General features: G+C 63.9%; 52 protein-coding genes and 1 pseudogene (1 of these 53 running past the window's edge). 28 read left to right on the top strand and 25 right to left on the bottom strand.

Translation table 11 applies throughout. From position 1 onward, the window contains the following. Positions 1-1,094, bottom strand: the start of a protein-coding gene (locus ABD719_RS17070) for an autotransporter outer membrane beta-barrel domain-containing protein (protein WP_344694569.1). The gene continues 5,974 nt to the left of window position 1, outside the view; 1,094 of the gene's 7,068 nt are visible here — the first part of the coding sequence; it begins with the start codon at positions 1,092-1,094; its stop codon lies beyond the left edge, outside the window. 90 nt (positions 1,095-1,184) lie between these two features. Then, positions 1,185-1,442, bottom strand: a complete 258-nt coding sequence (locus ABD719_RS18745; RefSeq protein ID WP_425567202.1) for a helix-turn-helix domain-containing protein — start codon at positions 1,440-1,442, stop codon at positions 1,185-1,187. A 144-nt stretch (positions 1,443-1,586) separates the two neighbouring features. Here ABD719_RS18745 and ABD719_RS18740 point away from each other — a divergent pair, with 144 nt between their 5' ends. From ABD719_RS18740 to ABD719_RS17030, 8 genes are all read left to right on the top strand, one after another. After that, the gene (locus tag ABD719_RS18740; protein WP_425567201.1) at positions 1,587-1,808 is read left to right on the top strand and encodes a hypothetical protein; all 222 of its coding nucleotides are present in this window, start codon (positions 1,587-1,589) and stop codon (positions 1,806-1,808) included. Then, a complete protein-coding gene (locus tag ABD719_RS17060) occupies positions 1,789-2,256 on the top strand; it encodes a hypothetical protein (RefSeq protein WP_344694567.1) in 468 nt (155 codons plus the stop codon). Before ABD719_RS18740 ends, ABD719_RS17060 begins: the two co-directional genes overlap by 20 nt. 504 nt (positions 2,257-2,760) lie before the next feature. Then, positions 2,761-3,117 (top strand): hypothetical protein, encoded by a 357-nt coding sequence (locus ABD719_RS17055; RefSeq protein ID WP_344694566.1) that lies wholly within the window; start codon positions 2,761-2,763, stop codon positions 3,115-3,117. A gap of 16 nt (positions 3,118-3,133) precedes the next feature. Continuing rightward, positions 3,134-3,298: a hypothetical protein gene (locus ABD719_RS17050; protein ID WP_344694565.1), complete on the top strand. Its 165-nt coding sequence runs from the start codon at positions 3,134-3,136 to the stop codon at positions 3,296-3,298. 389 nt (positions 3,299-3,687) lie between these two features. Then, positions 3,688-3,975, top strand: a complete 288-nt coding sequence (locus ABD719_RS17045) for a hypothetical protein (RefSeq protein WP_344694564.1) — start codon at positions 3,688-3,690, stop codon at positions 3,973-3,975. A 26-nt stretch (positions 3,976-4,001) separates the two neighbouring features. Further along, the gene (locus ABD719_RS17040) at positions 4,002-4,835 is read left to right on the top strand and encodes a hypothetical protein (RefSeq protein ID WP_344694563.1); all 834 of its coding nucleotides are present in this window, start codon (positions 4,002-4,004) and stop codon (positions 4,833-4,835) included. Beyond that, positions 4,832-7,873 (top strand): MobF family relaxase, encoded by a 3,042-nt coding sequence (mobF, locus tag ABD719_RS17035; RefSeq protein ID WP_344694562.1) that lies wholly within the window; start codon positions 4,832-4,834, stop codon positions 7,871-7,873. The genes ABD719_RS17040 and mobF overlap by 4 nt, the downstream gene beginning before the upstream one ends. Before the next feature lies 1 nt (position 7,874). Beyond that, on the top strand, positions 7,875-8,054 hold the full coding sequence (locus tag ABD719_RS17030) for a hypothetical protein (RefSeq protein WP_344694561.1): 180 nt from the start codon (positions 7,875-7,877) through the stop codon (positions 8,052-8,054). Positions 8,055-8,179: 125 nt separating this feature from the next. Here the strand turns inward: ABD719_RS17030 and ABD719_RS17025 are convergent. From ABD719_RS17025 to ABD719_RS16930, 20 genes and pseudogenes are all read right to left on the bottom strand, one after another. Beyond that, positions 8,180-9,197 (bottom strand): annotated as a pseudogene (locus tag ABD719_RS17025) (IS481 family transposase). Between the two features lie 154 nt (positions 9,198-9,351). After that, positions 9,352-10,743 (bottom strand): sugar transferase, encoded by a 1,392-nt coding sequence (locus ABD719_RS17020; protein WP_344694560.1) that lies wholly within the window; start codon positions 10,741-10,743, stop codon positions 9,352-9,354. 221 nt (positions 10,744-10,964) lie between these two features. Next, complete coding sequence (locus ABD719_RS17015; RefSeq protein WP_344694559.1) at positions 10,965-11,822, bottom strand: GDP-mannose 4,6-dehydratase; 858 nt, start codon at positions 11,820-11,822, stop codon at positions 10,965-10,967. Beyond that, entirely contained in the window at positions 11,822-12,859 is a 1,038-nt protein-coding gene (gmd, locus tag ABD719_RS17010; protein ID WP_344694558.1) for a GDP-mannose 4,6-dehydratase, read from the bottom strand. The genes ABD719_RS17015 and gmd overlap by 1 nt, the downstream gene beginning before the upstream one ends. Before the next feature lie 46 nt (positions 12,860-12,905). After that, complete coding sequence (locus ABD719_RS17005; protein WP_344694557.1) at positions 12,906-14,021, bottom strand: glycosyltransferase; 1,116 nt, start codon at positions 14,019-14,021, stop codon at positions 12,906-12,908. Next, complete coding sequence (locus ABD719_RS17000; RefSeq protein WP_344694556.1) at positions 14,018-15,154, bottom strand: glycosyltransferase; 1,137 nt, start codon at positions 15,152-15,154, stop codon at positions 14,018-14,020. Before ABD719_RS17000 ends, ABD719_RS17005 begins: the two co-directional genes overlap by 4 nt. A 98-nt stretch (positions 15,155-15,252) precedes the next feature. Beyond that, positions 15,253-16,581, bottom strand: coding sequence for an O-antigen ligase family protein (locus tag ABD719_RS16995; protein ID WP_344694555.1), 1,329 nt, complete (start codon positions 16,579-16,581; stop codon positions 15,253-15,255). A 19-nt stretch (positions 16,582-16,600) separates the two neighbouring features. Beyond that, entirely contained in the window at positions 16,601-17,614 is a 1,014-nt protein-coding gene (locus ABD719_RS16990; protein ID WP_344694554.1) for a glycosyltransferase family 2 protein, read from the bottom strand. A 4-nt stretch (positions 17,615-17,618) separates the two neighbouring features. Next, positions 17,619-18,602 carry a glycosyltransferase family 2 protein gene (locus ABD719_RS16985; protein ID WP_344694553.1) on the bottom strand — a complete coding sequence of 328 codons (984 nt, stop codon included), beginning with the start codon at positions 18,600-18,602 and terminating at the stop codon, positions 17,619-17,621. 2 nt (positions 18,603-18,604) lie between these two features. Continuing rightward, on the bottom strand, positions 18,605-19,969 hold the full coding sequence (locus ABD719_RS16980; RefSeq protein ID WP_344694552.1) for an MATE family efflux transporter: 1,365 nt from the start codon (positions 19,967-19,969) through the stop codon (positions 18,605-18,607). After that, complete coding sequence (locus tag ABD719_RS16975) at positions 19,969-20,868, bottom strand: NAD-dependent epimerase/dehydratase family protein (RefSeq protein WP_344694551.1); 900 nt, start codon at positions 20,866-20,868, stop codon at positions 19,969-19,971. The genes ABD719_RS16980 and ABD719_RS16975 overlap by 1 nt, the downstream gene beginning before the upstream one ends. Before the next feature lie 14 nt (positions 20,869-20,882). Then, entirely contained in the window at positions 20,883-22,208 is a 1,326-nt protein-coding gene (rfbH, locus tag ABD719_RS16970) for a lipopolysaccharide biosynthesis protein RfbH (RefSeq protein WP_344694550.1), read from the bottom strand. 12 nt (positions 22,209-22,220) lie between these two features. Further along, complete coding sequence (gene rfbG, locus ABD719_RS16965; protein WP_344694598.1) at positions 22,221-23,318, bottom strand: CDP-glucose 4,6-dehydratase; 1,098 nt, start codon at positions 23,316-23,318, stop codon at positions 22,221-22,223. Continuing rightward, complete coding sequence (rfbF, locus tag ABD719_RS16960; RefSeq protein ID WP_344694549.1) at positions 23,312-24,082, bottom strand: glucose-1-phosphate cytidylyltransferase; 771 nt, start codon at positions 24,080-24,082, stop codon at positions 23,312-23,314. Before rfbF ends, rfbG begins: the two co-directional genes overlap by 7 nt. A 10-nt stretch (positions 24,083-24,092) precedes the next feature. After that, the gene (locus tag ABD719_RS16955; protein ID WP_344694548.1) at positions 24,093-25,076 is read right to left on the bottom strand and encodes an FAD-binding oxidoreductase; all 984 of its coding nucleotides are present in this window, start codon (positions 25,074-25,076) and stop codon (positions 24,093-24,095) included. Between the two features lie 116 nt (positions 25,077-25,192). After that, on the bottom strand, positions 25,193-26,383 hold the full coding sequence (locus ABD719_RS16950; protein WP_344694547.1) for a hypothetical protein: 1,191 nt from the start codon (positions 26,381-26,383) through the stop codon (positions 25,193-25,195). Next, positions 26,367-28,550: a GumC family protein gene (locus ABD719_RS16945; RefSeq protein ID WP_344694546.1), complete on the bottom strand. Its 2,184-nt coding sequence runs from the start codon at positions 28,548-28,550 to the stop codon at positions 26,367-26,369. Before ABD719_RS16945 ends, ABD719_RS16950 begins: the two co-directional genes overlap by 17 nt. A gap of 17 nt (positions 28,551-28,567) precedes the next feature. Then, a complete protein-coding gene (locus ABD719_RS16940) occupies positions 28,568-29,164 on the bottom strand; it encodes a polysaccharide biosynthesis/export family protein (protein ID WP_344694545.1) in 597 nt (198 codons plus the stop codon). Between the two features lie 190 nt (positions 29,165-29,354). Further along, entirely contained in the window at positions 29,355-30,764 is a 1,410-nt protein-coding gene (locus ABD719_RS16935; protein ID WP_344694544.1) for an O-antigen ligase family protein, read from the bottom strand. Positions 30,765-30,789: 25 nt separating this feature from the next. After that, positions 30,790-32,337: a bactofilin family protein gene (locus ABD719_RS16930; RefSeq protein WP_344694543.1), complete on the bottom strand. Its 1,548-nt coding sequence runs from the start codon at positions 32,335-32,337 to the stop codon at positions 30,790-30,792. Positions 32,338-32,537: 200 nt separating this feature from the next. Between ABD719_RS16930 and ABD719_RS16925 the strand changes: the two genes are divergently transcribed. Genes ABD719_RS16925 through ABD719_RS16915 form a run of 3 tightly spaced genes read left to right on the top strand, consistent with a single transcriptional unit; the run spans position 32,538 to position 35,465 of the window. Continuing rightward, a complete protein-coding gene (locus ABD719_RS16925) occupies positions 32,538-33,068 on the top strand; it encodes a D-glycero-alpha-D-manno-heptose-1,7-bisphosphate 7-phosphatase (RefSeq protein WP_344694542.1) in 531 nt (176 codons plus the stop codon). A 43-nt stretch (positions 33,069-33,111) separates the two neighbouring features. Next, positions 33,112-34,248, top strand: coding sequence for an AGE family epimerase/isomerase (locus ABD719_RS16920; protein ID WP_344694541.1), 1,137 nt, complete (start codon positions 33,112-33,114; stop codon positions 34,246-34,248). Continuing rightward, positions 34,245-35,465 carry a glycosyltransferase family 9 protein gene (locus ABD719_RS16915; protein ID WP_344694540.1) on the top strand — a complete coding sequence of 407 codons (1,221 nt, stop codon included), beginning with the start codon at positions 34,245-34,247 and terminating at the stop codon, positions 35,463-35,465. The genes ABD719_RS16920 and ABD719_RS16915 overlap by 4 nt, the downstream gene beginning before the upstream one ends. Here the strand turns inward: ABD719_RS16915 and rfaD are convergent. Next, positions 35,456-36,439 carry an ADP-glyceromanno-heptose 6-epimerase gene (gene rfaD / locus ABD719_RS16910; protein ID WP_344694539.1) on the bottom strand — a complete coding sequence of 328 codons (984 nt, stop codon included), beginning with the start codon at positions 36,437-36,439 and terminating at the stop codon, positions 35,456-35,458. The genes ABD719_RS16915 and rfaD overlap by 10 nt on opposite strands. Positions 36,440-36,441: 2 nt before the next feature. Further along, positions 36,442-37,893, bottom strand: coding sequence for a D-glycero-beta-D-manno-heptose-7-phosphate kinase (gene rfaE1, locus ABD719_RS16905; RefSeq protein ID WP_344694538.1), 1,452 nt, complete (start codon positions 37,891-37,893; stop codon positions 36,442-36,444). 301 nt (positions 37,894-38,194) lie between these two features. Here rfaE1 and ABD719_RS16900 point away from each other — a divergent pair, with 301 nt between their 5' ends. The 8 genes from ABD719_RS16900 (at position 38,195) to ABD719_RS16865 (ending at position 46,321) form a co-directional block, all read left to right on the top strand. Further along, positions 38,195-39,241: a site-specific integrase gene (locus tag ABD719_RS16900; protein WP_344694537.1), complete on the top strand. Its 1,047-nt coding sequence runs from the start codon at positions 38,195-38,197 to the stop codon at positions 39,239-39,241. 133 nt (positions 39,242-39,374) lie between these two features. Continuing rightward, the gene (locus ABD719_RS16895) at positions 39,375-39,779 is read left to right on the top strand and encodes a hypothetical protein (protein WP_344694536.1); all 405 of its coding nucleotides are present in this window, start codon (positions 39,375-39,377) and stop codon (positions 39,777-39,779) included. Positions 39,780-39,930: 151 nt separating this feature from the next. Beyond that, complete coding sequence (locus tag ABD719_RS16890) at positions 39,931-40,911, top strand: SDR family oxidoreductase (RefSeq protein WP_344694535.1); 981 nt, start codon at positions 39,931-39,933, stop codon at positions 40,909-40,911. 88 nt (positions 40,912-40,999) lie between these two features. After that, on the top strand, positions 41,000-41,473 hold the full coding sequence (locus ABD719_RS16885) for a hypothetical protein (RefSeq protein ID WP_344694534.1): 474 nt from the start codon (positions 41,000-41,002) through the stop codon (positions 41,471-41,473). Positions 41,474-41,606: 133 nt separating this feature from the next. Beyond that, entirely contained in the window at positions 41,607-44,762 is a 3,156-nt protein-coding gene (locus ABD719_RS16880) for a helicase-related protein (protein ID WP_344694533.1), read from the top strand. A gap of 208 nt (positions 44,763-44,970) precedes the next feature. Next, positions 44,971-45,240: a hypothetical protein gene (locus ABD719_RS16875; protein ID WP_344694532.1), complete on the top strand. Its 270-nt coding sequence runs from the start codon at positions 44,971-44,973 to the stop codon at positions 45,238-45,240. A 14-nt stretch (positions 45,241-45,254) separates the two neighbouring features. Beyond that, positions 45,255-45,836, top strand: a complete 582-nt coding sequence (locus ABD719_RS16870) for a phosphodiester glycosidase family protein (RefSeq protein WP_344694531.1) — start codon at positions 45,255-45,257, stop codon at positions 45,834-45,836. Positions 45,837-45,838: 2 nt separating this feature from the next. After that, positions 45,839-46,321, top strand: coding sequence for a hypothetical protein (locus ABD719_RS16865; RefSeq protein ID WP_344694530.1), 483 nt, complete (start codon positions 45,839-45,841; stop codon positions 46,319-46,321). 20 nt (positions 46,322-46,341) lie between these two features. Here the strand turns inward: ABD719_RS16865 and ABD719_RS16860 are convergent, their stop codons facing one another. Then, the gene (locus ABD719_RS16860; protein WP_344694529.1) at positions 46,342-47,436 is read right to left on the bottom strand and encodes a winged helix-turn-helix domain-containing protein; all 1,095 of its coding nucleotides are present in this window, start codon (positions 47,434-47,436) and stop codon (positions 46,342-46,344) included. A 112-nt stretch (positions 47,437-47,548) separates the two neighbouring features. On the opposite strand from ABD719_RS16860, the gene ABD719_RS16855 reads away from it, so the two are divergent. The 9 genes from ABD719_RS16855 (at position 47,549) to ABD719_RS16815 (ending at position 57,535) form a co-directional block, all read left to right on the top strand. Continuing rightward, complete coding sequence (locus ABD719_RS16855) at positions 47,549-48,115, top strand: hypothetical protein (protein ID WP_344694528.1); 567 nt, start codon at positions 47,549-47,551, stop codon at positions 48,113-48,115. 213 nt (positions 48,116-48,328) lie between these two features. Next, a complete protein-coding gene (locus tag ABD719_RS16850; protein WP_344694527.1) occupies positions 48,329-48,604 on the top strand; it encodes a hypothetical protein in 276 nt (91 codons plus the stop codon). Between the two features lie 111 nt (positions 48,605-48,715). Continuing rightward, positions 48,716-51,574, top strand: coding sequence for a DUF2339 domain-containing protein (locus ABD719_RS16845; protein ID WP_344694526.1), 2,859 nt, complete (start codon positions 48,716-48,718; stop codon positions 51,572-51,574). Next, complete coding sequence (locus tag ABD719_RS16840; protein ID WP_344694525.1) at positions 51,571-52,905, top strand: DUF3999 family protein; 1,335 nt, start codon at positions 51,571-51,573, stop codon at positions 52,903-52,905. Before ABD719_RS16845 ends, ABD719_RS16840 begins: the two co-directional genes overlap by 4 nt. Before the next feature lie 64 nt (positions 52,906-52,969). Continuing rightward, positions 52,970-53,533 (top strand): DUF3601 domain-containing protein, encoded by a 564-nt coding sequence (locus ABD719_RS16835; RefSeq protein ID WP_344694524.1) that lies wholly within the window; start codon positions 52,970-52,972, stop codon positions 53,531-53,533. Positions 53,534-53,653: 120 nt separating this feature from the next. Then, positions 53,654-54,571: a galactosyltransferase-related protein gene (locus tag ABD719_RS16830; RefSeq protein WP_344694523.1), complete on the top strand. Its 918-nt coding sequence runs from the start codon at positions 53,654-53,656 to the stop codon at positions 54,569-54,571. Further along, positions 54,568-55,656 carry a glycosyltransferase gene (locus ABD719_RS16825; RefSeq protein ID WP_344694522.1) on the top strand — a complete coding sequence of 363 codons (1,089 nt, stop codon included), beginning with the start codon at positions 54,568-54,570 and terminating at the stop codon, positions 55,654-55,656. The genes ABD719_RS16830 and ABD719_RS16825 overlap by 4 nt, the downstream gene beginning before the upstream one ends. Further along, the gene (locus tag ABD719_RS16820; RefSeq protein ID WP_344694521.1) at positions 55,653-56,549 is read left to right on the top strand and encodes a polysaccharide pyruvyl transferase family protein; all 897 of its coding nucleotides are present in this window, start codon (positions 55,653-55,655) and stop codon (positions 56,547-56,549) included. Before ABD719_RS16825 ends, ABD719_RS16820 begins: the two co-directional genes overlap by 4 nt. Further along, complete coding sequence (locus ABD719_RS16815; protein ID WP_344694520.1) at positions 56,546-57,535, top strand: glycosyltransferase family 2 protein; 990 nt, start codon at positions 56,546-56,548, stop codon at positions 57,533-57,535. The genes ABD719_RS16820 and ABD719_RS16815 overlap by 4 nt, the downstream gene beginning before the upstream one ends. Positions 57,536-57,671 lie beyond the last annotated feature (136 nt).

Raw genomic sequence — 57,671 nt, 5'->3', positions numbered from 1 at the left:
GTCACGGTGCCGATGCCGAGCCGCTCGAACCCGGTCGGCAAGGCGAGCGCGCCGAGCGTCGCGTCGCCGGCGATGCGCAGCCGCAGCGTGTCGATGCCGGTGCCGCCATCGATGGTGCCGGTAATCCCGGTAACCAGCCGCCCGCCGTCATACCGCGCGAGCAACGTGTCGTCGCCCGCGCCCAGCGTCACATTGCCGGTGATCGTGCCCGCCAGCGTATCGATCGTGCTGTTCTGGCCGATACGCGCGCGCGACGTGACCGAACCCGTGATGGTACCGCTGTTGGTGAGCGCCAGCGCACCCTCCGCATCGATCGCGGTGCCACCCGTGCTGGCGATCCGACCGGTGTTGGTGATCGTCGCATATTGCACGGTCGAGCCGAACGCCGCACCGCTGCCGCCGTCGACCGTGCCGGCATTGGCCAGCCAATGGATCGAGCCGCGCATCCCGGCGATCGTGCCGGTCGCCAGATTGGTCACCGACAGGGCGCCGAAGTTGTTGGTCAGGTCGACCACGATCGCCGGACCGGCGGTGCCGGTCATCGTGCCGGCATTGCTGAGGATCGCGCTGAGCGCGCCGCTGGCGTTGTTCGGATTGCGCCGCATCAACAGCGCCTGCGCGCCCGTGACCGTCGCCCCGGCCGCGACCTCGACCGAGGCGCTGGACGACGGATAGAATGACTGGAAACCGCCCGGCGGGCAGAAGGGGAAGGGTACCGACGCGCCGGCATAGGGATCGTCGGGACAGCGCCCGAAATAGGCGGGATCGGTCGTGACGAAGATACCGGTCTTGCCGGCGCCGTCGACGCGCCCGTCGACCAAAATTCTGACGCCCGGCGCCGACCCGGTGATCGCCGCGACAGCACTGCCGGACAGTACCGTCGCCCCCCGCGCGATGATGGCGCGCGTCGAGGAGGTGTTCACGGTCAGCCCGTCATTGTCCGTGCCGATGCAGTTGGTGATGCCGTTCGCGACCGTGGGATCGGGTGAGCATTGCGCCTGTGCCGGTGACACCGCGACGGTCCCCATCGCCACCACACTCGCACCGAGCGCCAGTGACCACCGGCGCACCCGCACCGAACCATGAACCGTCATCCGTCATCCCCCCGTGCGGCTCCCCCAGCCGCACGGGGGCTATGGCAAGCTTCGGAAAACGCGTCCAGAGGACAGGAGCGGGGTTCCGTTCTACTTTGGTCCGTTTCCCTCATGGACCAGTATCCGGGCGAGCAGCGCGACCGGATCGATTCCGATCGCATGCGCGACCGCAACATATTCATCGATCGCCAGCATCCGCTCGCCGGTTTCGTACCGCGACACATAGGCCTGCTGCCAGCCGAGCCGTCTCGCCAGATCGACCTGACGCAGCTTTGCATCATGCCGCGCCTCGGTCAGGGCAGCTACAATGCTGGCGTGAAGCTCGGGCAAGGCGGGGGATACAGGCATGGCAGGGCACTAGCGCGGCTTGATACAAATGCGGAAAGCGTATATTGCCCAGTCATCGTCACAGGGAGGCCGAACCTCGTGGGACTGCTAAACCGCATCGCATCGTTCTTCGATGACTGGCACACGTCCACCACCGCATCGCCGATGAATGATATACCGACGATTAACCCCGCCACAGGGTTGCCGATCACCGGTGGGGTCGACGTCGCCGGCAACCCGTTCGGCACCGACCTGTCGAACCATGGTCACGATAGCTGGCATCACGATCCGCATCGTTCGGGATCGGCGTTCGACGATTATCGTACCACTTGGCACGATCCGTTCCCAACCGGCATGGGAGGCGGGCATGACCCCTGGCGCGACTGATGCGGTGCCATGGTTCGACCGGCTACTCGCACGCTGGGAAGTCAGCCGGCTGGCGGTGGTGCCGTTCAGCATCTCGCTGTTCGCCGCTCCGATCAGCTGGCTGATCCTGTCGCTGGCGCTATTCGGCGGCAGGCGCTCTGCAATAGTTGCGGCGGTATTTTTGATCATTTGGCTGGTAACGGTCGGGCTCGATCAGGCACGCGGCTGGTGGCTTGGTCGTCATCCCCATGCCTCGCCGCGCTGGCTGCGTGGTGTCCGTGCCGCGGTCGGTGAAGCGGTGTTCGACGAGGCGCTGATGCACCTCACCATCCTGCACGGTGATGACCCCGGCTATCGGATCGAACGCGCCCATCTGGCCAATGCGGTGCAGGTGGCGTGGGATGCGAGGCGGAAGGGACGGCAGCGGGCCGAAGGCGTCGGTCTCGACGATGCTGCGAGGCAGGCGTGACGGTGTCGCGATCGGACCGTTTCGGCGACCTTGTTGGTATCAGGGTGTCCGGCGGGAGCAGTGAATTTCCTGACCTTGCGACCAAGCAGACCGTCTCGTTCGGTTCGCTTGATCCGCACCGGGTCGTGACGATGCTTCGCGCAGCCGATGCTGCTGCGTTCTTCACGCGAGAGGAGCTTCGCAGCGGGTCTACAGAGCCGGATGTTCGGACCTGGCATGTGCGGCTATGCCATGGCGGCAGAGCGCGCCTGCTGACATTTTCAGAGCAGTTCCCGGACCCCGCGACCGCAGTACTGATCAGGCTGGTCCGCGACTGCCTTTCCGCGCGCCGTGCGATGAGAATTGAGGACGTGTCTCACACGCTTGGCGATGCGGTCGCAGCCTGGCAGGCACCACCCGAAAGTGCCGCGTTCAACCACGAGGTCAACTTGGTCGCCGATCGGCAAAACGAGCAAACCGGGGACGGGATCGTCTGCGGTATTTCGGGATGGTTCAGCCCCTACGGTGTGCGACCTGAGAGGATCTCCGGTCGGTGTCGCAGATCGCGCCGGCGGGCTGGTCGGCGCTGTTCGGGATGCCGACGCGATCGACTTTTTCGAGCGGCCCGAACCGGCGCCGGCGGGGCCTTTCGATCGCATCTTCCATCTTGCCATCACCGCGGAAAACAGCACCCACGAGCTTGCAATCAATCACCCCTTCGAGACGCCCGGGCTTGCCCGTCTGATCACGCTAACCCGGCGCGCCGTATGCGACCGTCAGGTGCTGTCGCCAGGGACGTTGGACGACGTACAGTTCGCCGCATTGGCACCGGCATGGCTGAACGCACGAGCGGGCTATTCTGACGACGATCCAAGCCGCTGACGAACAGGATACACGTATGACCGACGATCGCGGTAACCGCATGCCTGAGACGCCGTTACCGCAGGATGCAGAGCCGCCCCGCAGAAGCATCCTCGATGCCCTCGATATGGCGGGTGTCGGCGAGATCGATATTGCGTTCGAACGATCGCCCAGCCATCCCTGTCCCGCCACGTTCGATTGATCGGTCGACAGACAAGGTAACGCGGCGATCAGGCACTGCCCGGGTTTTCCGGACAAATATGCTCTGCTGGCCGGCTGTCACGCCGGCCTGATGCCCCACGGAATGCCGGAACGATGCCGAGGTCATCAAACGACCAGTGACGCCATCAGGATAGGCAAAAGGTAGGTGAGCACACCTGATGCACCCTGACGGGTGCGAAAAAACGGCAGAAAGCAAGGGCTACGGGTGAATGGTCCATACGTCGCTCTGTGCGTGGACCACGTGGACCAAGCGTAGCACAGAGCCGCTACCTCAAGTTTTCAGCTATTTTCCGTTTGCCTGCTCTGCCCGGATGCTTGCGCCCCGGAATGGTCCCATGCACACTCCTGAGCGGGAAAAGGGGGCATTCGATGGCGCGCGTACCGATCACGGTCTATCTGCTACCGGAGCAACTAGCAGGCATCGAACGCCGCGCCGCGCAGGTCGGCAAGCAGCGCAGCGCCTGGGTGGCGGATACACTGGTGCGGGCACTTGATGACGAGCTGCTGCCCCTCGACGAGATCCTGCTCGACCAGCTGACCAAGCTGCGCGCCGGGCTGGAGACAATGGTCGAGGCGCAGGCCGGACGTGGCCCAGATGCCAAGGCAAGGCTCACCGACATGCGGCAGCGCGGCCGTGATCTGGCGGCGCGGATGTAGGCCGAAGCGCGCGAACGGCTGCGGCGATGAGTGAGCCAGTGCGCCGGCGCATCGACGTGTCCGCCGAGACCCACGCCTGGCTCGATGCCGAGGCGCGCCGACGTGGCCTGCTGGTTCGCGATCTGGTCGAGCGGATCGTTCAGGAACAGGCCGGGCGCGAAGGGTCCGGGCAGGGTGCGAACGGGCACGTGGACAAGGTCGTGCAAGGTGCCGCGACAGGGTCGCTGATGACGCAGCTGAAGGAGCTGTTCAAGCGGTTCGATTCATTGGTCGTACGGCTCGCCGATGAGCTGCCGACGTCGATCTCGAAAGGCTTCGAGGGGATCAAGGATACGATCACAAAAACGGGTGGGACCGGTCATCTCCGGACCATGCTGACCGAGCATGATACCGCACATACGGCGCGGCTCGATGCCATGGAAACGGTATGGGAAACCGCAGGCACGGAACAGGCCGCAGCATTCAAAAATCTTGAGGACGTTCTCGTCAAAAAGATCGAGGCCTTGAAGTCCGAAGTGGAGACGCTGCGCGCCTGGCACAAGAAACGCCGATGGGCAGCTGCGGCGGGTGCCGGCGGCATGCTGTTGCTGCTCGTCGCGCTCGGTATGCTGCTGGCCGATACCTCGCCGACGCGATGGCTTTCAATCCGTCTGACAGGGAACACGCGGGCGATGGACGCGGCATTCACGCTTGCCGGTGACGGTCGTGCGACGGGGGTATTGATGGCCGAGACGAGAGCATTGCTCGACAACCCGAATTTCCGCAGCGATTACAGCCGCTGCGTGATCCATGCGCGCGAGGTCACGAAGCATTTTCCCTGCCGGCTTTGGGTGCCACCGCTCGAGCAGATCACGCCGTGACGGTCCGCCCGGCAAAGCTTGCGGGCGGGGGCGATCCGGCGTCCTACTATGCGGCCGACAACTACTACACCGGCGAGCAGGAGGGACTGTCCGTGTGGGGCGGGGAGGGTGCCGCGGCGCTGGGCTTGTCGGGGCATGTCGAGGCAGGCGTTTTCACTGCCGTGCTGGAGGGCCGACTGCCGGGCGACGTGACGATCGCGGCAGGCGGAAACGGCAGGCGCAGCAAGGGTTTCGAACTCACTTTCAATGCGCCCAAATCGGTGTCGCTGGTCGCGCTGATCGGCAGCGATGCGCGGGTCGTCGCCGCACACGCCAGAGCGGTGTCGGCAACCATGGCGTGGGCAGAGGCCCGCTTCGGCCAGGCACGCGTGGGCAAGGCCGGCGCGGTCATCGAACCTGGGGGACTGGTCTACGCTGGCTTCCAGCACGATCTCAGCCGCAAGCTCGACCCGCACCTGCACACGCACGTCGTCATCGCGAACGCCGCACAGCGCCGTGACGGTACCTGGGTGGCGCTGCACAACCCGGCGCTCTGGAAGCAGTCCTCGCTGATCGGCGCGGCCTACCATGCCGAGCTGCGCGCCGAGTTGGGTAAGCTCGGCTACGGCACCGAGATCAACGGCAAGCACGGCCAGTTCGACATCGTCGGCATCCCGCGCGGCGTGATCGAGGCGTTCAGTGCCAGGCGCGAGGAGATCCTGCGCAAGGCCGACGAATTGGGGCTGTCCTCGCCGCGCGCGATGGAGGCGATTGCGGTACGCTCGCGTGACGCCAAGCAGGCGGGCGACGCCGAAGCGGCGCGGGCGCTATGGGCGGAGAAGGCGCTGGTGCACGGCGAGCGGGTACGCGCGGTGGTCGATGCTGCCAGGGACATGGGTCTGCCTCGCTCGGTGCGGGGTACGGTACGCGAATGGGGTACGGCACTCATCGAGCGGGTGACGCAGGCATTCGGCCCCCGGTCCGAACCCTTGCTGCGCGGCCTCGACGATGTCCGGCGGGGCGGCGACCTTGCCAGCGCCTATGCCGTGGCAGCGGGCGTGCGCCATCTCGGCGAACGCACGGCAAGTTTCCGACACGACGACCTGATGACCGCGAGCCTCGGCATGGCAGAGAAGGGGGCAACCGTACGCACGATCGAGGCACGGATTGATGCGCTTCAGGCTGCCGGCATCCTGATCGCGGGACCGCGTGGCGGCATGCACGCCGACCGGCTGACGACACGTGACATACTGGCGACCGAGAAGGCGATCCTGAAAGCCGTACGTGACGGGGTCGGGAGCGCCACGCCGATCCTGGACGGCGCGGCCGCGAAAGACGCGCTGACCCGGGCCGCGGAGGCCCGTGGCGTGACGCTGGCCGACGAGCAGCGCCACGCGGGTCTGGCCATGTTGGCGGGCGACAACAGCATCCAGCTCGTGCAGGGCGATGCGGGTAGCGGCAAGTCGTTCCTCTTCGAGATCGTCGCGGCGGTCTGCGCGGAGGCCGGCGTGGGGATGCTGGTGCTGGTGCCGCAGAACAAGCTGATGGAGGAAATGGGCGGGCGGGGGTTCGAGATGCGCTCGCTGGCCTCGGTGTTGCAGGCGCACGGCGACCGTGGCGACCGGGTACGTGGCAATGAAGCGCTGTCAGCGCTGGTGCAGGGCAAGCTCGTCGTGCTGGAAGAAGCTTCGATGGTGTCGTCACGGCAGTTCGCCGCGCTTACCCGGATCATGGCGGTGGGAGGAGCCGCCAAGTTGGTGCCGGTCGGCGACATGAAGCAGATATCAGCACCTGGCGCCGGACGACCGTTCGCGCTGCTGCAGGGCGCCGGCATGCCGACCGCGCGTCTGTCGGAAAACCGTCGCCAGCAGACTGATACGCTGCGCGAGGCGGCAATGCTGGCGCGGCAGGGGCGGGTCGGTGACGCCTTTGCCCTGCTGGGTGACCGTGTGCGCGAGAACACCGATCCGGCCGCGGCCGCGGTGGCCCACTATCTAGCGGTCGCGCCCGACGAGCGCGACCGCATCGCGCTTCTCACCTCAGGTCATGCCTTGCGTGAAGCGGTGCTGGGCGCGGTGCGCGACGGACTGCTGGAGGAAGGCGCGCTGGGTCCGGATGCGGTCACGCTGAAGGTCTGGGACAATCTCAATCTGACGCGTGAGGAGCTACGACAGACGCGGCATTGGGCGCCGGGTATGCAACTCGACATCTACCGGCATCAGGCAGGGCTCGTGCCTGGCTCCTATGCAGTTGCCGGCGTCGACGCCGTGCGCGGCACGGTCGAGCTGGCGCGCGACGGCGCGACGCGCGTGTTTACGCCGGGCTGGTTGCATCATGCCGGCCAAGGCGCGGCGCTGTCGGTGCCGGACACCATCGAAGTCCGTGAGGGCGATCGCCTGATTTTCACTGGGGGGGATACGTCGCGCGGGATCGTCAACGGCACCGCGGTCACGGTCGAGCGGATCGAGGGCGACAGCCTGCATCTGTCCGGCCGTGCACGCGATCACGTGATCGGCCCCGATGATCCGATGCGCGAGCGGCTCGGACACGGCGCGGTGCTCAACATGCACCGTGCGCAAGGCATCACCGTCGATCGTGCGATCACGGTGATGGACAGCCACGACCGGCTGCTCAACAGCCAGAGCCTCTACTATGTCCTCCAGACCCGTGCGCGCGAAGACATGGTGCTGCACACCGACGACCGGGCAGCACTCGTTGAGGCGATCGAGACGCATCGTGGCGATGTGCCGCATGCGCTCGATCTGGCACCGGAACGTACCCCGCCCAGCGGTGAACGGCTCGATGCCGTGACGGACGAACTGCCGCGGCCCGAGCAGGCTGTTGACCGGGATGCGGCGTTGCTTGACGTCATGAGTGCCGCGCTGACTGCGATCGGAGAGAATTTGCGGCAGCCCCAATTGGAGCAGCCGGATGCGCTCGCTGCCGTGGCGAGCGACCAGCGGACCGCTCCGGCGCGGCCCACCCATCATGAACGGCTCGAGCTTGCGCGCAAGGACCTGGAGCCCGAGATCAGCTACGATTACGACATGGACATGTAGCGTGATGGAGCCAATCACCCTGTTTTTCACGCGAAGCGATTTCGCCAGTGTCGCTAACACCTGCGTTCACCGGCCCGCCAAGCAGTTCGAGGCTACCCTCGACCGGCTTTTCAGCGAACAGGTCCAGGCTGACGGTGCTTTCGGTGTCGGCCCCTGGTGTGCGCTGGCCGGCGTCGACTAGCGCAACCGGCGAGTCGAGACGGTATGTTACTTGCATTGCTGCGCGGGCGATGTCGTCGTTTGAGTGCGTGAGGACGGGATTTATCTTGAATGGTATGCTAGCGGCTAGCTAGGCGAAGTCGCCGACTAGATGTTTGGTCCCGGCGATTGATGGTGCGGACTTGAGATGAACCGGCTTGGGTCGTCTGTCCATGCTTTGCAAATGGCTTCGTATGGCGTGAGCCCTTGGGGTGTCTTCAAGCGGCGGGCAAAGTTGTAGGCCGCAACGAAGTCGGTGAGGTTGCTGTCGCCACTGATCGTGTATTTCATAGTGGTAGCACTTGACAGTCGCCTCCTTGATTGTCTGGTTCATCCGTTCGACCTGACCATTCGTCCACGGGTGACGCGCCTTGGTGAGGCGGTGCTCGATGTCGAGATCGGCGCAAGCGAGTTCGAAGGAGTGGCAGCGGAACGGCAGCTTCTGCGCGCGCATCTCTTTGATGTCTTCCGTCGTCCAGCCATCGCCGGTTGGATCGGTGTAGTGGGTGCCCCCTTCAACTTCGCTCAGGACAGGATTGTCGGTGAGCACACTGTGGATCCGGTACGGTACGGCCACGGCAATATGCTGCAGGAAGTCGCTGGCGATCCGACGAGTGGCCTTCTCGTGCAACTCGACAAAGGCGAACTTGGACGTCCGGTCGATGGCAACCAGCAGGTAGAGCTTACCCTGTTCGGTCCGCACCTCGGCAAGATCGACATGGAAGTAGCCGATCGGGTGCGCCTTGAACTTCTTCCGGGCGGGCTTGTCGCCATCGACTTCAGGCAATCGGCTGATGCCGTGACGTTGCAAGCAGCAGTGAAGCGAGGACCTCGTCAGATGTGGGATCGTTGCCTGCAGCGCGTAGAGGCAGTCATCCAGCGGCAGCAGCGTGTGGCGCCGGAACGCCACGACTACCGCCTTCTCCTCAATTGTCAGCGTTGTTGACCTGGGCTCTTTGGGCCCGGTCCGCAGATCAGCCGTTGATGAACGCTTGCGCCATTTGGCCACCGTCTTCTGGTTGACGCTGTGGCGCTTCGTTAGAGCCCTCAGGCTCTCTTCACTATGCTGTATCGCTCGACGCACGACCTTTGTCGTCGTGGCGCTCCCGTGTAGAATCTGGCCCATAGCGCTTCCTTCCACTCGCTTGTGGTTATTGCACCATCAATCACCGGGACCAAACATCTAGGGGCCCAGCTGCGAAGCATAGCTAGAAGGTTCAAGCTAATTTATCTAAACTTGGATCATCGATTTTTAGAACAAAAGGTATAATAGTAATTGGCTAATAAGCGTTATTGTGGACAAGAACGCCGAGTGTCTTAAGGATGATATGAATATCACCAGCAAGGGACCAGCGTGCCGCATATTCTAGGTCGGCAACTAGACGATTGGTCAAATCTTCATAGCGTTCGGTATTACCGCGGTAACCTCGGACCTGGGCTAGCCCGGTCAATCCAGGTTTGATGACATGACGATGCCGATAACGCGGATCGACGTCCCAATAGAGCTTGCCTGCGGCTTTGGCCGACAGGGCATGGGGCCGGGGTCCGACGACGCTCATGTCACCGCGCAGGATATTAAACAACTGCGGCAGTTCGTCGATGCTGGTGCGGCGGATGAACGAGCCAATTCGGGTGACCCGCGGATCGGATCGCTGGGTTAACTGGACCGCGGCGGCATCGCACATATACGTGTACATGCTGCGGAACTTGTAAACCGCAAAAATATGATTGTCGCGACCGATGCGGTCCTGTTTGAATAATACAGGGCCCTTGCTCTCGAGCTTGATTACGATCGCGATGAGGACCATCAACGGCGCTAGGATTAGGCAGGCCGGCACGACGATGGAGAGGTCTAGCAACCGCTTCAGGATTCGATCCTGCATCCGCAGTGGCCCGGTCGTTACGATCAGCGTCTTGTGTCCGGCATGTTCACCGATGCTGATGACACCGTCCAAATGGTTGCCATGGACGATGATCTCGCCATCGACGGTCAGGCTTTTCAGGATCGAAGACCATTCGACCTGACGTTCTGGTGAGGTTGCGACGATTACTCTATCGGCATGACGAGTAATGCGGGCAAGAATGTGGAAATGCGCGGGGTCGCTGGTCTCGGTATGAAAACCGAGATCGGCAGTATCGACCACAGTTTCTCCGGGATTAGGATCGTAGCGTACGCCGTCCCGAACGATGATGGTCGTATCGGGAGAGCCACCGAGCATGACCAGCAGCGGCCGATGAAGGAGAAAGCGTCCCACCGGGATCAGCATCATCGACCCAGTCAGGCCAAGGGCAAAGACGCCACGCGACAGTTCGCCACCTGCCTTCAGGAAATAGGTAATGAACAGGATCGCGCCGGCGGCATATACCAGCGACAGGGCAGCCCGCGATACGCTGATGCGACTGGATTCGAGCGCCTCCGAGTTATAGGCCCGGTTCAGCATCGCCATGCCGGCGAACAGGGGCGCGAGCAGCGAGTACATGATCGTGGCATGATGCGGGCTGGTTGGAGTGTTGATGTTATAGATCATATGGGCCAGCAGGAAGGCGGCGGCCATCATGACGAGGTCGGTCGCCAGCAGCATTCCGTAGGCGCGTAACCGCAACAAGCCCTTTCGTGGCCGCTCGGGCGGCATCGCGGCAGCGAATTGCATATTCTGGGCGATAACGTTCACGCTCTGCCTTTTCGCGACCTTCGATGGCACGTTCTCACTAGCAGCCATGGCGAAGGATAGAAACCCACCGTTAACCGAGGCCGGGTGCCGCGCAATGATGCCAGATAGTCGAGGAACCGCATATATTCGTCGGGAACGCGGTCGCCTACAGTATTTGCACAGCAGGACGGTAGCATAGTTGGTCTGGAGGTGTCGTTGCGGCGTCCCTATCCCTCCTATCCCTAGGATTTTCCCGATGTGGCGGCATGGTCGAGCATCCAGGCCAGCGTATCGTCGATCGACAGGGGCTGCCAGTCGGGCAGGGCCGCGCGCAATCGGTTGTTCCGTCCGCCGAGTACGGGGACATCGTTGGGACGGACAAAGGCCGGGTTGACGTCGACCGCCAAGTCATGGCCGGTCAGACGGGTGAGTGCGCCAAGGAGATCGCGCACACTGTGCAATGCACCGCTGCTGACATTGTAGATGCCGGGCGCAGCGCCGAGCAGACCGGCATAAGCGGCGACCACGGCACGCACGTCGCCAAAGTCCCGCTGTACGTCGAGGTTGCCGAGTTCGATCCGTTCGGCGCGCTTCGCAAAATGCGACACGATCTTCGGAACAAGGTAGCGGTTCTGCTGACCTACCCCGGTATAGTTGAACGGCCGTGCGACGATCAACCGGATATGGCTGCTGTAGAGATTGGCCGCCATCTCCATCGCTGCCTTGCTGACCGCATAATGGTTGGACGGCGCCAGCGCGGCCTCCTCGTCGATCAACCCGGCCGCCTGCGCGCCATAGACCTGCGCACTGCTCGCCAGGAGAACGGTGATCCCCGGCCGGGCTGACGTGATCGCGTCGAGGAGGTGGAGCGTTCCGATCTGGTTGACGGCGTAGAAGGACTGGACATCGTCCGACTGGACAAAGGCCTTTGCCGCCAGATGGATTACGGCGTCCGGCCGGACGTCGGCAATCTCGCGCTTCACCGCATCGACATCGGTCACGTCGGCGGACAGCGCGACCGGCTCGTCGCCCCGTGCGACAAGATACCCGGCAAGATGCCGTCCGGTAAATCCCGCCGCACCGGTGATCGCGATCCGCATCAGAAGGAACGTTGCGCGGCGTTGCGCTTCAGGTCGGCACGAACCATGATCGCACACAATTCTTCGAGGCCCGTTGTTGCTTCCCAGCCGAGTTCGGCCTTCGCCTTGGCGGCGTCGCCGATCAGCAATTCGACCTCCGCCGGGCGATAGAAGCGTGGATTGACGCGGACCAGGACTTGGCCGGTCTTGGTGCATGTTCCGATTTCCTCGGCGTCACGACCCGACCACTGGATTTCGATCTCGATTTCCTTGAAGGCAAGCGAGACGAAGTCGCGCACCGTCTCGGTTCGTCCGGTCGCCAGCACGAAGGTGTCGGGAACATCATGTTGCAGGATGCGCCGCATCCCTTCGACATAGTCACGAGCAAACCCCCAGTCGCGCTTGGCATCGAGGTTACCCAGTTCCAGCACATCGGCCTGGCCGAGATGGATCTTGGCAACGGTATCGGTGATCTTGCGGGTGACGAACTCGCGTCCTCGCAACGGTGATTCATGATTGAACAGGATGCCGCTCGCGCCAAAGACATCGAAGCTCTCGCGGTAGTTGACCGTCATCCAATGGGCGTACAGCTTGGCGACCCCATAGGGACTGCGCGGGTAGAAGGGCGTATCCTCGCGCTGGGGAACGGCCTGGACCAATCCGAACATTTCCGAGGTCGAAGCCTGGTAGAAGCGGACCGCCGGGTTCACGGTGCGGATCGCTTCCAGAAAATAGGTCGCTCCCAGCCCGGTGATCTGCGAGGTCGCAAGTGGCTGATCGAACGAGACGCCGACAAAGCTCTGCGCGGCGAGGTTATAGACTTCGGTCGCTTCCGACTGGACCAGCAAGCGTATCGCCGACCCCATGTCGGTCAGGTCATATTCAACCAGCTTGAGCCCGGGATGGTTCGCGATTCCCAGTTCCTCGATCCGCCAGAAGTTAACCGAGCTCGTCCGACGGTATGTGCCGTACACAGTATAGCCGCGATCCAGTAGATTCTCTGCGAGATACGCACCGTCTTGGCCACTAATGCCGGTGATGATCGCCGTTTTGGTCATGGGGTAGCTGAGTCCTTGAAAACCGGAGAAGGCGTAACACGTGTGGTCACGCACGAATGGTTGTAGGGGCTAGTGCGTCGCGCAACACCGCGACGATCTGATCGCACGTGACGGCCCACCGGTAGCGGGATACGCGTTCGATGTTGCGTGCGACCAGCGGGGCATGGTCGAAGCGGTTCTGGTCGATCGCTGCGCAGGTATCCTCTAGCGCAGTGATCCAGCCTTCGAGGTCGCGCCCGTTGACGAACTGGGCAAAGGTGCCCTCCGCCATTTCGACCATCGAGTCCGCCGTCGAACTGATGCACCACGCACCTGCCTGCAGGCCTTCGAGCAGGGGAAAGCCGAACCCCTCGTACAGGGACGGCGTCACCACCACCGCTGCGGCGTCGTAGAGGTCGCGCAGTTCGGTGTTGCCGATACCTTGGCGGAGATCGATGCTCCGTTGCCCGGCCGCCAGCGCGGCGACGTCGATCGACGAACGCAACTGCTCGTTTGGCGTGACGATAGTCAGGCACCAATCGGGAGGAATATCCGCCTTGGTCCAGGCATCCAGGATCATCCGGAAATTCTTGTGCGCCTTTGCCGCCGCTACCACGACGATGCGACGTTCTTTCTCGATCCATGGCCGGGGAGGGATCGCGGGCCAATCTCGATGGTCGATACCGAGATGTACCGTATGGCTTGCCGCAGGTAGCCCAATTCGGTCATGGAAGACGCGTTCTGAGAAGCGACTGTCGAACATCACCGCGCGCGCATCGCGCCGAACCTTCGCGAAGGTCTGCCGTGCCAGCGCCCGCTTCATCAACGAGGCAGGAAACAGATTGCGGTCAAGGTGGAGCAGATCGTGGACCGTCGTCACGAACGGCCCCTTCCATGCCAGCGGTACCCAGTAGTTAGTAAACCAGGTAAGGTCATATCTTGCCGCCATCTTCGGCAGGGCGATCTGTTCACGGGGGGAGAAAGCTCGGAGCCCCACGGGACGCACGGCAATGTTGGGTACTTCGCCCAACTCAGCTGCCGCGCGCCGAGCATCCTGTTCCTCCACCATCACGTCGAAACGGGCATCCGACATCGCGCGGGCGACCCCGGGGACGGCGTTGACGATGAACCGGCCGATCCCCGATCCCCAGCCAACACGCGCATCCACCAGCAATCGTGTCATGCCGGATCCTTTTCCGCCACCGATACGGGCGGGGTCCAAGTGATGCCGCAACGGGCAAGGGCGGCCCGTACCCCGTCTTGGAACGCAGCCTCGGTGAAGCGCGATGCGTTGGCGACGCAGGCGTCCGTCGCACCATGGGCCAGGTCACTCGTCTCGAACCGTTCGACTGCCGCGACCAGTCCATCGGCGCCGGGCTCGCGATAGAGGATACCCGTCTTGCCGTCGATCACCGTGTCTAGAATACCGCCGCGGCCATAGGCGATCACTGGGCGGCCAGACGCCTGCACCTCGACCGGGATGATCCCGAAATCCTCGTCTCCTGGAAAGATCAGTGCCCGGCAGCACGCCATGTGGCGTTTCAGTTCGGCAAAGCCGACCTTGCCAAGGAAAGTGATATTGGATGGTGCATTTCGTTCGAGCATGGCGCGTTGCGCGCCCTCGCCGATGACGATCAGTCGCCGGCCGTTGCGCCGGAACGCCTCGATGGCGAGGTCCGGCCGCTTGTAGCTGACCAATTCGCCCGCCCAGAGATAATAGTCCTCGAGATCCTCGGCGGCAGCCGGATGGAACTCGTCCACCGCCACCGGCGGGAACAGCACTTCGGCATCACGGCGCCAGAACTTATCAATGCGTTGCGCCACGAAGGTTGAATCCGCCAGAAAATGATCGACACGTGCAGCCGATGCCGTGTCCCAGATCCGTAGCCGGTGGGCGATCGGCAACATCAACAAGCGGGTCAGACGCCCCGCGGCACCACGATAGACGTAATATTTGTCCCAGATGTAACGCATCGGGGAACATATATAGGCAATATGCACCCCATCCGGGGGAGGGATGATCCCCTTTGCCGGCCCAGCTTCGTTGGAAATAATGAGGTCGTAGTCGGTCAGGTCGAGCGCTTCGAGTGCCCATGGCATCAGCGGCAAATATTTCTGGTACCACCGCTTGGCGAAAGGCAGCCGTCCGATGAAGGTCTCGGTAATGCGGTGCGATGCTAGGAGGCGGGAAATCTTGGAACGATCGACGACGTGCGTGTAGATGTCTGCGTCGGGGAACATCCGGCACAGGGATTCCAACACCCGCTCGCCCCCGCGCATGCCGACCAACCAATAATGCACGAACGCAACGCGCAAACTAACCTCCAATATCTATTAATCGACCGGGCTGCGACGATATGCCTGTCGGCTCTCGCAGCCAAGCACAGCTGACGCAACCCAATATCTACACACAACTAGTTAAGCGCATTCGGGGCTGGGGGCCGCTGGCTTGGGCTGGCAGCGCGAAGCTGGTGCGTGGCGGCGGCTACGGTCCCCGAACCTAAAGAAGTACGATGTTTCCGGTCGATTGCGATCGTCGCCAATCCGATCCCTGCGATGATCCAAGGATACGCGAAGTTAAGCTGTACGCCGAAAATCGCGGCAAGCACCGGATAGCTACAGAGTAGCACTATCCACGGCCGGCTACGCCAAGCTTGAAGCAGAGGATAGGCATAAAGCCAGAGAACAAACAGCGTTAGCGGAATGCCAAGTTCGGCAAGATAGCCAAACAATCCCAAGCCCGGAGCGTCCCAGATCGATAGATAGGGGAGGCCTCTCAGAATGTTCGGATCGTTGCGTACAAGTGCATAATTACCAAGTCCAACGCCTAGAATCGGGTGTTCTGCGACGATGCGGGGTAGAAGAACCGCAGCAGCAAGCCGCCCAGCGATCAATGATTTATCATCCGGGCGTTCGGAGGCAGCTTGCTGATAGTTTGTATAATTATGGTAGTATCCCTCGACACCACTGATAAGATTGCTAGTTACCGCCACGGGCACCATCAGAACAGCCATGAGGGCAACCAATCGGAAATGCCGTGTTCTCATCAGAAACACGATCGCAACGGCTCCCGACAAGGCTACCGCAGCCTTAGACTGTGTACCTAACAACCCGACGATCAGAACGCCGAGCTGTAAATAGGATGTCCGCCGCGAGACGTACCCAAGATAGTGGCCGCGCACGATCTGCAGAATGATCGCTCCGACAAGAAAAACGCCGAACGGCCCGCCTTCTACAAAGAAGCCGGCCATGCGCGGAACAGTTCCGGCCGTGACACCGGGCAGTTCGATCCCAGCATACCACGCCACGAACGAGATCATCGCCCATATTGTACCCACCAATGCCGACCATACGAAAACGGCAAGCATATTCTTGAGAATATTCGGTTTTCCACGGACCGTTAATGCCACATAAAACATAGAACTTATAGAAAATGATACTTCTATCAGTCGGATTAGTGAAGCATATGGCGGCTGTTTCAGTGGTCCGGTATCAGCAATAGGAAAGAAATCCAGCCGTAAAGATAGCAAGGATCCCGCTAATAGCAGCATGAGTAATATCACAAATTTTGGGATAAAATCAGTGATAACCGATGGGCCCTGTAGGACCATCCGCTTTTCTGGGACTAGAAAAGACAGGCAAAATGCCGCGATGATAACAACCTCGACGATCTGCACATCGGCGATCTTCACGTCGGTGAAGCCGCATAAAAAACAGATTGCCAAGGCGAAGAACTGATTCATGACGTTATCCGGTGCAGGATCATTTAGTGGTGTGTCTTGCTTGAAGACGTTTGAAGGTATGCCGATATCCCCATCGTACGATCCGCATCAGCCGGGACGGCGCAAGCAAGACCGGCACAGTACGCATCCAGAATACCGGATATTGCCAGTAACTGCGCATCAACAATGGTATGGCCTGCCTGTAGAAAGAGAATGGGGCGTCGTTCAGCTTCGCCCCCATAACAGCATAGCGGACATGTACTGACGCCACCGTGCGATTGACATCGTGATAGGTGCGACTGTTTGGGCCAAATAGCCCTCTTGAAATATGGGCATAGCCCAACACGTCGATCGACATGCGCTTGAACTCTCCCTCGGAGAGGAAGGAGTCGTTACCAGCTCGCCAGCCCACACATCTCTGGCTGACGTACAGCCATTTTGGACAGCGCTGAATCATGCGGCCTATGACATACACGTGAACATAGGCGTTGAAATAACGCGTGACGTCGTCTGCCGAAACAACCTCGTTCCACAGGCTGCGGCGGACGATCTGTCCTGAAAGGTAGCCAAAATACTCACCAAGGACGGAGAAAATATAGTCCGCGTTTTCGATCACGACATCATGCGGCACTTTGCCGCCAGCTACAGGCCGTTCTGCAATCCGTTCCGTCATAGCGTAGGGATAGGCTGCGCGATTGACGGATAGTCCGGCCAGTCCCGGATGTGCAGCAAAGCTTTGCTCCACTGCCGCGACCCCTCCTGGCTCGAGCCTATCATCGCTCCCCATCAACCAGCAATAGTCGCCGCTTGCCAGTTCAATGACCTTTAAGAAGTTGCGATCTGCTCCTAGATTCTCAGCCGAGCGTTCATAGACGAGCAACGGAATCTTGTCCCGGTAGCTTGCTACAACATCTGCTGTATTGTCTGTCGAAGCATTGTCACTAATGATGATTTCAAGTTCGCATTTATATCCTGTCTGTTTAACAATACTGTCTAACAGATCTACAATTTCTGTCTGCCTATTATAGGTTGGGATACAGATAGATATACGCATACTATCAGCCATTTTTTGCAGCACGGCGAATCTTCCGGGCAACTTTTAATAAACTCGAAGGAAGAAAGAATATCGGATAGCAACTCAGCCAAAAACGGGGGGACCGTCCGTAATGACTGACTAACAGCACACGGGCTTGGGAAAAGAAAGAGGGCGGAGCACCATGAGCTTTTGCATGAAGAACGCGATAGCGGGCATGCGGCAAACTCTCGCGAATAGTATGCTGATGCACGGCACTATTCTTTCCAAAAAGGCCGGTAACGACTTGATCGTAACCGGCTACATCGATTTCCAGCCGGCGGTACATGCCTTCTGACAGGAACGAGTCATTACCTGACCGCCAACCGACACATGGATGCGCAACATAAACCCATTCTGGTTGCTGCTGAATCATGCGGCCGATGATATATGCGTGAATCCAACCGTTCAGATATGACGTAAAATCATTTGCCGATACAACTTCTGACCAGCGCGAACGATTTACAACGTTGCCGGACAGAAAGCCGATATATTGCCCCACAGCTAGGAAGATTGCCTCGTCCCCTTTTATTAAGGTCGTGCGTGGAAAAATCGGCGCCGTCGCGAACGAAGAAATCAACATCGTCATTTTAAGATTATATGAATAGTTACGGACTGACAAACCTGCAACATTCGGATGATCGGCTAAAGTCTTCTCGATGGCAGCGATGGCACCTGGTTCGAGCCTGTCATCACTGCCCATCAGCCAGCAATAATCACCTTCAGCAAGATCCACTACCTTGAGGAAGTTTCGATCGGCGCCCATGTTGGTAGGCGCACTATAATAGATGAAATGACTGAATCGACTGCGATATCGATCTATGACATCCCGGGTGTTGTCCGTGGAAGCATTATCAGCCACCACGACCTCAACTTCGCACCCATACTCCAGCTGCGCAAGAATGCTATCGAACAGTTCGGGTAGATATTCAGCGCGGTTGTAGGTGGGAATACAGATCGATAGGCGCATGATCATGCCTCGGCGGTTGGGGAAGCGGCGGATAGCCGGTGGATGGCCAAGGGGAGAATCCAGCTGGTTGTCAGGAGAAAGCAAAGGATCAATCCCAAGATCATCCCCTCAAGTCCCAACCATCGTGCGCCCAATACTTGGAAAGTGACGCTGAAAGTCGCTTGGAACGGCAACGCGATCCAGAGCACGTTCAGGTGATTGATGCTCTGGATAACCGTGGAGAAGGTATCGGTCCACACCCGCAGCACATAGTAAATGGTCAACAATACAACGATTGAACCGGGGATCGCCAACCGTGACGAGGGAGCAAGGGTAGCGATGATCCAGGGCTTGGTGACTTCGATTGCGCACCCGGAGAGGATGACGAACACAGCGCCCAGCGCGACATACTTGCGAACCATGCGGTTCACTTCCTCCCAGCGCCCGCCCGCAACGGCCTCGCTGCACATTGGCCATAGTCCCATAAGTAACGCATTGTAGACGAAGAACACCAATCCGAAGACCCGGGTGGCAATGCTGTAGATAACAATATCCCGAGCAGAAAGCACTTTGGCCATGATGATGAAATCGACCTGAAGCACGGTAGCGGCGATGATACCGAACAACCAGAAACGCAGGGCGCGACGCAATACGGTTTTTGCAAGTTCCATACTTGGACGATGAAGCCGGGCCAACCGCGCCAGTGTGATTCCAAGCCCGAAGATCGGCAACAGTGCTATTGGAGCATAGAATAGCGAGACGCTCCACGACAATGCCGGCTCGATATGGGTCCGCGATGCGATCCATACCCCCAGCGTTCCCAGGATAGTTCCCGCAGCCGGCATCAGATTGGAAAGGTAGCCGCGGTGTTGCGCGAACCAGACGCGATACAGGAGGCTGCCCAGCGCGGTGCCGATGCCGGGAAACGCCATCGCATAAAAGACAAGCAGTTTGTGTCCCGGCGACAGGAACCCGAAGTCGCCGAGGATGAAGCGCGCCAGCAGGGGCCCGGTCAGCGCGACCAGAAGGGTAACGAAGCCACAGGCGGCAATTGCCAGCAACGATGCGCTAATAACGAGCGACCCGGTATCCGCACCGCTGGCGCGCCGTTCGGAGATATGGTTCTGTAGGCTTACCCCGACCCCCAGGTCGCTAAGGGTGAACCAAGTCGCCAAGCTCGCCAGCAATGCGAAGACCCCGTAACCCTCCACACCCAGATGATCGGTCAGGATCCGGACAACCAGTAGCTGCGCGACTACTTGGACGATCCGTCCGACCCACCCACCCCCGGCGACCAGCCAAATCTGGGGAACAACCGGCAGCCGCCGCCGACGCGCCTGCCGCGTAGCCGGTGCCTCGACTGTGGCTTGCCCCACTGGATGATTCATCAGCCATCGCGCCGGTGCGCGCGGATCATCGCGGTAATTTCGTGGTCCAGAACATGCTGCGCGTACCATCCCGGCAATGAGGGGACTGCGGCTGATAATGGTTGCATAATTTCGCGTGCGCGATACGGCCGTGAACCGAGCTCGACATTGAGCGGGGCATCTGCCAGCGCACGTATCCGTTCAACCAGCGCCTTCAACGATAGTCGCGTCCCGCTCACCCGAAAACGCTCCTCTCGCGCCTTGGTGTCATGCATCATCCGTCCGGCTGCTACAACGAAGGCATCTGCGACGTCGCTTGCGGATGTGAGGTCGAGTATCTGATCGCCTGGCGAAAGCAGGAGCGGTTCAGACGCACCAATCGCCTCCACCAGCAGCCTCACGATCTTTGCTCGTGGATCATCTGCACCGTAGGTGTCATATAATATCAGCGTACAAATGCGGATGCCGTCATTCTCGACATAAGCGCGGGCAATGTCCTCGAATGCCTGCTTGGTCGCCGCATACAGGTTCACCGGCACATAGCCGTCGGTGTTGCAATGCTGCCAGAAAGTGCCCGTGTTCACGATCCGCCGGCATGAGGACTGTCGCATCGCTTCCAGCAAGTGGGTCGGCAGGCGGACGTTGGCGTCGAGGATGGAATCGACCTGGTTCGGCCGATGAACGCCAACGACCGCAGAGGCCAGATGCACTACGAGGTCGATCGGTGCCTGCGCAAATGCTGTACAAACCGACTCCAGCGTACCGCTGTAATCGACGCGTACAACCCGTCCTGACAAATCGTCGGGCAGGCTGCTGTCCGGGCGGACGAGCGCCACGACGCGCCAGTCCGCCGCGAGCAGCCGGCGAGTGACATGCCCACCGAGATACCCCGATGCACCGGTAACGATCGCGGTCTTCACGAGTTTGTCAGGCCTCAGAAATTCAGCCCGAAGAATTCTTCGAGCCTCTCGCCGACATAGTCGAAATGTTCGGCACCCAGTGCCGGGAAGAGGCCCAGCCAGAAGGTATTGTTCATTACCCGATCGGTCTGGGTCAGATTGCCGACCACACGGTGCTCGACATGCTGGAAATAGGGTTGGCGGGTGAGATTGCCTGCGAAGAGAAGGCGCGTGCCGATCTTGTTCTGGTCAAGGAAGCGCGTCACGTCGACGCGCTTGGCATCCACGCCGTCGCGCAGCATCAACGGGTAGCCGAACCACGACGGATCCGAATTGGGGGTGGCCTCGGGCAGGATGAAGATCTCTTCCATCCCCTTCAGACGTTCGGTCAGCAGGTCGAAGTTGCGGCGACGGGCCGCCACGAAATCATCCACGCGGTCGAGCTGGGCGAGGCCGCAGGCGGCCTGCATGTCGGTAATCTTCAGGTTGTAGCCGAGATGGCTATAGACATATTTGTGGTCGTAACCGAACGGCAGCGTCCCGTGCTGCTGGCCGAAGCGGCTGCCGCAGGTGTTGTCGCAGCCAGGGGCGCAGTAGCAGTCACGGCCCCAGTCGCGGATCGATTCGATGATCGGGCGCAGTTCGGCGCTCCGCGTGAACACCGCGCCGCCTTCGCCCATCGTGATATGATGGGCGGGATAGAAGGACAGGGTGGCAACATCGCCCCACAGCCCGACCTTCTTGCCGTCATATGTCGCGCCGAGCGCATCGCAGCAATCCTCGACCAGCCACAGGTCGTGTTCGTCGCAGATGCGCCGGACCTCGGCGAGGTTGAAGGGGTTCCCGAGCGTATGGGCGATCATGATCGCACCGGTTTTCTCAGTGATCGCCGCCTCAATCAGGCTGGCGTCGATATTGTAGGTCGGCACGTCGACATCGACGAACACCGGGATCAGTCCATGCTGGATCGACGGATTGACCGTGGTCGGGAAGCCGGCCGCGACCGTGATGACCTCGTCGCCCGGCTTCAGCCGGCGGTCGCCGAGCTTGTGGCTAGTGAGGCACGAGAGCGCGAGTAGGTTTGCCGAGGAGCCCGAGGTGGTCGTGAGGACGAAGGGAGCGCCGGTCACTTTAGCAAGGCCTGCCTCGAACTCGGTGTTGAACCGCCCAGTGGTCAACCAGCCATCGAGCGAGGCTTCGACCATCAGTTCAATCTCGGGCGCGCCGATCACCTTGCCGGCGGGGGGGATCACGCTTTCGCCGGGCACGAACGGCCGGGGGGCGAATTGCACCTCGGCATATTGGGTTACCAGAGCGCGGATCTGCTTGCGGAGATCGTCTGGGGTCGTTGAAGAGGTCATCTGGAATTAGTCCTATGCGGCAAGGGAGGCGTCGGCGTCAGTGAAGCGCGCCAGTTCGCCATGGCAATAATCGTACATATCGGCACCCGCTAACCACGCGCGGTGCCAGGCAACGATGCTGTCGAGCGTCTCGGCCAGGGTCCAGCGCGGTTGCCAGTGAAGTCCGGCCCGCGCTTTGGAGATGTCGAGCTTGAGGTAATGCGCCTCGTGCGGTTGGACGCTTTCGTCGCGGGTCCAGGTCGCCCCTTCGCCCCAGGCGTCGCACATTCGCTCGACAATCCACTGGACGGGACGCGCATCGTCGTCGCGCGGGCCAAAATTCCATGCCTGGGCCGCGTTCGCAGCATCGTGGCACAATGCCTCGGCAAGGACGAGATAGCCCGACAGCGGTTCCAGCACATGCTGCCATGGCCGGATCGCGAGCGGGTTGCGGATCATCACCGGCGAACCGCTCTCGACCGCACGGAGAATATCGGGGATCAGCCGGTCAGTTGCCCAGTCGCCGCCGCCGATGACGTTGCCCGCACGGCCACTTGCCAATGCGATGCCCTGCGCCGTCAGAAACGAGCGACGATACGCCGAGATGACGAGCTCGGCACACCCTTTGGAGTTGGAATAGGGGTCATAGCCTCCCATCGGCTCATCCTCGCGATACCCCCAAACCCATTCGCGATTCTCGTAGCATTTGTCGGTGGTGACAACGACGCAGGCACGCACCGACGGTGCGCGACGGACGGCCTCGAGCAAATGGACAGTGCCCATGACATTGGTTGCATAGGTGCCGACTGGATCATCATAGGAGGCACGGACCAGCGGCTGTGCCGCCATATGAAGTACAAGCTCCGGATCAGCTGCGACCAAGGCCGCTTCCAGCGCGGCCGCATCGCGGATGTCGCCGATGATCGAGGTCATTCCATCCGCGACCCGCGCGACGTCGAACAGCGACGGGCTGGTCGGCGGGGCAAGCGCAAAGCCCGTCACCTTCGCCCCCATTGCCTGGAGCCACAGCGACAGCCAGCTGCCCTTAAACCCGGTATGCCCGGTCAGGAAAACGCGCTTGCCCGCCCAGAAGCCGGGATTAATCCCTGCGAAACCCGTACCGCTCACCATACGCACCACGGTGCCTTGCCGCTGTCCCAGAGCGTGTTGAGCAGCTGTTTCTCGCGCAGCGTGTCCATAGGCTGCCAGAAACCATGATGCTCGTACGCCATCAACTCGCCGTCCGATGCCAGGCGACGCAGCGGTTCCTGTTCCCAGGTCGTGTCGTCACCCTCGACATAGTCGATGACCTTGGGACTGAGGATGAAATAGCCGCCGTTGATCATACCGCCATCGCCCTGCGGCTTCTCGAGGAAGTGCGTCACCTGTCCATCGGTGATTTCCAGTGCGCCGAAGCGGCCGGGGGGATAGGTGGCGGTCATCGTTGCGAGTTTGCCATGGGCACGATGGAATTCGATCGACTTGGTGATGTCGATGTCGCCCACGCCGTCACCATAGGTGAAGAAGAAGAATTCCTCGTCCTTCACATGCTCGCGTATCCGGCGCAGGCGCCCCCCGGTCATGCTGTCGTCGCCGGTGTCGACCAATGTCACCCGCCACGGTTCGGCGCGCTTCTCATGGACGATCATGTCGTTCCCGCGCATGTCGAACGTGACGTCGGACATATGCAGGAAGTAGTTTGCGAAATACTCCTTAATGACATAGCCCTTGTAGCCGCAGCAGATCACGAAATCGTTGATACCGTGTGCGGCGTATATCTTCAGGATATGCCACAGGATCGGGCGACCGCCGACCTCGATCATCGGCTTGGGGCGCAAGCTGGTTTCCTCGGCAAACCGCGTGCCGAGTCCGCCGGCCAAGATGACTGCCTTCATTGGGTCTACCTCAGTTCGAGCTGACGAATGCGTCGGAGAAGAAGCGGCGCTCGGGCAGACCGGAATCGATCAACAGCGTGCGGGCCGAAGCGATCATCGCGTTGGAACCGCAAGCATAGACAGCTGCCCCAGTCAAATCGATCGCGTCATCGACCACCGCATGCTGAACATAGCCTTCCCGATGCCCGGTTCCCATGTTGCAGCGCGATAGCAGCAGGTTGGTGGAAAAGTCGAGCGCGGCGCAGCCAAGATCGATACAAAACTCTGCCGGATCACGATTGCCCCAATAGACAGAAATTCGGGCCGGCGATGGCCCGTCCCGCATCGATAGCTGTTCGAGTATGGCCTTCACCGGTGCGATCCCGGTTCCGGTTGCCAGCAAAATCAGATGGTCGATCGGTTGGTCGCGTAGAAAGAACGTCCCCAACGGGCCTTCCAGGCGAAGCAAGTTACCAACCGCGGCCTCTTCGAACCAGTAGCGGCTGAGCAAGCCACCTGGATAGCGCTTGATGATCAGTTCCAAGGTGCCATCGGCACGCGGAGCATTAGCGATCGAATAGCTGCGACGTAGGCCACGGAATAGGATGTCGACATATTGCCCGGCTAGGAAAGTTAGCGGCGTAGCAGGCGGGGTACGCAGCATCACCTTGGCAATGTCTGGAGATGGAAAGCTGATCGCGGCGATCTTGCACGGCACAGTGCGAGCCGTAATGCCCACCAAAGCTGCAAGATCTTCAGCGTCAAGGGCCACGTCACCCTCCGCTGCTCGACAGCAGGTCAGGATCATCCCCCTTTCGGCGTCATCAGCAAGAAGGCTTTCCTCTGGCTTCAGCACGATGGTATCGCCTGACAGCACCTGCGCCTTACAGATACCGCAACGCCCAGTTCGACAACTATATTCGAGAACGACGTCGTGGCTGAGCGCCGCTTCCAAGATCGAAGTGGTGGCATCAGCGGCGAACTGTTTGCCGTTGATCAGCGTGACATGGCCCATGGATCGTCGTCTTCATCCAATAATTTGTGAGCGTCATAACAGGAGGACCGCGCCGATGGCGAGAGAAACGGTCCGGTTAAAGCTATACAGCAGTGTGCCAGTCGTATCGATCGGCATTAATCGGGCGACAGCGTCACCCGGTTTAGGGTTGCTCGTACATCGCGGGGGCGGTTCTGCGGACGCCCAAATATCTCGAATATGGGAAACTCGCAGCCAACTCGTTCGTCGGCACGGTACAGGCGCGTACGGCCCGACATTGCCGCCGGCCGTAGCTCTACCACGCCTTCGGGACATACCAGACGATAGCCGATAGTATCCTCGCCTTCCGCCTCAGCCTCGGTGATAACGGCGAGACGATAGGCACCCGGCAACGCAGAGGAGCGCTGTCGAGCGAAAACGGGAATGCCCCGGCCATCCCATTCGATCACGACTCCCTTGGCGTCACTGCCGAACCTGATCCCGAAGCCATCCCCATGCTCTATCGTCCAATCATAGACGGTCATGACTTCCTGATCTTCCTGAAGCCGTGCGGCGCGCATAAAATCTGGATCCGCCAGCGGCCGCATGAGCAAGGGCTGATCCCCGCGACGACGCACATCCTGCCACAGTTCGAATGCCTCCCCACCAAAACCCTGTGCATACAGCGCAGGCAGCACGGCCGCCGTCTCGACTTCGGTGGGCGGCCGCTTGGTGCGAGCCAATGCCTGATAGGTTTGCAGGCGATCAAGCGCGGCTTGACGGGTATTAAGCTGGCTGGTGGTGAGACGCAGGAATAGCGACCGCCAAGGCGGATCCTGCGATAGCTTGTTGACGAGGGCGGCCTGGAGGGCGGGTTGGGTTTCCATGAACGTGAGGACATTGGTCACCGGTTCGCCCGACCGAGTGGATCGCCGTAGCAGCGCATCGAACACGTTGAGCAACTTCGAAAGGTCGCTGCCGTCGGCATAGACCTCGCCAACGTTGCGGAGTGAAGCCTCATCACGCCAGCCCAGCCGCAGCAGCAGGTCGGCCTCGTCCTTGGCCATCGGCCTTCCGGCGTCGCGCGCTCGTTCGACAAGCAAGGCATTCAGCGCTGACTGACTCAGGGGATTGATCGCCAGTGCGGTGGCAATCGCATCCTTGTGCGCTTTATCCGGCTTGCCCGTTGGGATTGCACCGGTTTCCAGAAGGTTGCGGTCACCATCCATTCGCACGAGTATAAGTCGGCTGACATCGACGATGTACAACGTAGTGATCGCCACAAGGACGATCGCCAAGACCGCAACGGCGATGCGGAGGTTGCGACCGTTACTAGTCGCGTTCGTCATTGCCATAGTCATAATAATAAGCGTCGTGTGAGCCGTACCCGAACTTTCCAGGATCAAACTTGGTCAGCACGGCGCCCGTGACATGGCCGCCACCACGCCGGATACGCGCAATCGCACCGGTGATTGCGCGCACGCTGCTACGTCCGGCTTCGATGACGAACAGCGTTGCCGGAGTCCGTGCCGACAGAACCACTGCGTCGGCCAGCCCCAAGACCGGTGCCGAATCATAGATCACCAAATCATAGGCTTTTTCGAGATCCGCTATCACGGTTTGCATGTGCGGGCTGCTGATGAGTTCGGTGGGATTGGGCGGGGGCGTGCCGGCAGTCAACACATCAAGCAAATCGTTGTCGGTATGCTTAACTGCTACCTCGATCTCGACCTGTCCGGTAATGACGTTGCTGAGACCGATGTCGTTAGCGACGCCGAACAGCTTATGGACATTCGGACGGCGGTAGTCGACATCCACCACCAGCACTCGCTTACCCTGCCGTGTTACGCTGTGTGCCAAGCCGAAACAAGCATTCGACTTGCCTTCCGAAGCCTGGGTGCTGGTCAGCATGATCGAATGCGGCATTCCATCTTGCGATGCTACGCTGAGATTAGTGCGGATCGAGCTAAATGCTTCGCTCAGTGCCGATTTGGGCGCAACGGCATCGCTCGTGGCGTTTTCTGATATGGGGACCGTTCCCAAAAGCGGCATCTTGAGACGATCCTCGATATCATCGGGGCTGCGGATGGCATCGAACAACTGTTCGCGAGCGATGATGACGATCACAGACAGGATGGTCGCTGCAATCAGCGCGGCGAGCAGTGTCAGCATCGGACGTGGCCACGACGTCTGGCGGGGCACTTCAGCGCGGTCGACTACGCTGAGATTGTTGGTCTGGACGCCCGCCTCAGCGTTCAGTTCGTTGTAACGCTTTAGCAGAGAGTCATATTGCTGACGGTTAGTACCCGCTTCGCGTTGCAGGATAGACAGTTCAATACCTTGGTTCTGCTCGACCAATGTCGTGTTCTTCAGTGTCTCGACCGAATTAGCAATTTCCTTCTCGCGAGCGAGCGCGATTGTATAAGGGGCACGGATCGAGTTGCGGATGTTATTGCCGAGCAACCCGATTTGAGCGTTGATCTCGCGGACTTGGGAACGAGCTTGCAGAACCGCCGGGTGGTCGTCGCGCCGCGTCGCGGTCTGCTCCTCCAGCGAGGTCAAGATTTGCGCCCGTCGCTGCAACAGGTCCGCAACCGAATTATTCGCTAGAACCTCGGGAATCTGTAGAGTGGGAAGCAAACGGATTCGCTCCCATTTTTCTTCGGCCTGAATGCGATCGGCTAGTGCGGTAGTATAGGCTTGGTTGAGCTGGACCAATTGCGCCGATAGTAGCGATTGAGACTGGCCGGGCTGGCTCGATGAACCGGCTGCATTGGCGACATCGACGATTCGGGTCCGTCTCGCATATCCCAGTGCATCACGTTCGGATTGCTGCAATCGTTGCTGCGCTTCGGTTAGCTGACCCCGTAGGAAGTCGAGTGCATAGGTCGACGTATTGAGCTTGCGAGCCAAGTTGTTCCGGATGAAGCTATCTGCATAGGCGTTGGCAACCTGCGCAGCCAGCTTTGGATTTGGGCTGGTGAAACTTAGCTGGGCGATACGGGTATTACCGGTATAGTCAACTTTCAATCCCCTCTGGAGTGTGCGCAGCACCTGTTCGCGGCGGGTTTCCTCAGCGGATAGGCCAATGATCGGCGTGACTGCCGGCTCGACATTCATCTGGGTCAGAAATGATTCGTTGGCATACAAGCCCAGCTTTTGCGCAACTGCTTGTGCAACCGTCCGACTGCGTATTATGTCCAGTTGGGTCTGAAGAAATCGATCGATGTCACCGCGACCTCCAGCACTTTCACGGTCTGCCTCGGTCCCAAGAACCTTTTCGGCCTCTTGCCGAATTTCGATCGATACGGTGCTTTCGTAAAGACGTGTAGCGAGCATTACGTAAAGTACTGCTGCTAATAATAATGTGATGAAAATCGCGATAATGTATAGCCGAGATCGATAAAGAGCGGCCCATAATTCGCGAACTTGCAAATTTTTTCCAGATTTAGCTTGGTTGTCTTGGTCGGATTGCAAAATATCGAAGCCTTCACTAGGCCGAATGTCAACGTGCATTTCTTAATCTTTCCCGATCAGCGGAATGCGAGGAAGACGCCGAGCGTTGCGGCGAGGCCTGGCAGCAACGTTACCAACTGACGCTGGAAGCGGCTGCTACGACTAAAGCCAACGATAACGACGTCGGCTTGCTGCAATTCGGGATCCGCTAGTGCGCCCAATCTAATTTGCTGAAGATCAAATCTTGCTGCGTAGCGCTTGCCGTTGATCGTTCGGAGGATGACGATGTCGTCAGGTTGGCCATCGACGGATAGCCCCTCACCCATTGCGACCGCCTGAGTAAGCGTTGCACGTCCCCTGATGGGATAGATGCCGGGTTTCTTGACCTCACCCTCAACGGTGACCGCGTAATTGACGGCATCCGCGATCGCGACCGACACTCGGGCATCACGCAGATACCTAGCATTCAGTCGATCGGCGATGCTACGCGACAACTCTTGGGCGGTAAGGCCCACCGCTTGGATCTCACCAATCAACGGGTAGGAAAGCTTGCCTGATACGTCGACCGGCATTTCTTCAACCGACAATTCGGGCTCGCGGAAGACGGTTATAGTCAACAAATCGCGTGGGCCGATCCGATAGCTAAGTGGGACGGGCGCCGTGGCGTCGTTCACCGAAAATGGTGGGGCACCAAGTGGGGCGGGAGCGTGGGAACAGGCCATCACAGCCACCGTTACGCATAAAGCCGCAGCAATCTTCACTCGCAAAGGGCACCTTTTTCGTCAAGCTGGGCAGCTATGTTGTTGCATTGCAGATTTCAGTGCTGCTAGCAGGAAGGGCGACGCCTTCCAAGTTTTGTCATTGTCAGGTCTTTGTACGAACTGATCCAAAGGCCATAGGGTCGGGCCTACGATGCAGAGCGGCTCGCAGGATCAGGGCGATGGCCATTGCGAACATCGGCAGCGTGGCAACGCGGCGCAGTGGATAGTCAACCACGCTCTGTAATGCGAACAGGATCACAATGATCACGCCGACACGCACACCGCTTTCAATCAATCCCTTATCGGCATTTTTCACCTTGAAGCGGGCGGATTGAAATATTGATAAAATCATTAGCAACGCTGCAGTGACGCCTGGCAAACCAAACTCTATAACTAGCTGCAAATAATCATTGTGAACCGCATTAACATAGGTTGGCTTCAGCCAAGATAATTGCTCGTTAACTAAAAAGATTTGTGAAAAACTACCTGCACCCGCGCCGAACTGCCAATATGATATAAAAAGAGGTATGCTCTGTTGCCAGAATTGCCATCTTAGATCACTATCGACTTCGGAGAACCGTCCAAATAAGGCGCCAAATGGGTTGGTTAGGGAGACCATGACGATTGCCGTGACTACACCGATCAAAAAAGTAATGCGAAGTCGTAACGATTGCTTGAATAAAATCCGCAGACTCAGCGCTCCCGCAGCGACTAAGCCGACGAGAAGGCCGCTGCGACTGTTGGTCGCCACTAATGCAACGAGGGATAGAATACACCAGCCCATGAATAGATAAAAGCGTGGGCCGCGCCTTCGGCGAACATCAAGCAATAACCAAGCAAGAGGCATGGACGCCGCTACGAACAATCCCATATGGTTCTTGTTTGCGAAGAAACCAAGCATTGCTCCCTGATTGCGGCTATCTCGCAGTACGGGATAGCCACCGCTCGCCACCTGCAGGGTGCCGACCGCGACGTCGATGGCGACGATAGCAAGGATCAGCCACCCGATATGACGTAGTTGGCGTTCGTCGAGCGTCAGCATTACCAGAACCAGTACCACGAATGCCAGACAGGCGACCGCCGCCTCCATCGTGAACATTGGCGTCAGGCTGATCGGCTGCCAGCTATCTCCGCGACCGATCGTCGCGAGCACCGTATGGCGAATGTCTTGACCGGGAAGAACTTGCCAAAGGGCAGGCGGTAACGGAATGAGTTGGACGAGGGGAAGAATAATAATTGCGCTCAGCGCCGCCCGGCTCTGCCAAGGCAGGGCTGCCAGCCTTGCCGCATTGGGCGAAAAGGCGAAGGCGGCAAGCAATGTGGCCGTACTTGTTGCTAGGGCTAAGACGCCTAGTACGCTGAGCGGCGCGCCCCCTACGAGGGTGAAGACTATCATCGTAAATCCGACCGCAATGAATGGCAGCAGGTCGCGCCATTGCGCCACGACCAGCCCCCACGTCCCCCTTCGTCGCTCTGACTTCCTGCGACGCCGCAGTCCCTTCACGTCGGTCATAAGCAAAATTCCGGTCATGATTACATCAGTTGCGCTGGTCAATCCACGCGCCACCTGCTTTGATCCAGCCGGTCAATATCGCCGTCGGAGCCAGGTTCTTGCTTCGGGTGCCATTGGGCAGTTCACCCAGTAGCGAAGCGGCGACCGGTACAGACCAGCTGCTGACCTGCCCGGTTACTTGCGCATCGCCCCCTGCAATCGCGTGGCAGGGTCCGTCAATGTGTAGATCGCCCTTGATCGTTCCGCGCAGTCGAAGCGCCCCACCGGCCAGACGTATCTCGCCAACGGCCACGGCTCCGACCGCTATTTCAAGCACGCTGCCAGGAGGGATGACGAGTGCGCCTGCGGCACGCGCTCGGGTACCGTCATGCAACGTTACCCGCCGGATCCGATCCTGGCCGGCATGAAGGCGTAACGCCCCCACATCGCAGCCATAGAGATCGAGCGCGGCAGTGGTCTGGCCCGGCTTCGGCTCGATCAACCCGATTGTGCAATGTTGTGCAACGGTGTGGAATTGCTCCGGCATGAAGTCTGCCTGTAGCGTATCGATGCGGGTGCCAATGAGAAGCCAGTTGCTGGCAGCCTCCAGCCGTCCGATACTGCCGCCGGTCACGACGATCTGGCCATTCTGGTTCAGCGACGAACGCATGACCAAGGCACCCGGATTGTCGAAGCGATAGGTACCGCCAGTTGCATCGACGCTAACTGCTGGCCCTTCACTGCGCAGGTTTCTACAGCTGCCTTGGTCGCCAATGAAATGGGCGGTTGCTTCGGCAGGATTGACCGCATGGAGTCGGACCGAGCCGTATTCGCAGGCCCCCCCGAGTTCCCATGTGAAACGCCCCTTCACCGCAGTCGCGCGTTCCGAATGGATTTTTAAGAAGACGCATGAGAGGGTGAGTGACGACACCCGCATCGCCCGGCCAACGGACAGTTCAACATGGACACGGACCCAGACACTTTCGTTGCAGGTCTGAGGAAGCGCCGCGACGACGTCGAAAGCGGGTTGATCGGCTGTGCCGCATACCTCGACACTCGTGTTGACGAATGTCGTGTCCCAGCACGCCGCATAGCGTACGCCGAACCCTGCAAGGTTGTAGACCCGTACATGGCGAATATGGCTGAGCGAGAGCTCGACGCTTGAATCAGCCGCACCGAACTGGATGCCGTCGATCCTGGCGCGGCGGTCGCCGCCTTCACGTGCAGGGCCGTCGGTCGGACCGTAGATGCCGACGGCGAAGTCGATCACCGCTCCTGTTACCGTCAACACCGTATAGCCCTCGCCGATCGGATAAAAACCGGGCGCACCCGTGGCGGACGCGAGGGAGTCGAAGACGATGCCGACGCTATGAGACTTCAGGGGACCGGAGATGCGCACCCGCATCGTCCCGAAATCTGCAATACCCGAACCGACCTTAGCACAATGGTCAAGGAAGCGCTGCACCGCGGCCGTCTCGTCACGGTCGTTCACCCCGACAATGCCGAAATCAGCAGCATGGAGCACGCCCGCAATGCCGCCCGGTGCTACGCGTGGTATGGCCGCACCCGCACCCGCCGACGTCAGCGCCGTCATGGTTGCAACCGTACCCAGTAACGAACGGCGACTGACCGGATCGATATTCTGCGTCATGGTAAGGATTGGGCGCAGGTCATTCGAATGCGGGTAAAGCGCGGAACTAGGGAAGGCAAGACTGGGGAGAACCAGTGTGCAGGCGATTGCCACCCCAGGTCGTACGCCGTATAGCCCCGCATCTCCCGGCAGGATGAGAGGCGATGGATATTCTGCGTGGAGCTGCATTCTTCGATCGCGACGGCGTCATCAATGAAGATCATGGCTATGTGCACCGGGCATCGGACTTCGTGCTGATGCCGGGAGCGGTCGACGCGATCCGCGCCTGCAATCGTGCCGGTCTCTTCGTGTTCGTCGTGACCAATCAGAGCGGTGCCGCGCGGGGCTATTATGATATCGAGGCTGTCGAGGAGCTCCACCGCCACATGGTGCAGATCCTGGCGGCGCAAGATGCCCGCATCGACGACATTCGTTACTGCCCCCATTTGCCAGAAGGCAATGTCGCGGCATTCGCGATTGAGTGCGGATGTCGCAAGCCGGCGCCCGGCATGATCCTCGATCTCCTGAATGCATGGCCGGTCGATCCAGCACGCTCTTTTCTGATTGGCGACAAGCTATCGGATGTGGCCGCGGCGCGGGCGGCGGGGATTACCGGCCATATGCTGCACGACGATGATCTTTATGGATTGGTCGGGCGGACACTCGCCGCTCACGGGGCCGACCAACCCGCCTGATCCCTTCCTTTTTTCCAGCACCCAAGAAGGCGTTCTTTCCCTCGTGAACCAGGTCAGCAGAATATCCGATTGGCTGCGACACGCTGCCTTGCCGCTCTGGGCGGAGGCGGGGATCGATCGGGCAGCAGGTGGATTCGTCGAACGGCTGAACTGGGCGGGCACGCCGGTCCTAAACATTCCGAAGCGCGTTCGCGTGCAGGCGCGCCAGATCTATGTCTATGCCTGTGCGCATCGTTTGGGGCTTTACCCCGATGCGCTGGCCGCGGCGGATCAGGGGTTTGATTTCCTGATCGCCCATGCCTGCCCTGATGGCCTGGAGGCGGGTTTCGTCCACGCGCTGACGCGAGAGGGCGGCGTGCATAGCGCCCAGCGCGATACCTATGACCACGCCTTTCTGCTCTTCGCCTTCAGTGCCCTGTACCGCGCAACGGGACAGGATCGGGTTCGCGCAGCGATCGATGCGACGGCGCATGCCCTTGCGACGCGGCTGCGGCATCCGTGCGGTGATGGCTATGCCGATGACGATATGCTGGGTTGGGGGCGTTCGCAGAACCCCCATATGCACCTTCTCGAGGCCTTTCTGGAAGCCTATGAAGCGACCGGATCCACGACCTTCCTGCACAACGCCGAGGAGATCTTCATCCTGTTCCGCGATCGGATGTTTGATCCCGCGCACGCGGTGCTGCGCGAACATTATGAGGCGGATTGGTCTCCTGCCACGGGCATCCGGGGCATGATCGTCGAGCCAGGCCATCACGAGGAATGGGCATGGTTGCTTCATCGTTACGCGCGGCTTTCCGGATCGCCTGTCGCGGTCGAGGCGGGGGCGCTCCACGGATTTGCAAGCACCCATGGTCGCCTGGGCGGCTCCATCCTGTTGTGCGACGAACTCAACCCCGCGGGAATGGTCCGCAAGTCGAGCCGGCGCAGCTGGCCGCAAACCGAGGCGTTGAAGGCCGAACTGGTGTTCGCAGAGGCGGCGGGAATGGAGAGCCCGATGGCCGATGCGATCGTTGATGGCCTGTTCGACCATTATCTCGTGCATCCGGTACCCGGGGCATGGATCGACTGGATCGATGCCGCCGGAGTGCCCATCGTCGATTACGTACCGGCTAGCACTTTCTACCATATATTCTTGGCGTTCTGTGAATATCTGCGCGTCGCAGCGCTCCACAAATGACTACAATCCATCGAATCTCGCCGCCGGATCGTGGTCCTTTCGCAGCGCCCCGTCCGGGGATGCGGGGCCCCTATCTTGTCCGTCACCCGCTCAAGGCCGCAGCGATCGCCGCGCGGGATGGTATGCTCCGTCTCCTGTCACCCGGTTCGACGCCGGTTCCGGACGATCCCCGCCATATTCTGCTGGCAAACTGGGGGCATCTTGGCGATGTCGTGACGACGTTTGGCCTCGCTGCGACACTGCGCGAACGCTTTCCGGACGCAAGGCTTGATATGGTGGTGGGAAGTTGGGGCGCTTTGCCGGCACGCGCCAGCGGCCTGTTCGATACGCTGCACCTGATCGATCACCATGCGGTCAATCGCAGCAGCGCCAGCCCTCGGGCCAAGCGGACTCGGTATCATGCAAGCTTGGCCACCGCCCTACCTGCGATCCGATCCGCCGCCTATGACGTCGCGATCGACTGCTATCCGTTTTACCCTCCCGCTCATCCGCTTTTCCAAAAGGCGGGTATTCCAGTTCGTGCGGGCTTCGCCAGCGGTGGGTATGGTCCGCTTCTGACGCATCCGGTGCGTTGGACCGACGCCTCGCAACCGGTCGCCAGCCACTATCGCGGCCTGCTCGCCGCGCTATGGCCGGAGGACAACTGGGACATGGACGATCTGCGCCCCCGGACGCCGTCGGAGCGGTTCGCGTGCCCCGATGATCTGGCGGCCCCCTATATGGTACTTCATCCCGGCGCCGGCGCGGCTTTCAAGGATTGGGGAATAGACCGCTGGATGGCGCTTGTGGCCTTGCTGAGCGCGCACCCACAGACATCGAGCTATCGTCTCGTCGTGACGGGCGCCGGTGCGGGCGAGGTGGCAGTCGCGCGCCGGTTGGCGGATGCAATGCCCGGCATCATCGATCTTGCCGGACGGGCAGACTGGCCGAGGTTCGAAGCGGTTCTGGCACATGCCGACCTCGTCGTGTGTCCCGACACCGTAACCGCCCATCTCGCTGCCCGTTTCGATACCCCGGTGCTAGCGATCTTCACCGGGACAAATGATCCGCACCAATGGGGCCCTTACAGTCGCGTCGGTCATGTAATGGTGCAGGACGTCGCATGCGCGCCCTGCAATCGATCCGGCTGCGCGGCGATGGCCTGCATCGGCGGCACCACGCCGGAACAGGTATTCGCCCAGATGATTACGATCCTGGGTGCATCGGATCAGCGATAGGGATCGGGCGCCGTCAGATAGTTGACGACATAGTCGTGCACTCCGTCCTCCAGCGCGGTGAACGGCGCGGCATAGCCCGCAGCGCGTAGCCGCGTCATCGCCGCCTCTGTATGATATTGATATCGAGGCCGGATCTGCTCGGGCATATCGATGAACTCGATTCGCTCTTTCTGGTTAAGCGCAGCGAACAGGGCCCGACCGAGGTCCAGCCACGAGCGGGCATGGCCGGTTCCCAAATTGAACAGGCCAGACACGTCGGGGCGGCTTAGCAGCCACAGGATGACATCGACGCAGTCGCGAACATAGACGAAGTCGCGCGTCTGTCCCCCATCGGCATAGTCGGGGCGATAGCTGTGAAACAGGCGGAGTGGCTCGCCTTGCACCACACGGGCACAATTTTGTGCGACCACGCTTTTCATGCTGCCCTTGTGGTATTCGTTGGGGCCGTAGACGTTAAAGAACTTCAGCCCCACCCATTGCGGAGGCGTCCTGCCCCCCGCTGCAAGGATTGCGGCGATGCGGCGATCGATGAAGTGCTTGCTCCAGCCATAGGCATTAAGCGGTCGCAGTCGAGCTAATGCCGGCTCCGACGCATCGTCGTCGAACCCCTGCGTGCCCTCACCATAAGTGGCAGCGGAAGACGCGTAGATCAATGGTACGCCTGTGGTTGTGCACCAGTCCCACAGGTCGATCGTCAGGCGAATGTTGTTGCGTACGATCGCGTCGACATCGGTTTCAGTCGTCGCGCTGATCGCGCCCATATGGATGACTGCTTCCACCCGGTCGCCCGCTTGCTTTAACCAAGCTGGCAGGGTTTCGGGGACGATGATGTCGGAAACCCCGTGCGCGGCGATGTTGCGCCAGCGATCGTCCTGATGCAGCCAGTCGCAGATCACGACGTCGCGGCCGGCATCAGACAGCGCCGCGACGATGTTGGAACCGATGAACCCGCTTCCTCCGGTGACAAGGATCATGATCAGGCTACCTTTGTCAGCAGGCGGGAGATGATGTTGGTGGTACTGTGCCCCTCAATGATGTCGGCTAGGAACACCTCACCGCCATAATCGGTCACGATATCCGCTCCGACAACCTGGTCGATGCGATAATCCTTGCCCTTGATGAGCACATCGGGACGCAGGGTTTCGATCAGGTTCAGCGGCGTATCCTCTTCGAATAAAATGACCAGATCGACCGATTCGAGTGCCGCCAGCACGATTGATCGGGCCATTTCGCTTTGGATCGGTCGATCCGGGCCCTTGAGACGCTGGATCGAGCGGTCTGCGTTTAATCCGACGATCAGTCGCCCGCATTGCGCGCGCGCCTGCGCCAGTTGCGACACATGGCCGGGATGGATCAGGTCGAAACAGCCGTTGGTGAAGCCAATACGTTCGCCGTCCTGGCGCCAGCGCTTTACCAGTTCGACGGCTTCAAACAGTGGCATGATCTTGCGATCCGCCGATCGCTCACCGCGATAGCGGATTTCGTGTTGCAGGTCGTCGACGGTCACGACGGCCGTGCCCGGCTTGCCCACGGCAATGCCGGCCGTTAGATTGCTAAGCTCGGTTGCTTGCGGCAGATCGACGCCAGCGGCGATCGCCAGCGTCACGCTGGCGATCACAGTGTCTCCTGCGCCGGACACGTCGAATACCTCGCGAGCAAGCGCCTGCAGATGGTGCGGCTCATGCCCGCGTTCGATCAACGTCATACCCTTGGCGCTACGCGTGATAAGAACCGCTTGCGTATCGGGAACGGTGTCGAGGATGCGGGTCCCGGCGGCTGCGACCTCGTCGTCGTCACCGCAGGCCATCCCGGCTGCGGCGATGGCCTCGCTGACATTGGGCGTGAGCAGGGTGACACCGTTGTAGCGCGTCAGGTCGGAGCTTTTGGGATCGATAACGATCGGGATGCCCCGCGCGCGAATGCGTTCTATCGCGGTCTGCAGAAAGGCCGGGGTCAGGACACCCTTGGCATAATCCGAGAAGATAACAGCATCGGCCTTGGCAAGCTGTCGGTCCAGTGCCGCGAGCAGTGGCTCCTCATCACAGGCCGTGACATGCTCGAAATCCGCCCGCAGCATCTGTTGACCCGCAGCGACGTACCGTGTCTTTTGGGTAGTCGGTCGAGTAGGATCGACGATCAGATCGACTTCGATCCCTGGCTCGGCTGCGATCCGCTCGTGTAATTTTCCGCCGGCGGCGTCGGCGCCGATCACCCCGATAAGGATCGCCTTTCCTCCAAGGCCGGCTATGTTCCGCGCCACGTTGCCGGCTCCCCCCAGCATGACCTTTTCGTCGCGGACGCATATCACCGGAATGGGCGCTTCGGGGGAGATGCGACTGCAGTCTCCATACACGAATGTATCCAGCATCACGTCGCCGATAACGAGCACGCAGCCATTCAGGCGTCGCGCCAAATCTTGGATGAGCAATTCGAATATCCTGCTTTTGGCGGACCACCCGCTTGGGCTCGGGAAACTGATCAAGCCCTATGCGGTGATTATCACAGCAGCAAGCCGGGCGTGATGAGGCAGCGCAAGTGGTCGGCGATTCCGCGCGACCAGCTGATGCCGAACTCCCGCATGGAAATTGTACTGTAGCCCATTTTCACCGGCCTACGTCGATGATGCGCCGTTACGCCTTGGGTCAAACCCCTGAAGAAAGACTGGTGTCCGATAACATTCCTTATCGGACACTCGACAGCCATTCGTAAATTCGCCAGAATCGCTCACCGTGGCACCGCCCCAACACACCTCCGACGATCACATAACGGGCGATGTGCCGCCGTCGCGATCGTTGGTCGTCGTCGCGCCGGTGCCGGCGCTTCGATCGCAGCCGTCGCTGCCGGGGCTGGTGCAGGCGGAGACCGAGCGGGCGGATGCCTATGCGCGGGCGGCGCGGGCGGAGAATACGCATCGCGGCTACCGGGCGGACTGGACGATCTTCACCGCCTGGTGCGCGGGGCGGGGCGAAAGCGCGTTGCCGGCGGGGGCGGATGTCGTGCGGCGCTTCATCGGGGCGGAGGCGGATCGCGGCCGCTCGCCGGCGACGATCGAGCGCCGGCTGGCCGCGATCGGCCATTATCATCGACTGGGCGGGTTCGTGGCGCCGACCGACAGCCCCGATGCCGGTCCCCTGCGCGAGACGATGGCGGGCATCCGCCGCGCGCGGGGCGGGGCGGTGGTGCGCAAGCAGGCGGCCGATGCCGCGATCCTCGAACGGTTGCTGGCGACGATCACGGGGGACGGCGTGCGGGCACGGCGCGACCGTGCGGTGCTGGTGATCGGCATGGCGGCCGCGCTTCGGCGCAGCGAGCTGGTCGCGCTGACCATGGCCGATGTCGCATTGGTGCCGGAGGGGCTGCGCCTCACCATCCGCGGCTCGAAGACCGATCAGGCCGGGCGCGGGGTGGTGATCGCCATCCCGGAGGGGATGCGGCTGGCGCCCAAGGCGCGGCTGATGGCGTGGCTGGCCGCTGCGGGGCATGACGAGGGGCCGCTGTTCCGCCGGCTGACGCGCGGCGACGAGCCGATGGCGGTGGCGATGTCGGACCGGGCGGTCGCGCGGCTGGTGCAGGGGGCGGCGGTCCGTGCCGGGCTGGACCCGCGCCGCTTCGCCGGCCATTCGCTGCGCGCCGGCTTCCTGACCGAAAGCGCGGCGCGGGGGGCGACGATCTTCAAGATGCAGGAGGTCAGCCGCCACAAGACGGTGCAGATCCTGGCGGATTACGTCCGCAATGCCGAACTGTTCAAGGATCACGCCGGCGCGGGCTTCCTGTAGGCCGACGGGCGCAGCGGACCCTTGTGGCGGTGGCGATCGTCGCTGCGCCACCATCCTTTCCGGCATGGCGGCGCGGCGCGATGGGGGCAGCGCGATGGAAAGGATCTTAACGCATTGAATATAGGGTAAAGCGATGGACAAGGATCGCTCGATCGATGCCCTGCGGCTGCATCAGGATGCAGCGTTGCGGCTGCTGAGACAGGGGCAGGAGGCGCTGCCCGAGAACCCGGCCGGCCTGCGGCGGGAGCTGATGCAGGTGCTCGGTGCGTATCAAGTCTTCAAGCACGACGTCATCTTCGATCCCGCGATCGCGTCGGGCGATGCGGAGCGCGGGGCGCTGGCGCGGGACATGAAGGTGCATTGCATCGCGGCGGGCGAGGTGTTCCGCGTGCATGTGATGCAATGGACGCCAGCGCGGATTGTCGAAGACCGGGCAGGCTATCAGGCTGCGGCCCGGCTGACGCTGAACCAGTTGCACCGTCATATCACGGCGGAGCGGGTGGGGATCGCCGATCTGCTGGGCCGCTACCACCACTGAGGATCGGGATCGATCCGGCCGATCCGCAACCGTCCCCCAAAACCGGCAACACCGCGATAATTGCTCAATGTAAGCATGGTCTTACCCCGTTTGCCGGAACGTATCGGCGCATGCCGCGCTTCATCGCGACTGACCTGTCGCGGAGCCTGACATGACCGATACCGATCGCCGTACCTTCGTGACCGGCGCCGCCCTGGCGGCCGGGGCCGTCGCCGCCCCCGCCGCGGCGGTGCAGGGGGGTGCGAAAGCGGCAACCACGCCGGCCGCGGCCGCCTATCCCAAACCGCCCTTTCCGGTACAGCGCCAGCCTTGGCCCGGCCTCGCCTCGAAGATGACGCCGCGGCCCGATCATGGCGAGACCAGCTACAAGGGATCGGGCAAGCTGGCGCGCAAGAAGGCGCTCATCACCGGCGGTGACAGCGGCATCGGCCGCGCTGCGGCGATCGCCTATGCCCGCGAGGGCGCGGACGTCGCGATCAACTATCTGCCCGCCGAGGAGCCCGACGCGCGCGAGGTGATCGCGCTGATCCGGGCAGAGGGGCGGCGGGCGGTCGCGATCCCCGGCGACCTGCGCGACGAGGGCTTCTGTCGGAAACTGGTGGAGCAGGCCGCGACGCAGCTCGGCGGGCTCGACATCCTCGTCAACAACGCCGCGCGCCAGCAGACCCGGCCCGGCATCGCCGACATCTCCGCGCAGGATTTCGACGATACGATGAAGACCAACGTCTATGCCCCGTTCTGGCTGACGAAGGCGGCGGTGGCGCGGATGGGGGCGGGGGCGGTGATCGTGAATACCTCGTCCGAGCAGGCGGGCGATCCTTCGCCCGATATCGTCGACTATGCGCTGACGCGCGCGGCGGTGCTGAACTTCACCAAGAGCATGGCCAAGCAACTGGCGCCGCGCGGCATCCGCGTGAACGCAGTGGCGCCGGGGCCGTTCTGGACGCCGCTGCAGGTCAGCGGCGGGGCGACCCCCGACAAGCAGCGCAGCTTCGGCCAGAGTTCGCCGATGGGCCGGCCGGGACAGCCGGCGGAGATCGCCGCGCTATATGTCGCCGCGGCCGACCCGTCGCTCAGCTACTCGACCGGGCAGATCTTCGGGTCGACCGGGGGCAACGGCCAGCCTGCCTGAACTCCGGCCCGCCTGCGGGGCAAAACAGCGGATTCACGTCGTTTTCCGCTTTCGTTCCGGGCCGGGATGAATCAGAGTCGGTCGCACGATGCCGATCCGTGCCGATCATCTCTGGCTCTACCCGATCGACTGGACGCAATTGTCGCAGTCGATCCGGTTCGGGCGCGCCGGCGGGCGCTGCGAGCATTGCCGCCGGCCGCATGGCGAACGGGTGTTCCATCTGGGTGACGGCCTGTGGTGGGATCGCCACGACCGGCGCTGGCGCGACGGGCAGGGGCGGCGGGTGCGGATGCCGCGCCGCGACCTGTTGCGCGAGGGACGCTGGACGCAGGTGGTGCTGGCCTGCGCGCACCTGAACCACGATCCGACCGACAGCGTCGCGCACAATCTGGCCGCGCTCTGCCAGCGCTGCCACATGATCCACGACGGCCCCGAACACCGCCGGCGCCGCTGGCTGAACCGCCACTATCGCTGCGCGCTCGGCGATCTGTTCCATGGCCCGTACCCGCAACTCGGCGCGCCGACGATCGTGCCGGTCGGCGGGTGGGGGATGGCGGCGTGATCCGGTTCCACCTTGGCCGCGGTATATAGCGCCACGCCGAAGACACAGGTTAAAAACCGTGCCTTTTCAAGCGGAACGCCGAGTGCCCGATGCCGGTTGTCCCTGTAGCCACCACTGGCTGCAGGAATTCCGGATGCTGAAGCGGACCCCCGATACGACCCTGCCCGGTGAGGCAGCCGCCACCGATCCCGTCGCGATCGTCGCGGCGCGGATCGCGTTGCGCGACGAGGCGCGGACGCTGGCGGTGGTGCGGGACGGGCAGCGGGGGGAGGCGATTGCGAAACTGGTCGCGGCGTTCGTGCCCGATGCGGTCGTCGTCCACCTGATCTCCAGCGACGCGCTGCCGGGCGAGGCCGCGCCCCCCTCCGCGGGCAATGTCGGGCAGCGGGTCGCGGCGCTCCGGCGGTTGCGCGTGGCCGCCACGGAGGCGCCCGGGGCGCGCATCGTCGCGATCGTGTCGGCCGCGGCCAGCGCGGTGCGCTATCCCGAGCCCGCCGCGTTCGACGAGCATCCCCCCGCCTTCTCGGTCGGCGACGCGATCGACCCGGCGGGCTTTCCCGCACAGGCGGAGGCGCTTGGCTATACCGAGGACGACCGCGTCGACGAACCCGGCGAGATCGCGATCCGCGGCACGGTGATCGACATCTTCCCCGCCGACCGCGCCACCCCGGTGCGGATCGAATTCGCCGACGGGGTGGTGACGGCCCTGCGCGCCTATGACCCCGTCACGCAGCTCGGCACCGAGGCGGTCGACACGGTGGTGATCGGTCAGGCGAGCGAGCCGGAGACCGGTAGCGACGGCCAGGGGGGCGTGACGATCGTCGATCACCTGCCCGGTGCCGCGATCGTGATCGAACCCGGCGCACAGGCACGGCGCGACGCGTTTCTGGCGCTGGCGCGCGACGGTGCGCCGCGTCGCCGCGCGCCGTTCGGGCTGGTCGATGCGAAGACATGGGCGACGGCGATCGGCGACACGCCCGCGACGCTGGCGGACGACGGCCCGGCGGACGCGGCCCCGCCGCGCTTCGTCGAGCGTGCCGATCCGATCCGCGCGTTCCGGCGCTTCGCCAAGCCCGTGCTGGCGGACGGGCGGCTGGTGCTGGCGGGAAGCCCCCGCGACCTGCGGTTCCTGCGCGCGCGGATCGGCGCGGCTGCGGCCCCGGCGGAATCGCTGGCGGCGGCGATGGCGGCCCCGGTCGGCAGCGTCGCGCTGCTGGAGGCACCGGTCGAGCGCGGCTTCGTCCATGCCGGCTGCACCGTGATCGCCGCGGCGGACCTGCTCGGCAGCCGCGCGCAGGGCGAGGAGGCGGCTGTCGCGGTCGCGGGCTTCGCGGGCGGGGCTGAACTGCACATCGGCGACGTCGTGGTGCACGAGGATCACGGGCTTGGCTGCGTCGCCGGGCTGGAGGCGCCGCAGGGCGAGGCGGCCGGCGATCATATCGTGCTCGAATACGCCAGGGGCGCGCGCCGGCTGGTGCCGGTGGAGGAGGCGAACCGTATCTGGCGCTACGGCGCGGACCGGGATGCGGTGACGCTCGATACGCTGGACGGCGCGAGCTGGCACAAGCGCCGCGCCGCGATCGATGCCGCCATCGCCGAAAGCGCGCGGGCGCTGGCGGCGCTGGCGGCGGAGCGGGACGCGCGCACCGTCGACCCGATCGTCCCCGACAATGCCGCCTATGAACGCTTCGCCGCGGGCTTCCCCTTCACCGAGACCGCGGATCAGGCGCGCGCGATCGCCGCGGTGCGCGCCGATCTGGCGAGCGGGCGGGCGATGGACCGGCTGGTCGTCGGGGATGTCGGCTATGGCAAGACCGAGGTGGCGTTGCGCGCGGTCGCGCTGGTGGCGCTGGCCGGGCGGCAGGCGGCGATCGTCGCGCCGACGACGGTGCTGGTGCGCCAGCATCTCGACAGCGTGCGCCGGCGTTTCGCGGGCACGGGGATCGAGGTCGCAGGGCTCTCGCGCCTGTCGACCCCGGCGGAGCGCAAGCGGGTGCTGGCGGGGCTGGCGGACGGCAGCATCCAGGTCGTGATCGGCACCGCGGCGGTCGCGGGCAAGGCGGTGCGCTATGCCGATCTCGCGCTGGTCGCGATCGACGAGGAACAGCGGTTCGGTGCCGCGGCCAAGGCGGGCCTGCGCGCGCTGGGCGCGGGCCATGTCCTGACGCTGAGCGCGACGCCGATCCCGCGCACGCTGCAATCGGCGCTGGTCGGGCTGCAACAGATCTCGATCATCGCCACCCCGCCGGCGCGGCGCCGGCCGATCCGCACCACCGTCGCCCCGTTCTCCGGGGACGACGTGCGCAAGGCGCTGCTGCGCGAGCGCGCGGCGGGCGGGCAGAGCTTCGTCGTGGTGCCCCGGATCGAGGATATCGCGCCGATGGCCGCGACGCTGCAACGTCTCGTCCCCGCGCTGGGGGTGGTGACCGCGCATGGCCGGATGGACGCCAGCGACCTGGACGAGGCGATGGCGGGGTTCGCGGCCGGCGACGGCGACGTGCTGCTGGCGACCAACATCATCGAGGCGGGGCTGGACGTGCCGCGCGCCAACACGATGATCGTCCACCATGCCGACCGCTTCGGCCTGTCGCAGCTGCACCAGTTGCGCGGGCGGGTGGGGCGTGGCGGCCGGCGCGGGCAGATATTGCTGACCACCGACGGCGAGGCGACGATCGCGGAGGCGACGCTGAAGCGGCTGCGCACGCTTCAGGCGCTCGACCAGCTGGGCGCGGGCTTCGCGATCAGCGCGCGCGATCTCGACATGCGCGGCGCGGGCGATCTGATCGGCGAGGAACAGGCCGGTCACATGAAGCTGATCGGGGTCGACCTGTACCAGCATCTGCTCGGCCATGCGCTCCGCGTGGCGCGGGGCGAGGCGGCGGACCGGTGGCAGCCGTCACTATCGCTCGGGGCGACCGGCCGCCTGCCCGACGACTGGATACCCGAGGCGGATTTGCGCCTGTCGCTCTACGGCCAGCTCGCGCATCTGGACGAGGTGGCGGCGATCGACGCGTTCCAGGCGGAACTGGAGGACCGGTTCGGCCCGGTGCCGGAACCCGCCGCCCGCCTGCTCGACACCGCGCGCATCGCCGCGCTGGCGGCGGATGCGGGCGTCCGCCAGATCGACGCCGGCCCCGCCGCGATCGCCCTGACGCTGGCGGACCCGAAGGCGACGCTGCCCACCCCGTTCGAACCGGTGAAGCACCGCTGGCTGCTGCGCGAACGTATCGACGACCTCGCCGCCCGGATCGAGCGGCTGCGCGACGTGCTGGACGGGCTGGTGGCGTAGGAAAAGGGCGTTTGAACGGGTTTCCGGATGTCTGCCATCGGTTTTCGCTCGTATCGGCAGGCGGCAAACAGCAGGACCAGCAGAAGTGAGATTGTCCACTTCGACGGCAACCGATACGATAAGGATGATGCTTCGACCGTCGAAGGGTTCGGTATTACGCAAGACCACCGATCGATGATCGAAAACCTGCACGAGCGAGGGGAAATTCATGCTGGACCGCGACCTTGTAAAGCGAGCGCGAGCCAACGGGCAGTCCGGCATACTGGTGTATATGGGATCGTTCGCCTATGTGCTGTTCTTGGGACAGGTATCCATGCGGGCGATTGTGCGTACCGGGGAAGAGCTGTTTACCAGAACGATCGAGCGGCAGGCGAATGCGTTCGACGTCGTCGTAAACGGAAATTATTTCGGGGTGACCAACGCGGAAAGTTCGATGCCCTTTGGGGTAACGATCCCGTTGCCGCTTCCGAAACCCTGATTGAGGGAAGGGTCGTGCAGGCAGGGCGAGCCACGATCGGCGACAGCCGCCCCCAAGGCTTCCATATCGCCGAGATAGCGGAACCCGGTGTCAATGGCCGTCCAGGCCGATTGCGCTATGTCACCGGTTTGGGAAATCCGCCACAGGGTGGCAACACCGTGACCGCGCTGGGCAATCTCGGGCCGCTGATTTCGAATGGCCTGCCTTACGGGCAAGGGAACCGCTATCGTCCGCCCACGACCGGCCCGACGACAGGGGAGCCGGGGGCTGCGGCACGGCCGAGTTTGATCCAGCGCAATAACAGTACGTTGAACAGCGTCGAGCAATTACCGTCCGCGACAGGCAAGACGATCATAGCCTATCACGCGCGGGAACAGGCGCTATTGGTCGGGGTGCAGGAGCATGGCAGGGCGCCGGGCAGTAGCTATGCCTCCCTTCGCGACGCATTGATCGTCGCCGGCTTTTCCGATGCGGTGTTTCTCGACGGCAGTGACAGTTCCCTTCTCTACTATCGTGGCAGGCAGATCGTCGCCCCGGCGGAAAACAAAAACGAGTTGATGACCGTGGCCCTTGGCTTCAGGCAGAGGGGAGCGTGAAGATGACAGGTAGGGCGTGGCCCCTGTCGGGGCTTGCGATCCTCGTGGCGGGGATGCTGCTGACGGGGATGATCGTCGCGATCAGTTTCGATCCGCTGTTCATCACCGGCGGCACGGCACCGGCTGCCATCTCCGGCCCGGATATCGGCAAGTCCATGGTGCTTGGCGGTGCGGTGATCCTGCTGGGCGCAGCGGCATGGGTGCAGCGCCGCGCCGTGCGGGTGGCCCTGTTGCTGTTCTGGCTCGTCCTGCTTGCGTCGGCGACGCATCGGCTGGTCGAATTCGCCGATGGCCGGGTCGAGGATATCTGGCTGACGCTGCCGGTTCAGCGGCTGGCGGCGGGTTCCTCCGCCGGTGAGGGGGAACCTCGTTGCGATATCGGGACATGGCTGGTCCGTTGCCGCGATGGGGCGGGACACGGGTTGTCGAGCCCGACGCCGATCCCCTTCGTTCCCCTCTATCCGGGGCGCTGGACGACCGCCTGACCGGCGACGGGAATCCGGAGTCAGGCGTCCACGTTTCGCCCGGTCGCGGCCTTGCGCACCATCATCATCGCCCCGACGATGCATCCGGCGAACAGCGCGCCCTCCATCATGCCGGTGGCGAAACGGGTGACGGGGCCGAAGCCGGTCTCCCCGAACAAATGGCCCATCCGGTCGAGCTGCAGGCGCGAGGCGGGAAAGCTGCGCGCCAGCGCGTCGAGGCTGCCGCCCATCATCCGCCCGCCGAGCAGCAGGATCAGCAGTGCCCCGGCCCCGCCGCTGGCGGCCGCGCACGCGATGCCGCGGCGGGGCGAGGGGGTGCGCCCCGCCAGCCACGCGCCCAGCCCGACCGCGCCCCCCAGCACCAGCCCCTCGGGCGCGCCGGTGATGTCGTCCGGCGCATGGCCGAGCAGCAGGTTGAACGCGTCCAGCCCGAGCAGTTTGACGATCCCCCCCACCGCGAAGCCGCCCAGCGCGCCCCCCGCGATGCGCCACGCGCGCGCGCCGGCGACCCGCGAGGCGGCGATCCCGGCGCTGACCCCGGCCCCGCCGACCACCGCGGCCACCACCGTCAGCCACAACAGGACGAGCAGGACGGAGGCGCCGCCTGCCCCGGCTCCCTGCCCAGTTCCCTGCGTCGCCATGATCGAGCCGTAGAACAGTCCCCCGACGATACCCGCCACCCCGGCCCCCAGCGTGCCCGCGCCGCCCAGCATCAGGGCATCGTGCAGGTTGTCGGTCGGGGCATGGGCCGGCGGTGCGGGCGGACTGGCGGGTTCGTCATCGGCCGGCAGGGTCGCGGCGCGGGTGACGGTGGCGACGAAGCGATAGCCATGTTTCGGGACGGTGACGATGAACCGGGGCCGCGCGGCATCGTCGCCGAGCTGGCGGCGCAACGTCCTGATGCACTGGGTCAGCGCCTCGTCGGTGACGGGGACGCCCTGCCACACCTCGCCCAGGAAACGGTCCTTGGTCACCAGCGTGCCGGCCTCCGTCACCAGCAGGATCAGCGCGTCGAGGTAACGGGGGCTGAGGTCCACCGCGATCCCGTCGCGCCGCAACAGGCGGTTGTCCGCATCCAGGGTGAAGCGGTCGAACAGATAGCCGTCGCCTGTCATGTCCTGGCTGTCACTTGCTGGCTGTCACTTTTCAGCAAATCCTCATCGATCGCTCATGCCGCTCACCCCGCGACCGGGCAGGGAACGGCCTTCGCACCATGGAGGCAAGCCGATGACGAAGGAAGTGACGGAAGGCAAAGGAGGTCGCAACCCGTGGCGGATCGCGGGCTGGGGACTGGCGGCGACATTGTGGCTGATCCCGCTGGCGACGATGCGGATCACCGATGCGGTGAACTGGACGGCCTTCGATTTCGTGTTCGCCGCGGTGATGATCGGGGGTGTCGGGATCGCGTTCGAACTGGCGGTTCGGACGACGCGCAACCTGGCCTATCGCGCCGGCAGCGGGCTGGCGCTGGTGACCGCCTTCCTGCTGATATGGATCAACGCCGCGGTGGGCATCATCGGCGACGAGGGCAACCCGCTCAACCTGCTGTACGGCGCGGTGCTGGCAACCGCGCTGGCCGGCGCAATCGGCGCACGTTTCCAGGCCCGGGGCATGGCCCGCGCGATGACCGCGGCTGCAATCGTGCAGGCGCTGGTCGGGGGCGTCGCGGTCGTCGCCGGCGGCAGCGCGCCGCCCGGCCCGACCGGCCAGATCGTGCTCAACGGCCTGTTCGTGCTGCTGTTCGCCGGCGCCGCGCTGCTGTTCGCCCGCGCGGCCGGAACCGCTGATGGATGACACGAAGCCATATGCCTGTCGGATCGTCGACATGTATGCCGTACGATGGCCTTTCGTCACCACGCCCTGATCCCGTAGAGCCTGTCCCACCGGACACAGGCGCATGCAGGAAGGTGCCGATGATCCGGACCAACGGGAAAGCACGGACGGTGCACGAAGGAGCGTGATCCATCCCCGCAGCGCCGCGATGCCCCCGTCATCCGGACGGGCAGCATGATGTTCGCGCTGCCCCTGTTCGGGATCGGTTTCCTGTCGTTGAGTGCGCTCGCGCCGCTATCGCGCCTCGGCGCCGCGCGGCGGGAGCGGTGGACGGGGGCCGCGTTCGGGCTGTTCCTGGCATCGGTCGTCATCGGGATATTGCTGATGATCGCCGGGCCGTTCGTGATCGGTGCCGTCATGACGCGCCATCACCACGCCTGCCAGACCAGGGCGGGGTTCCGGACGGTGTATGTGACATGGGCGCATGACGGGCGGCCGTGTCCGGCATGACGGGCGATCCTGCGGGGGGAAGGGGTAACGGATCGACAGCCGGCCGTGATCTGCGCCATGCTGCCCCCGCGTGTCGCGACAGGGGATCGCGCGACAGGGGATCGAACGCTGATGATATTGTGGTCGGCGTTGTTGGCGGCGCTCGTCGGGTGGGTGCTGGCCGGGTATAGCGAGCATGGACTGATCCTGGGCGGGATCGTCGGTGCGCTGGTCGGCTGGGCCGGCCGCAGGATGATCCGGATGGAGGTCGCGACGGCGACCGCGCCGTTGCAGGCGCAGATCGACCTGCTGGCCACCCGCCTGCACGAACGGGAGGAAAGCGTGCCGGCCCCCGCATCCATGTCGGCCCCTGCACCCATGCCGACGGAGCCCGTCGTCGCGCCGGCCGATCCCTTCCCGGACGAGGAGGAGCCGGTGGGGATGGTCGGGTTCGATCCCGCGGTGTGGCGCGCACCCCCCGGCACCCCCGCACCTGCACCCGCCACGCCAGCACCGGTGGAGCCGACCCCCGTCGCGCCGGCCGAACCGGGCCTGGTCGAGGCGGCGATCGCGCGGGCGCGGGACTGGCTGCTGGGCGGCAACACCATCGTCCGGCTCGGGCTGGTCGTCCTGTTCGTGGGCCTGTCGTTCCTGGCCAGCTATGCCGCCGCGGCGGGGCTCTTCCCGATCGAGTTCCGGCTGGCGGTGGTCGCCGCGATCGGCGTCGCGCTGCTCGTCACCGGGTTCCGCACGCGGACCGGCCGGCCGGGATTCGGGCTGGCGCTGCAGGGCGGCGGGGTCGCGATCCTCTACCTCACCTTGTTCGCCGCGGCGAAGCTGTACGACACGGTACCGGTCGGCGCGGCGTTCGCGCTGATGATCGTGGTGTGCGCGGCCGGCTGCGCGCTGGCGCTGCTGCAACGGTCGCAGGCACTGGCGCTGACCGCCTTCGCGGGCGGGTTCGCGGTGCCGCTGCTGCTGTCGGACGGCACCGGCGACGTCGTCGGCCTGTTCGCCTATTACACGCTGCTGAACCTCGCGATCCTGTTCATCGCGGGCCGGCGGTCGTGGCGGCTGCTCAACCTGCTGGGCTTCCTCGCGACGTTCGGCGTCATGACCCTGTGGGAGGCGGCGTCCTATCAACCGGCCGATTTCGCGGCGGGGCAGGTGTTCCTGATCGTCTCTGTCCTGATCTACGTCGCGACGGGGATGATGCAGGCGCGCGCGACGCCGGGCCGGTTCGGCAACGTGGTCGACACGACCCTGTCGTTCGGGCCGGCGCTGGCGGGGTTCGGGTTGCAGGTCGGGCTGGTCCATAACCGTCCGTTCGGCAGCGCCTTCGCCGCGCTGGGGTTCGCCGCGCTGTATCTGGGGATCGCCGCCTTCACGATGCGCCACCGGCGCGACGACCTGCGGGTGATGAACGAGACGATGCTGGCGATCGGCATCGGCTTCGTCACGCTGGCGGTGCCGCTGGCGCTGGGCGCGCGCTGGACCTCGGCGGTCTGGGCGCTGGAGGGGGCCGGCGCGGTCTGGGTCGGGATGCGGCAGGCGCGCTGGATGCCGCGGCTGTTCGGCCTGCTGCTCCAGTCGGTCGCGGCGCTGCTGTGCCTGATTGCCCTGAACGTCGCGCCGCTGGTCGGTGCCGGGTTCGTCGGCCCGGTGCTGATCGCGCTGGCGCTGGGCATCACCGCCTGGTGGCTGCGCATGCCGTTGCCGCACAGCGGATCGCGGTTCGCGCGCGGCTATGCCCGGATCGAGGCGGTGCTGGGCGATCCCGCCTTTCTGGTGGCGTTCGGTTTCTGGTGGCTCGCCTGGGCGGTCGAGGCCGGGCGGCACCTGCCCCCGGTGGAGCGCGGCGGGATGCCGCTGCCGGTCTTCGCGGGGTCGACCCGCGCGCTGCTGATGATGCTCGCCTATGTCGGCAGCGCGTGGGGGGCACAGGCGATCGGCCGTCGCCTGCGCTGGCCGGTCGCGGGCTGGCCCGCCCGGGCGGCGCTGATCGCGCTGGCCGCGGGGTTCGTGGCGGAGAAGGCGGCCGGCTCGCATGTCCTGTCCGCCCCCGACTGGGCGATCTGGGCGGTGTCGATCGCGCTTCATCTGCACATGCTCCACCGGATCGATCGCGACGGCGACGCGGCCGCGCGGCAGCCGATAGTGCGCGCCGCCCATGCCGGCGGGGTGTGGCTGGGCGGGGCGCTGGCGATCGACAGCGTGCTGTTCGTCCTCGAACGGACCGGCCTGTCGACACGGGGCGCATGGGAAGAGGCGGCGCTGCTGACCACAGTCGCCGCGATCCTCGCCGGGCTGACGCGGTGGACGCGTGGCGCCTTGCAGGGGCGCGGCATCCCCCGCTGGCCGCTGGCCCGGCACGAAACCGATTATGGCTGGTACGCGGCGTTGCCGGTCGCGGCGCTGCTGGTGCCGGCGACGTTGCTGGTCGCGCTGTTCTCGTCCGGATCGGCGGACCCCTTGCCCTATGTCCCGCCGCTCAACCCCGCCGACCTGTCGGTCGCGCTGGCGCTGGCGACGCTGGAATGGTGGCGGCGGGCGATCGGGGCGGCGAACCTGCCGAACCCCGGTGCCGCTGCCCTTGGCGGCCGGGCGGCGCGTGGCATGATCGCGTGGCTGGCGTTCGTGGCGGTCAATACGGTGTGGCTGCGCATCGCCCACCATCTGCTGGGGGTGGCGTGGGATCCCGGCGCGCTGCTGTCCAGCTTCGTGGTGCAGACCGGCCTTGCGATCCTGTGGACGCTGGTCGCGCTGGCGCTGATGGTGGTGGCGCATCGCCGGATGCGGCGGACCTTGTGGCTGATCGGCGCGGCGTTGCTGGGGCTGACGGTCGTCAAGTTGCTGCTGATCGACATGAACGGCAGCGGCGGGGGCGCGCGGATCGTGGCCTTCATCGTCGTCGGGTTGCTGATGCTGGTCGTCGGCTATCTCGCGCCGCTGCCGCCCAAAGGACAGGCCGTCACGGGGGAGGGACGATGAGGCGGCTGATGCTGGCGGCCGTCCTGCTCGTCGCGGCCGCCCCGGCGGGCACGGATGGCGATCCGGGCGCCTATGCCGTCCGCATCGCCGTGACGGCGGGCGGCGACGCGCCGGTGCAGCGGCTGGCGTTGCCCCCCGCCGCGCTGGCCGTGGTGCGGACGCCGGGTCTTGCCGATATCCGCCTGTTCGACGCGCGCGGCCGCGCGATGCCGATCGCGCGCCTCTCCGCCACCCCGGCGGAGCGGCGCGACACGCTGGCGGCGATGCCGATCCTGGGGGCGGCCGACGCGTTCAGGGTCAGCGGTATGTCGCTGCGGATCGACCGGGCCGGGGATGCGCGGATCGCGCGCGTCGACGGCACGATCGCCCCCGGCACCGACGGATCGGTGCTGCTCGGCACCCTGCTCGACGCGCGCGCCGTGACGGGCGAGGCGCGCGCGCTGACGCTCGATGCCGATATGCCCGCGGGCCAGCCGGTGACCTTCACCGTCGAGGCGAGCCGCGACCTGTCGGACTGGCGGTCGCTGGGGCGGAAGACCGTCTACCGCGCCGCCACCGATACCGCGCGCAATGCGACGATCGCGCTGGAAGATGCCGGCCTGTCCGGGGATTATCTGCGTGTGACGTGGCGGCTGGCGTCGCGGCCGCTGTCGCCGATCGCGGTGCGCGGGGCGACGTTGCGCAGCCGCCCGGCCGCGTCCGTCGCGCTGGCATGGGTGACGGCGCGACTGCCGTCCGGCGGGGATGCGCGCACCATCGACGTCGCGACCCCGTTCGCCCTGCCGATCGCGGCGCTGCGGCTCGTGCCGGCGGGGGACGACATGCTCGTCCCCGTCCGCATCCTCGGCCGCGACGATGCGGAACAGCCATGGACCCTGCTTGGCGAAGGCATCGCGGCGCGGACGGGAGAGGACATCGCGCTGACCGGTGGCCCGTACCGGCTGCTGCGGATCGCGGCCGATCCCGGCTCGTCGGGCTTTTCCGCGTCGCCGGGGGTGCGGGTCGGTTTCGCACCGCACGACCTGATGTTCCTGACGGCCGGGCGCGCGCCGTTCACGCTGGCGGTCGGCCGGGCGGGCGCGCGCGATGCCTATCTGCCCGTGGCCGCGCTGATGACGCAGGCGGCCGGCCGGCCCGTCGGCATCGCGCAGGCCGACGCCCCGCCCGCCCGGGTGACGCTGGCCGATGCCGGCGACACCGGCCGCGATATGCGCCGGACGGTGCTGTGGCTGATCCTGCTGGGGGCGACCGCGCTGCTCGCCGGGCTGGCGTGGCTGCTGTGGCGACGACGGCTGCCGGACGGTGAGGCGGCGCCGGTCGACCGGCCATAGGGGACGGATGATGTTTGGATGGTGGCGACGGCGTCGCAAGGCCCCGGCAAGACCCGGACCGTTCATGCATCTGACGCCCGGCCAGCGCTGCCGCGTCGTGTGCGCCTTCGTCGACCATGACGGCATCGTGCATCCCGTCGGCGAGACATGGCGGTTCCTTCGATCGGATTTCCTGCCCTATGAGGATGGGCTGTCGCTGTTCGTCGCGATGCCCGGCGGGGCGGAACGGCAGATACGCCTGCAATGGCGGCCCGAGGCGGAGGGACCGGTCATCGACGCGCTCGACCGGCATGTGCTGCCGGTATCGGCCGGGCCGGGCGACCACGCGTTGTTCCTGACCCGCGACAGCGTCGGGCTGGCGGACGATGTCCGGTCACCCCATCATTTCCTGCTGGAGATCGCCGGCGATGCCGATGCGGTCATGGTGGCGGAGGCGATCCTCGCCGCGGGCTATCCGGCGCGGTCGGGTCGTTGCCCCACATGGTCGTTCGACTGGGCCGGGGCGGGTGTCCTGCTGGGCTATCGCGACGACAGGCCGTTCGTGGAGGCGCAGGGATCGCCACCCCCCGCCGGGCGGGCATCGGATGTCGATCGTCTGCACCTGACCTGGCTGGGCGGGATCGCCTGACGCACGGGAGCCAAAACCCGGTGTGAACGTTTCGGCTAGATAACGGAAAAACAGGGGAAACGGTGGCGGCACCGTGGCCGGCCGTCTTCCGTATTCCTTCCTGCCGGAGCGTGCCCGCCGATGACTTCCGTATTCGCCCCCGTATCCGTCGTGACGCTGGCCGGGGGCCGGCCCGATCATTTGCGCAACGTCGTGGCGGGGCTGGGGCGGCAGACGCGATTGCCCGTCGAACTGATCGTCGCGGTGATGCAGGACGAGACCTACGACCTGCCCGACGCGCCGTTTCCGGTGCGGCAGATGATGATCGCGACCGATGCCGGCCTGCCGTTGGCGACCGCGCGCAACGCCGCGGCGAAGGCGGCGACGGGGGAGATGCTCGTCTTCCTCGACATGGACTGCATCCCGACGCCGACGCTGGTCGCCGATTACGCGACCGCGCTCGGCGAACTGGACGGGCTGCTGATGGGCGAGGTGATGTACCTGCCGGGCGGAGCGACGGCCGGCGACTGGAACTATGAGGATTTCGCGGCGGTCGCGGTGCGCCATTCCGACCGGCAGGGCCCGCCCGCGCAAGGGATCGAGCGGTGCGGCGACTATCGCTGCTTCTGGTCGCTCAACTTCGCGATGCGCCGCGCGACCTTTCTCGCCACCGGCGGGTTCGACGAACGCTATGTCGGCTATGGCGGCGAGGACACCGATTTCGGCAAGACGATCGCGGAGGCGGGCATCCCGATCGCGTGGATCAGGGGCGGGCTCGCCTATCACCAGTATCACCCGCACCACATGCCCCCCGTCCATCACCTCGACAGCGTGGTGCGCAATGCCGAGTTGTTCGAGAGCAAATGGGGCTATCGTACCATGGATCACTGGCTCCATGCGTTCGCCCTGATGGGGTTGATCGATGCCGCGCCGGGCCGGCCGATCCGCATCCTGCGCCGCCCCGACGACGCCGATCGCGCGCTAACCGGGCAGCAGCGGCATCAGCCCTATGCCAACACCGCCAGCATCATCCGCATCCTGGAAGCCCGCGCGGCGTGAAGGCCCCGCTCCGGATCGCGCTGCTCGCGCATGTCCGCCAGCGGATCGCCGCGCCGTTCATGGGCGGCATGGAATCGCACAGCTGGTATCTGGCGGAAGGGCTGCAGGCGCGCGGGCACGAGGTGGTGCTGTTCGCCGCGGGCGACAGCGACCCGCGCTTCGCGATCGATCCCGTCGTGCCCGAGCATTACGAACGCACCTTCCCCTGGGCGGAGCACCGCGGCTCCGCGCCGCTGATCGCGCATCTCGACGCCGGTTACGCCGCGGCGTGCGACCGGATCGCGGCCGGCGGCTTCGATGTGGTCCACAACAACAGCCTGCACCGCTTCGCGATCGAGCCGCGCCGGACCGCGCTGGTGCCGACCGTCACCTCGCTGCACGTGCCGCCCTATGACGCGCTGCACTGGTTCGTGCGGGCGAGCGCGACGCCGGGGCATCGGCTGACCGTCACCTCCGCGCGGCAGATGGCGGCATGGTGGCCGGAAGGCGCGCCGGCACGGGCATCGGTGCTGCACAACGGCATCGATCCCGCCGCATGGCCCTTCACGCCGGCAGGCGACGGCAGCGCAGTATGGTGCGGGCGGATCACCCCCAACAAGGGCACGCATCTGGCGATCGACGCAGGCCGGGCGGCGGGCGTGCCGCTCACCCTGTTCGGACAGATCGAGGACCCGGATTACTGGGCGGCCGAGGTCGCGCCGCGACTGGGCGGGGCGATCCGCTATGGCGGGCATCTGGATGGCGCGGCACTGGCGGCCGAGCTGGGCCGCGCCTCGGTCTTTCTGTTCACGCCGTGCTGGGACGAGCCGTTCGGACTGGTCGCGATCGAGGCGATGGCCTGCGGCCTGCCGGTGGCCGCGTTCGACCGGGGCGCCGCGCGCGAGGTGATCGGGGAGGCCGGATGCTTTGCCGCGCCCGACGACGCGGCCGGGCTGGCGATCGCGATCGGCGCGGCGCTGGCGATCCCGCGCACCGTGGCGCGTGGGCGAGTGGAGCGCCTGTTCACCCGCGACCGCTGGCTGGACGGGTGCGAGGCGCTCTACGCCGCGGCCCGCACCGACGCGGCGATGGCGGCCGCGGCATGACGACGATGGCGGACGCGATCGCGACGCAGCGGGCGGCGCTGCTCGCCCTGTGTCGCCGGCATGTCGGGCCGGGACAGGCCTATGCGCTGCTCGACTTCCCCGATCACGCCAATGTCGGCGACAGCGCGATCTGGCTGGGCGAACTGGCGCTGTTGCGCGAGGTGACCGGCCGCGATCCCGATCACGTCGCCACCTGGGACGGGTTCGACGCGGCGACGCTCCGGCGCGATTGCCCGGGCGGCGTGGTCTTCCTGCATGGCGGCGGCAATCTCGGCGACATCTGGCCGCATCACCAGCTGTTCCGGGAACGTGTTTTGCGTGACGTTCGTGAATTTCGCGTGGTGCAGCTGCCGCAGTCGATCCACTTCCGCGACCCCGCGCGGATCGTGCCGTTCGTGGACGCGGTGGCGGGGCATCCCGACTTTCACCTCTATGTCCGCGATCGGCGAAGCCTCGACTGGGCGACGGCGCACCTCGCCTGTCCGGTCGATCTCGCGCCCGACTCCGCCTTTGCGCTGGGGCCGCAGGCACGACGCGGGACGGCTGATTGCGGCCTGCTGATGCTGCTGCGCACCGATGACGAGCGGGTGGCGGGGATCGCGGCGGACCGGCCCGGCGCGGTGGTGGTCGACTGGCTGGCGGACGATATCGTCCCCGTCGCCCCGCCGGGCGAGACGCAGGCTGCGGCCTGTGAGCGGATGGCGACCGCGCGGGTCGAGCGTGGCCTGCGCCTGTTGTCGCGGGGACGCGAGATCGTGACCGACCGGTTGCACGGGCATATCCTGGCGATGCTGCTGGGCATCCCGCACACCGCACTCGACAATGATTACGGCAAGCTGTCCGCCTATATCGGCTGCTGGACGGCGGGGTGCGCCGGGGTCAGCACCGCGTGATCGACATCAGCCTGATCCTGTGCACGCGCGACCGCTGCGCCAGGCTGGATGCGACCCTGGCCTCGATCACCCGCGCGGTGGCGGCCGCGCCGGGGCTGGTGGTCGAGGTGGTGATCGTCGACAACGGCTCGACCGATGCGACCCCGGCCCGGCTGGCGGCATGGCGCGCGGACCAGTCCTTCCCGGTCGTGCTGCTGAACGAGCCGCGCCCGGGCCTGTCGCGGGCGCGCAACCGGGGTCTGGCCACGGCGCGGGGGCGGATCGTCGCGATGACCGATGACGACTGTGTGCTCCATGCCGACCATCTGGCCGGGCTCGCCGCCTGTTTCGCCGAGGTGGCGGGGCCGGCGATCATCGGCGGGCGCATCCTGCCGGGCGATCCCGCCGACCTGCCGGTGACGGTGAAGCTGGAGGATCACCCGATGATCGCCGCGCCCCGGGCCTTCCCCGGCGGGTTCGTGATGGGCGCGAACCTGGCCTTCACCGCCGATGTCGTCACCCGGATCGGCCCGTTCGACGAGCGGTTCGGTGCCGGTGCCCCCTTCGTCGCGGCGGAGGATACCGACTTCCTGTTCCGCGCACTGGGGCAGGGCATTCCTGTCCGCTACGACCCGCGTTTCACGGTCGATCATCATCATGGACGCCGGGACGAAGCGACGGTCGCCCGGCTGCTAGCCGGCTATAGCTTCGGCGACGGTGCGCTTTATGCCAAGCACCGCCGTGACCCGCGGATACGCACGGCGATCGGGCAGGACCTGCGCGACCTGTGGCTGGATATCGCCGATCCGGTACCGCCGTGCGGGGGCATCCATCGCTTCTACCTGTTCCGCCTGCGCCACAAGCTGGCGGGGTTCCGGGCGTATTGGCGGACTGGACGGGGCCACGCACCGGCAGGGACCCGTTCTGACAGCCGTGAGGCGTTAAAAACGGCATCCTGTCAAAAAAACGCAAAAAATGTTGTTGACGCCCGCAGCGCGCTTCCCTAGTTAGAGCGAACCGCAGCGGCGGCCTTCGTGGCCTGTTTCGCAGTGGTCGCAAAAAACCAGATGCCTTGTGCGACCTGAGAGGGGAGCTGGAGGGCGTTTCGGTTTTTGTTCTTTGACATTGTTGATTTAGATGAAG

It is taken from the genome of Sphingomonas cynarae (genome assembly GCF_039537815.1).
Lineage (GTDB): Bacteria > Pseudomonadota > Alphaproteobacteria > Sphingomonadales > Sphingomonadaceae > Sphingomonas > Sphingomonas cynarae.
Note: the sequence above shows the minus strand (reverse complement) of the source record. Positions and strands in the feature narration are given on the sequence as shown.

Coding starts and splice junctions, on each gene's coding strand:
- ABD719_RS18745 (WP_425567202.1), bottom strand. CDS start 1,442: ATGCCTGTATCCCCCGCCTTGCCCGAGCTTCACGCCAGCATTGTAGCT.
- ABD719_RS18740 (WP_425567201.1), top strand. CDS start 1,587: ATGAATGATATACCGACGATTAACCCCGCCACAGGGTTGCCGATCACC.
- ABD719_RS17060 (WP_344694567.1), top strand. CDS start 1,789: ATGACCCCTGGCGCGACTGATGCGGTGCCATGGTTCGACCGGCTACTC.
- ABD719_RS17050 (WP_344694565.1), top strand. CDS start 3,134: ATGACCGACGATCGCGGTAACCGCATGCCTGAGACGCCGTTACCGCAG.
- ABD719_RS17045 (WP_344694564.1), top strand. CDS start 3,688: ATGGCGCGCGTACCGATCACGGTCTATCTGCTACCGGAGCAACTAGCA.
- ABD719_RS17040 (WP_344694563.1), top strand. CDS start 4,002: ATGAGTGAGCCAGTGCGCCGGCGCATCGACGTGTCCGCCGAGACCCAC.
- ABD719_RS17015 (WP_344694559.1), bottom strand. CDS start 11,822: ATGCGGATCGCGATCACCGGTGCGGCGGGATTTACCGGACGGCATCTT.
- gmd (WP_344694558.1), bottom strand. CDS start 12,859: ATGACCAAAACGGCGATCATCACCGGCATTAGTGGCCAAGACGGTGCG.
- ABD719_RS17005 (WP_344694557.1), bottom strand. CDS start 14,021: ATGACACGATTGCTGGTGGATGCGCGTGTTGGCTGGGGATCGGGGATC.
- ABD719_RS16995 (WP_344694555.1), bottom strand. CDS start 16,581: ATGAATCAGTTCTTCGCCTTGGCAATCTGTTTTTTATGCGGCTTCACC.
- ABD719_RS16990 (WP_344694554.1), bottom strand. CDS start 17,614: ATGCGTATATCTATCTGTATCCCAACCTATAATAGGCAGACAGAAATT.
- ABD719_RS16985 (WP_344694553.1), bottom strand. CDS start 18,602: ATGCGCCTATCGATCTGTATTCCCACCTACAACCGCGCTGAATATCTA.
- ABD719_RS16980 (WP_344694552.1), bottom strand. CDS start 19,969: ATGAATCATCCAGTGGGGCAAGCCACAGTCGAGGCACCGGCTACGCGG.
- rfbH (WP_344694550.1), bottom strand. CDS start 22,208: ATGACCTCTTCAACGACCCCAGACGATCTCCGCAAGCAGATCCGCGCT.
- rfbG (WP_344694598.1), bottom strand. CDS start 23,318: ATGGTGAGCGGTACGGGTTTCGCAGGGATTAATCCCGGCTTCTGGGCG.
- rfbF (WP_344694549.1), bottom strand. CDS start 24,082: ATGAAGGCAGTCATCTTGGCCGGCGGACTCGGCACGCGGTTTGCCGAG.
- ABD719_RS16955 (WP_344694548.1), bottom strand. CDS start 25,076: ATGGGCCATGTCACGCTGATCAACGGCAAACAGTTCGCCGCTGATGCC.
- ABD719_RS16950 (WP_344694547.1), bottom strand. CDS start 26,383: ATGACGAACGCGACTAGTAACGGTCGCAACCTCCGCATCGCCGTTGCG.
- ABD719_RS16945 (WP_344694546.1), bottom strand. CDS start 28,550: ATGCACGTTGACATTCGGCCTAGTGAAGGCTTCGATATTTTGCAATCC.
- ABD719_RS16935 (WP_344694544.1), bottom strand. CDS start 30,764: ATGACCGACGTGAAGGGACTGCGGCGTCGCAGGAAGTCAGAGCGACGA.
- ABD719_RS16930 (WP_344694543.1), bottom strand. CDS start 32,337: ATGACGGCGCTGACGTCGGCGGGTGCGGGTGCGGCCATACCACGCGTA.
- ABD719_RS16925 (WP_344694542.1), top strand. CDS start 32,538: ATGGATATTCTGCGTGGAGCTGCATTCTTCGATCGCGACGGCGTCATC.
- ABD719_RS16915 (WP_344694540.1), top strand. CDS start 34,245: ATGACTACAATCCATCGAATCTCGCCGCCGGATCGTGGTCCTTTCGCA.
- rfaD (WP_344694539.1), bottom strand. CDS start 36,439: ATGATCCTTGTCACCGGAGGAAGCGGGTTCATCGGTTCCAACATCGTC.
- ABD719_RS16895 (WP_344694536.1), top strand. CDS start 39,375: ATGGACAAGGATCGCTCGATCGATGCCCTGCGGCTGCATCAGGATGCA.
- ABD719_RS16890 (WP_344694535.1), top strand. CDS start 39,931: ATGACCGATACCGATCGCCGTACCTTCGTGACCGGCGCCGCCCTGGCG.
- ABD719_RS16885 (WP_344694534.1), top strand. CDS start 41,000: ATGCCGATCCGTGCCGATCATCTCTGGCTCTACCCGATCGACTGGACG.
- ABD719_RS16880 (WP_344694533.1), top strand. CDS start 41,607: ATGCTGAAGCGGACCCCCGATACGACCCTGCCCGGTGAGGCAGCCGCC.
- ABD719_RS16875 (WP_344694532.1), top strand. CDS start 44,971: ATGCTGGACCGCGACCTTGTAAAGCGAGCGCGAGCCAACGGGCAGTCC.
- ABD719_RS16865 (WP_344694530.1), top strand. CDS start 45,839: ATGACAGGTAGGGCGTGGCCCCTGTCGGGGCTTGCGATCCTCGTGGCG.
- ABD719_RS16860 (WP_344694529.1), bottom strand. CDS start 47,436: ATGACAGGCGACGGCTATCTGTTCGACCGCTTCACCCTGGATGCGGAC.
- ABD719_RS16855 (WP_344694528.1), top strand. CDS start 47,549: ATGACGAAGGAAGTGACGGAAGGCAAAGGAGGTCGCAACCCGTGGCGG.
- ABD719_RS16850 (WP_344694527.1), top strand. CDS start 48,329: ATGATGTTCGCGCTGCCCCTGTTCGGGATCGGTTTCCTGTCGTTGAGT.
- ABD719_RS16845 (WP_344694526.1), top strand. CDS start 48,716: ATGATATTGTGGTCGGCGTTGTTGGCGGCGCTCGTCGGGTGGGTGCTG.
- ABD719_RS16840 (WP_344694525.1), top strand. CDS start 51,571: ATGAGGCGGCTGATGCTGGCGGCCGTCCTGCTCGTCGCGGCCGCCCCG.
- ABD719_RS16835 (WP_344694524.1), top strand. CDS start 52,970: ATGCATCTGACGCCCGGCCAGCGCTGCCGCGTCGTGTGCGCCTTCGTC.
- ABD719_RS16830 (WP_344694523.1), top strand. CDS start 53,654: ATGACTTCCGTATTCGCCCCCGTATCCGTCGTGACGCTGGCCGGGGGC.
- ABD719_RS16820 (WP_344694521.1), top strand. CDS start 55,653: ATGACGACGATGGCGGACGCGATCGCGACGCAGCGGGCGGCGCTGCTC.